We start from the raw sequence: 57,671 nt of genomic DNA, 5'->3' as shown, positions 1-57,671 counted from the left end.
CACTTCTTAATGAATTCCTTATCGGCGATTCGTTATTGGGTCTCCGAAAGTCCCGAAAAATCAGCAGCGATATTAGATTCGCTGGTGGGAGAACTTCGTATCATACTCAAAGTTGCCTCTAAACAATTAGTTCCCATTGGCGATGAAATTGATTTATGTAAATACCATATTGGTGTGATGAAGATGCGGATGGAAAAAGATTATAAATTCAAAACTTTTGGCATTGATCCTAAAGAGTCGATTCCTCCATTGATCTTTCATACACTCATTGAGAATGCCTTCACTCACGAAGATTCGCAGGATGCGAAACTAAGTTTTGGAATCTTTAAAAAAAACACTACAAAGGATGAAAAATTTTTTTCCGTCTATTGTTTTATTGTATATCACCACGAAAAAATAAAGGAAAGAAATCCACAAAAGAATGGTTCGGGGACAGGCCTTGAATATGTAAGACTTCGCCTAGAGGAGTCGTATCCAGGCAATTGGTCACTCACTCACGGAAAATCTAAAAATGGATACAGAGTTTTGATCCAAATTCCAAAAATATAAAATGAAAATACTGATTTTAGAAGATGAACCGGTTCACGCCAAATACTTAACCAAACTATTGAATACAATACCAGGTTTACTGATTGATGAAATTCATCATGTTACCTCTATCGATGAGGCGGATGTACATTTAAAACAAACCTCCATCGATTTATTTTTCCTAGATCTGAATATTTTTGGGTCCGATGGTTTTGAAGTTTTGGATCGAATTCCAACAACAACTATGAGCACAATTATTGTTTCCGCCAATACCGACAATGCAATCCGGGCTTTTGAATACGGAGTTATTGACTTTATCGCAAAACCTGTCTCCGAAGATCGGTTACGATTGGCTCTGGAAAGATATACCCTTTTTACAAACACCTATCAGAGAGTAGGTGAAAACCAAAACAATACAAAATCACGTTTACTTCAAGTAGATCTAGATCGACTTCAAAATCGATTGTCCCATCTGATGGAAATTGAAAAAATCTATCTCAATGAAGATCTTTCCCTAGAAGTTTTAGCAGAAGAACTAGAATTACACCCGAGGCAACTTTCTGAATTTTTAAATGGAAAAAAACAAACTACTTTCCATTCCTTTTTGCACAGTTACCGAATCAAAGAAGCAAAAGACCTTCTCATCAAATATCCAGATAAAAATGTAAGTGATATTGGTTTCGAAGTTGGTTATAAATCACTTTCTAGTTTTTACGATGCCTTTAAAAAAGAACTCAAAATCACAGCTTCCGAATTTAGACAAAGACCTTCCGAATCCTAAATGGAAAGAGGAAATTCTCCGGCTTACATTTTGTAGCAAATTTCCTGAAATAATTTTCCTAACGAAGTAATTTCCATTCTGTTCAGACAAAAAAGATTTCGATTCCCTCCTGATTCCCGTCCCCGGACGACAACAAAATCAAAATGAATTAGAATATTAAGGATTAAAAATATAATTCATTTATTTGGTTTAGGAGATTCTCGGATGTTTAAGGAAAAGTTTTCACGGAACGTTTGGTTCCAGTTTCAAAAAAATAAATCGATGGAGCGGATGTTTTATTTATCACTTTTGTATCTTTTTCTATTTTTCTCCCTACTATTTATCAATTGTTCGGAAAATAAAAATGATTCAGACCAAACAAATACCATTGGGCTTTTGGGACTTGCTTCTGGATCCCAAGTGGAATCCGTATCTGATGATGACCAGACAGGAGGATTGTTACCACCAATTCCACCAGTAGTGGGGCCACCCGCTGCACCAGGGCAACCTTTAAATGCTCCAATATTGAATGACCCGCAGACTCAAGTGAACAATGCACCCGGGGCAGACGATCCTTATGGACTCTATGGTCGAATTTTAATCGACAACATTAGTTTTCAACTGCCTATCCATAACCATACGACGATTACTGCATATATCGGAAAACGGAATTTGAGATTGGAGCAAGATGGAACGGTTGTTAATGCGATAACTTATCATACTTTAACTCCTTCCACACCGAATCCAGGTGGTACCATTTGGTTTATTTTTACGCATCGTTCCAATCAAAAACACAAACTAATACTCGTTGCAAGAAACGAATTTGGATCTTCATCAAAGGAAATTAATTTTTTTCATAATCGGGATTGTGTGAATGCTCCTCTTGTTCCAGCAACAGTTGGTAATTGTGACGATCATTGTATAGAAACTATTAACGTCGCGGGAGCGTTAGAATTTAAAGCAAAATACAAACATCACGAATTAACCTATCTTGCAATTGATATCAATGGAACTTCCCCAAGGACAGGATTAAATCTTTTAGAATTTAATGAATTCTCCTATATTTGGGATCCTCTAATTCCCCCATTACTTCCAGGAGTCAGTTCCGTTTCCACAATTCTACTTCCCGTTGGTTCCGATTATATGTGTGTTGATTTACAAAGTTTCGTAACAAAAGAAGATAATGACGGAAACTTTGATTCTCGGTATTTAACTGGCCGAATTAGGTTAGAATAAAAATACGAATGATTGGTATAATACCAAATCACTGAACTTCCAAACCATGACCCTCTTGTTTTTAGAAATAGAAGGGTCTAAAGAACAAAAACCAAACCCGTTTTACTTCGATTCGGGTTACCTAGTACATCTACAAAATTATGGGTAAAGTGTCTTAAAGAAATACTGCCGTAGCTAGATAAATCACTTGTCAATAAATTCCGCCTTTCGTTTTATCTAAAAATCACTCACATGATTCTAGGCAATTTCTGAAGCGACAAGATATGAAACAATACCTTAGGCGCAAGTCCTGGATCCAAACCTTCTTTTGCTTACTTTCTATACTCTTTTTTATCAACTGCAAACAACTAGAATTGGATAACCAATGCGACCCGCATTTCAGCGGATATTACGAAACCCTTCTGATTAAAATTCTTTCCGGAAATGCAACGAATCATTGCGGGATGGGTCTTATGCTCGCTCCCGTTTTTTCCCCAGCGCCTGGCCATTACACAGAACCCCATTTTATTTCCATTTCCGCTTTTACCCCAGGGGCAACGATTTATTTCACTACGGACGGATCTGTCCCTACTCCAACTTCCACTCCTTATTCTTCTCCTGTTTCCATTTGGCGACTGGCTGGACAAAAGATTCGGGCCATCGCCATCAAACCAGGAATGGATGACAGTCCGATTAGTGAAGGAACCTATTCCCTTCTACCTTTAAAAACCGGACAAACTACGTCTTATGCTAGCGGTGATGATTTTTTCATAGGCTCTGGAATTTCTACCAATTACACTGGCCCGACTGCGAGCACAACCTATCCCAATGATTACACAACTTTCGATCAATCCACAGGCATCCTTTGGAAATCTTGTTCCCAAGGTTTAGAGGGACCTACTTGCGCGATTAATAGTCCGGGGCTTACTGGAGGCACCTTTTCCATTTTAGATGCTTCTTGCACGGCTCTCAATTCCTTAAATTCAGGAAGTGGATATGCTGGCCATAAAACTTGGCGCCTTCCTACAGTGAAAGAAATCATAACGACTGCCGATACCAGTAAAATCAATATAACCATTATCAATCCGACGGCTCTTCCTGGAACTGTCGACTTTGCCTATTGGGCATCCACTCCTTTCCTGATTCCCCCTAGTAGAAATTGGTATATGAATTATTATCGTAGTGATATTTATCTTCAAAATACAACAGGATACCGTGGTCGCTGCGTTGCCTCACCACCACCTATCGAAACATTATCCTTTACTGATCATGGTGATGGAACCTTAAAAGACAATGGCACGGGCCTCACTTGGCAAAAATGTTCTTATGGGCAAAGCAACGATTCCACTTGTTCTGGAGGAGGCAATGTTTTAGATTGGAACACTGCACTCACATATTGCAGTAGTTTAAATTTAGGATCAAGATCCTGGAGATTGCCAAATCGAAATGAACTGGTAAGTTTGTATGATTTTACGAAATCCGCTCCTCCGATGATTGACCAGTCCGCGTTTCCCAACACGCTAAGTAACCATTATTGGACATCCACAACTTATGCAGAAACAACAGCGAATGCTTGGTACACCAATTTTGGTACAACCACAACCAATCTCTATGAAGGAATTGCGAAAGTCACGAATCTTTATGTTCGCTGTGTTTCTAATTAACCGCATCCTTCCTTAACAAAAACCACCACAATACAATGGAATCATCACTGCACAATTTAAGTATATTCATCTATACATATATTCCTTTGATTACGATTTCCCTTCCCAACAACCCTCGCGAAACCCAGGATACAGCACCCAAATTGCAAAAATTCATTGGATGTATCAGAAACCAAAACCTTGCGACTCCTTTCTAAAACGACATAATTCGGAAAAGCAAAACAAAGAAAGAAGGAAACACACTCCGAAACTTTTTAGAATTTCCGAATCATCTAACGATCGAAAACGAGCGAACCCCTTGCCTTAAAAAGGAACCTTTTCTTTTCCTCGGATTTCTCCCGATTAAGACTCATTTCAGAAGCGGAAGTCTTCTCAACCTTTCCCTGGGATTTATGAACATTTTTTCACATACTCTCTTGTATTAATGAATTAATGTGTTATAACTAGAGTCCGTTCAGATCGTATTCGAATTCTGAAACAGCAGGTGAAATGGCCGGAATGTCTACGGAAAGTACAATCAAATCTTTTGCGGGTGCTGTATTCCCCTCTTTACCATCAGGAACGTACATCCTTCTTTCCGAAAGTGGCCAAATTGTAGAGGCCTATGCTTCCGAAACAAATCCCTGGCAAGTGGGAACCAATACAGTAGGAAAATCCATTGAGGAATTCCTACCGGTAGCCTATGTAAACTTGAGAGAAACCATCTCCAAAGTGGGAGAGACTGGTGTGCCCTTCTCCTCTCGTTACACCTTTCCTGAGTTCCAACTAGTCATCAAAGTGGCTCCCTTTCTTTTTGGTTCCCAACCTCAAAAGTATCTACTCATCTCTGTCTTGGAGATTGCAGAAGAAACAGAAACGTTGGTAGACCTTACCCAAGTGGAGAAAGCGGTAGTCCAGTACGAAGAAAATCTACATAAAGAAATCATCAAAATTTTCAATTGGCGCCATGAGATTGAAGGCAAGGGAAGCCATAAGGATTGGATGGAAAAAGCTCTACCCAATCTGAATACCTCACTCATGCAAGGTTCCGGTTTGGGAGCTCTTGTCACAACGGTGGGATCCTTACTCAGAAAAGCAAAAAAGGAAGGAGATCGCTACGTTGTTCCTTCCACTATTTTTGAACTGATAGAGGATAATTTTCGTAGTACAAAAAAATTAGTCCAAACTTTAGCAGAGGCACAGGTTGTTTTCGAAGGCAGTGCTGTCATCACAGAAAGTACTATGCTAAAAGACTTACACAATATGGTGCAAGAAGAAGTGAACTATCTAGCCGATATGAGCACGATCAAAAACCAAAGATTTCATATTTCAAATTTACAAAACGGGCAAGAAAATAAATTCAATTGTAACTTCAAACTGCTTAGGACTGCGATCAGAGAACTTCTGATTAACGCAATGAAGTATGCACCGGATAGTTCCAGCATCTACATTCTCTTTATGAGAGCTGGAGACAAATTTTCTCTGAAAATTTTGAATGCGCCGATGGATCCTTCCATCCACCAATTCGATTTTAAAATGTCGGAAGAGATTATCCTATTCCAACCATTCTACCGAGTCAACAAATACGTAGATGAACGTTACTCCAAGGAAGAATTCGGATTAGGACTCGGATTGCCAATCGTTAAAAAAATATTAGAAGATATGAATGCAAAAATATACTTCAATGTATTGGATTCCAACATTTATAACAATAAATCTTCCGAAGTATCCGTGACTTTGGAATTTGATATCATTCCTTAAGAGATAACTAAGATTCTTTTGTTTTATATTTTTTATTGCGCGTTTATTTCAATATAATATTTTTCGCTCACAAGAAGGTGACAGAATGAACAGCTTGGATATGGAACCTCTATCTGATGAAAACGATGATTATGATGACGAAGACACCCTGGACGGTCGTTATCTAATATTCTCACTCGCAGACCGAAGTTACGGAATCGAAATCAAATTCATCACCGAAATTGTAGGGATGCAGACCATTACAGAAATTCCCGATATGCCAACGTTTATCAAAGGTGTCATCAACCTTCGTGGAAAAGTCATTGCACTTGTTGACGTCCGAGATCGATTCCGAATGCAATCTATCGGTTACAATGACAAAACCTGTGTGATTATCTTAAGCGTAAACCAACAACTCATTGGACTGATCGTAGATACAGTAAAAGAGGTAATCAAAATTGCTCCCAATAGCATGGAAGAGGCCCCCAAGTTTGGGGAACACCAAGGGAATCAGTTTATCAAATCCATAGCAAAAGTCAGCGACGATGTAAAAGTTTTACTCAATATAGAAAAACTTCTCAAAGACGAAGACAAACTAGCATTAGATGTAGCCATCAGTAATCAAGCTTAGAAGAGGAAAAAATATGTTTAATTTAAAATCCATGACAGTAAAAGGAAAATTGATCCTCGGGTTCAGTTTGTTGATATTATTTATCGGAATTGGAACAGGTTCAGGAATTTACAGCGTTAAAATTTTCAATAAAAAGGTAACAGACCTAGTTTTGATTTACTCTCCTAAAGTTCAGTTTTCAGAAAAAATTAGAACAAAATTCATGTGGCTGATCCGAAATGAAAAGGATCTCATCCTCGAACAAACAATTGAGGCCATGAATATAAGATTAACCAATCGGGTAAAATATACCAAAGAATTGTTTGAACAGATTGATGCGTTACAAAAATTAGGAAACGAAAAAGACCAAGAAAAGATAAAAGAACTGAGAGCCGCATTCGATGATTATGCCGCTGCTTATGAAGAAGTGAAAGTGGTCGCACTGAAAAATCACACAGACGAAGCGCAGGCTATATCCACTAAAAAGGGACGCCCAGCTGCGAATCGGTTTGATGCCGTCACTAACGAAATTGCAAAAATGGCTTCCGATGATATGAACGAAGCAAACAAACTCACAGATGAACTGTATGCTGGGATTTTTGTATTTATGGTTGTGCTTTTTGTTGTTTCCGCTTTTGTTTCCATTCTCATTGCCGCATGGATTATAGTAAGTATTACAAAAGCACTCAACTCAGCTGTAGAAATTGCAGCCACTGTTTCCACGGCAGCAGAACAAGTTTCTTCCACCGCATATTCTCTCAGCCAAGGTGCTAGTGAACAAGCAGCTTCTATCGAAGAGTCCACAGCCTCCATTGAAGAAATGTCTTCTTCGGTAACTCAAAACTCACAAGCTGCTAGCGAAACCAACCAAATCGCTTCTACTTCAGCAAAAGAAACAACAAAAGGTAGAGAGGCAGTTTTTAAAACTTTGGATGCAATGAAAAACATTTCCTCCAAAATCAAAATCATCGAAGAAATTGCTTATCAAACCAACTTACTCGCCTTAAATGCTGCGATTGAAGCGGCTCGTGCGGGTAAACATGGGAAGGGTTTTGCCGTGGTAGCTGATGAAGTTAGAAAATTAGCAGAAAGAAGCCAAGTTGCCGCTCAAGAAATCAACCAACTATCTTTCAACAGTGTGTCCTTAGCCGAAGAAGCAGGAAAAGTAATCGAAGAAATTGTTCCGAGTATTAAAAAAACGGCAGAATTAGTTTCCTCCATTGCAGATGCATCGAGTGAACAATCCTCAGGAATCAATCAAATTTCTTTGGCGATGACTCAAATGGATCAAACCACACAAATCGCGGCATCTTCTTCCGAAGAACTAGCAGCAACATCAAACGAACTCAAAGAACAATCAGGCCACCTACTCGAAATTATGGGTACACTTGTTAAAATAGATAAAGCAAAGTTGGCTTTGTCGAAACAAAACAAAAATTTAACAAACAAACCAGGTGATCTTAAAAATATAGCGGCTGAATTTGGAAAAAATAATAAGTCGTCCAATTCTTTTGGTTCGACACATGAACATAACGCTCTGACTGAAAAATTCTGAGTTTAGATATGGGAAGAGAACAGCTCTTACTCGATTTTATCCCTGAAGGATTTGAATTGATAGAGGTTTGCGAATCGGCAATTCTCTCTATTGAAGAAATCAATGACCACGCAGGCGAATATGATGAGGAGTTAATCAATAACCTATTCCGTGCTGTACATACGTTTAAAGGTTCTTCTGGTTTATTAAAACTCGAAAGTTTGGTAAAAATTTCTCACGAAGCAGAAACCTTAATGGATATTCTCCGTAAGGAAAAAATGCTTCCTAACGAAGACATATGCCAAGTATTAATCAACACCTGTGACCAATTAAGGAGACTATTGGAAAAGGTAGATGAAACCAAAGCAAATCCAGAGTTAGATGAAGAATCAGAAGCAATTATCGAAGTTTTAAAAAGAGAAATCAAACGTTTGAATCTGGAAACAATAATTCCAGAAGCAAAAGAAGAACCCGCACCGAAAAAGAAAAAAAGTTTTGAAATCTTTGGAGAAGAACCGAGCGACACGGTAACCACTGCAACGACGGTAACAAAAAAACCTGCCTTTGAAATCTTTGGTGAGTCGGTATCCTCCTCCACTACAGTAGAGATTCAAACTGTTGAAATCTCCAAACCACAGTTGAATTCGGAAAAAACGATTCAAGAGCCACTTTTACAAACAAAATCCCAAATTGATAAAGAAGTCACAGGTCCTTCCACTGCAGTCCATAAAAAAGAAATCAAAGTCGCCAATGAAAAGTTAGATGCACTTATGGATTTAGTAGGTGAGCTAGTCATTGCCGAATCGAATGTAACCCAGCACCCTCTTCTCAAATCACTTAGAAACGAAGATTTCAATTCTTCACTCAATAGACTCCGTAAAATTGTATTAGATTTACAGGAAGTGGCTTTGTCGACCCGGATGATACCAATCAGTGGCGTTTTCCAAAAAATGTCTCGTTTGGTACGAGATCTACAAAAGAAGGCAAACAAAAAAGTAGCACTCTACATTAGCGGTGAAGAAACGGAAATTGATAAATCCATAGTTGATCTCATTGCAGATCCAATCATTCACATCTTAAGGAACTCCATAGATCATGGAATTGAAAACGCAGGTGAACGCACGCTTGTTGGAAAACCGGAAGTGGGAACCATTCAGTTAAGTGCCAGACAATCAGTAAACGAGGTCTGGGTAATGATTCGGGATGATGGCCGTGGACTTAACAAAGAAAAAATCATACAAAAATCTCTAGAACGAGGGATTCTCAGTGGTGATACAGAAAACTTATCTGACCAAGAAGTTTACAATTTAATTTTTGTACCTGGATTATCGACTGCCGATGCGGTGACAGATATTTCTGGACGAGGTGTCGGAATGGATATCGTCCGACAAAACGTCGAAAGGATGGGTGGGAAAATTGAAATTCATAGCCGTGTTGGGAAAGGCACAAGTTTCATTTTAAGAATTCCACTTTCGTTAGGTATCATGGAAGGAACTGTTGTTCGTATTGGTGAAAAGTTTTTCACTATCCAGACGATTGAACTTAGGGAGTTTGTTAGCCTTAATAACAGAGAAGAAATTCCATTAGAAGACAATCAGAAAGTAATTGATGTTCGCGGCACCTTCATTCCTATCTTTGAAATCAATCAGATTTTGAATCATAGAGAAACGATCCTTTACGATAATTTAGATCCGCTCATGATTGTACTCGAGTATGAAAAAAAACTAATTGGAATCCGGGTGGATGAAATTATTGGCAATCAAAATGTCGTCATCAAACCCTTACAAGGAATTTTAGAAGAAGCCAATGGAGTGAATGGTTTTACAATCCTTGGAAGTGGAAATGTAAGTTTAATTTTAGATGTTAAATCCATTTTTCAAAAAATGCAAAGAAACGACTAATGATAAAGTTACTCATTGTAGATGATCAAACTGTAGTGCGTAATGTCCTGTCGGAAATGTTTGCGAGTGACAAAACGATTCAAGTTGTTGGAACTGCATCAAATGCAATGGAAGCAAAACGTTTGATTCCACAACTTCACCCAGATGTGATCAGTTTAGATGTTGATATGCCAGGTATGACGGGGATCGAATTTTTAGACTGGCTTATGCCCAACTTTCCAACCCCAGTGATTATGCTTAGCACCTACACGGTATCAGGTGCTAATGCAACCATCCAAGCTCTCCAAAAAGGAGCTATGGATTTTGTAAAAAAACCTGACGGAAGCGAGGCTGATTTTTTACGGATGTTGGAAGAACTGAAAATCAAAATTAGAAAATTAGGGCTTACTTCAAAACCCAAACAATCACTAACGACTCTTAAAACAAAATTAACCGGATTAAAAGGTAAACAAACTAACATTAAATTAATTGCTATTGGAGCATCCACTGGCGGAACCCAAGCCCTTGATTTTATTTTACACCAACTCCCTAGTGACCTACCGCCCATAGTCATTGTCCAACATATGCCTGAACATTTTACAACTTTGTTTGCGCAAAGACTCAACCAAACCACGGGCCTTCCGGTAAAGGAAGCAGGACATGGAGACATTTTAGAACAAGGTCATGTTTATTTAGCACCAGGGGACCAACATTTACTCGTTCGTCGTTTAGCGGGACGTTTTTATCTTGAGTTAGAAGTTTTTGAGAAAGTCAGCGGCCATCGTCCCTCTGTCGATGTTTTATTTGATTCTATTTCCAAAGGCAAAATGGGGAATTATTGTTTAGCAATATTACTCACCGGAATGGGAAGGGATGGAGCCGTCGGTTTAAAAGGAATTAAAGATAAGGGCGGACGAACCATTGGCCAAGATGAAGAATCATGTGTAGTTTACGGAATGCCCAAAGAAGCATTCCAACTCGGTGCTGTTGAAAAGCAAGTCAGCCTTTCTTCGATACCAAATGTTATTTTACAATTTTTAGAACAATAGAGGAGATTCAATATGTCAAAAAAAATATTACTTTGTGACGATGCACCAACGGCTCTTAAACTTATGGAGATGGTACTTGGAGATGAGGGTTATGAAATCTTCAAAGCTGAGAATGCCGACCAAGCAATGAAAAGCCTAGAACTCAATGGCCCCTTTGATGGATGTGTATTTGATGTGAATATGCCTGGTAAAAACGGAATCGAATTATCTCGAGATTTTTTGGCTCATCCTAAAGGAGCTGGGGCAAACATTGTCATCGTATCAACAGAATCCAGTGATCACTTACGCCAAGCCGGCAAAGATGCAGGAGTCAAAGCATGGATTGTAAAACCATTTGATGATGAGGATTTGATTGAAGTCCTCAAACGAATCACGAGTTAAAATGTAAAAACAGAAGTTTTTTTAACCATTCTCTCGCGAACTTTAGTTTCAAAATGTTTTTCTTGTGTAAGAATTTCAGTAGAAAGGTTCGCAGGAATTCGTGTTATAAAAACATCATAAGTATCTGTATGAAAAGCTAATTTTCTATACAATTCCCCGCCTGTGTCTTCACTAATGATTGGGATTTTTTCCGTTTGCAAAAACTCTTTTACAAATTTAACATTATTTGGGCCGGCGTGACTCGTTGTGAGTTTCAAAGTTTGCGATCCACCAAATATTTTTGCTTTTAGTTCGGTTCGAGGAATATTCAGTTTCACAAATTCATTGATAATGAGTTCCATAGAAGTAATCCCATAACGAGAACTTTTTTTATCTTCTATTTTATCTAAACTTCCAGGTAGTAGGATATGATTGATAGCACTGTGTTTTGTTTTTTCGTGATACAAACAAACGGAAACACAAGACCCTAAGATGGTTCTAATTTCGTAGACACCTGAAGTAAAATAGGCTTCCCCAATGTTTAAATAAACTTGTTCTTTCATAAAAAAATAAGAATCCAGTAGAAAGATGACGATTGATCTTCCACGAGACAGACTAATCGTTCTATATTTTTTATCAAGTGAAAAGAATGGGAAGAAGTAACAAAGAAAAATCACTTTGTTCTGCCTTGCAAAAAACCAAAGCACCCAAGTAGGATAACCCTAAAAAAACTTGGGTGCTGTACGAATTGTTACAAAAATTTACCTTACGGCTCGGTATCTTGCGTATACACCGTCAATATCTGGTCCATTGGAGATGGCCTCTTTTAAAAAAGCCAAATTTGTATCTGGATTTTTCCAACGAACAGAGGAGGCAGAAGAGAGCCTGATGTAAGTAAATCCATTTTTTAATTCATCCCTTAGACTGGAATTACAACCAAGCCCCCCTGCCGAATTTGATACTTCGCTCAGTTCCTCTAAATCAAACCCATCTCCACCGGAGTTCGCCGTGTCAAAAACCAAACTAGGATCGTATCCAAAATTTTTTGTTGTTTCATGAAACAACACGGAATTCCTACCAGCAAACCTTGGCCAATCAGCAGGATTTTTAGAATATGTTGTTTTAGGTGTAAAACGATAGTTCGGATTAAAACCACACCAATTGATCGTATCGTTACTTACCTCGACAATGACGATATCCATGAAATATGTACTTGGATTTGAAACTTTGAAAGCATTTTCAAAAACTATAAAATCAATCCCAGGGCCATTGGTAATTTTGTGACCAGACCATTCTAAAATAATATGATCATTTGCTAATGTATAAGCTAATGAAAATACATCGGTTCCCCCGCCGCCGAGGCCAGCACCTCGAACTCCATTCACTGCATTATTACTGTTCCCGATCCCTGAACCTGTATGTCCCGGTGCAGACTTCACAGTATCGGCCAACCAAACACCAGGGTTTAAGATCGGTGCACCAGGAGGTGTTTCTGTTGGGGTTTCAGATCCAGTGTTTGGAGTTGAATGATCCATTTGTAAAAGTGGCAATAACAACGTAGAATCTACGTTAGACGGTTTTGTTTCGCAATTCCAGACCAAAAGCAGGGAAATGCCGACGAAAAATAGGTTTGTTTGAATTTTCAATTTTGTCTCCTGTTTTGTCATTAGGAGCGCAGAATTTGTTCAGTTGTGATTTGTGCATTTTCAACGACCCAATGACATATTTGTCCGGGGCCCTGAAAAAAATTTTCGGTGCAAATGATCGTTTACGGGCGATTCATTTACGGGAAGATCCGACTTATTCCATAGTTGTATGGAAATCACGGTTGCGCCGTCAGCTGAGGATTTACACCCCATTCCTCCCGGAATTAAGGCCAGTTTTTAAAAGCCGTCAATTAACACAAGAAATAAAGAATATACTTTTAAATGTAAGAATCATCACCAAACAAAGATTAATTAGTATTAATCTTTAAGGCATAAATCACAATTCTCGCAACCATGAAACGGAGAATCAAAGTATTCATGGATAAATTTCCTACGACAGTTTTCAGTTTTAGTATATAAAACTGTTTGGTAGAGTCGTTTTTGGTTTTCCTTTTTTTTCTCCAATAGTTCTGCTTCTGAAAACATAGAATCGGACCAAGAGGATTCTATTTGTAATGTGCCTCGTTCCAAATCTCCAGAGATCAGGCCCTGGCTCGCGAGTAAATTGAGGGCTGTTTGGATTCGATGATCTCCTTTATTTTTATAAGTCATGTAGGATTGCAAAGTTTCATAATCCAATCCAGATAATTCATTTTGTTTTTGTAAAAGTAAAGTGAATAGTTTTTTCAAATAATTTAGATCTGGATTTTGCCATTCAATGAATTCCATCTGAACTGTCAGATCGTCTTGGCAATAATAGAGTTTACAAAAAGAAGGATACCCATCCCTTCCTGCCCGACCAATTTCCTGGTAATAAGACTCTATACTTCCGGGGATTTGTGCATGATAGATATTACGAATGTTAGGTTTATCAATTCCCATCCCAAACGCATTTGTAGCAAGTAAAACTGCGTCTTCCGATTTGAGAAACGAAGATTGGACTTTATTTCTTTGGTCGGGTGATAGTTTACCATGGTATACAAAATGTTTTTTTCGTTTGGTGTCCATCCAGTGACTGAACTTTTCCAGCTCCTGAATCAAACTAAAATAAATAATGGTTGCACCTTTTGATTTTTCTAAATCCTCTAAGATCGCATTGTATTTTGCTTCTGTATCAAAACAATCCACTACAGATAGCTTTAAATTCGGACGAAACAAACCATCATCAAAAATTCGAATTTTATCTTTATCAATTCCCAATTGAGAGATTATATCTTCTTGTACTCGTTTGGAGGCAGTGGCAGTGAGGGCCATAGTTGTTGGGAAACCCAACACTTCACGAAACAGAGTGATCTTTGTGTAGTCAGGTCTGAAGTCATGACCCCATTGGCTGATACAATGAGCTTCATCAATCGCGAGAAGGGAAATCGTTTGTTTGCCAACTGCATCCAAAAATTCTTTTTTTTGAAATCGTTCGGGCGAAACATATACAATTTTATAACCACCAGATGCTAGTTTGGTGTAACGATCCATTCGTTCCGCTTTTCCCAAACTGGAATTGATAAATTCGGCAGCAAGACCTTTTCTTTGTAAGGCGGCAACTTGATCTTTCATAAGAGCAATTAGCGGAGATATAACAATACATACACCAGGCATACTCATTGCCGGCAGCTGGTAACATAAGGATTTTCCCATACCAGTGGGCATAAGAACGAGTGCGTTTCCAAAATCTAAAATATGTTGAATGATTGTTTCTTGTTGTCCACGAAACTGGGAGATCCCAAAAATTTCGCACAACTCTTTCCAATTTTCCGAAGATGGAAGTGAATGATTACTTTTATGATTCAGGAATGATACCTGTAATCACTCTCTCTCAGAGATTCCATTCAGGTCATTTACTTTTTTTTATTAGTTCTTTGAATCATGCGTAAGAAGGAATACTTCTATTGGTTTTATCTTTCCTTTCACTGTTTCTTCGGCGATAAATTTCGTATGGAAAATTTCTGGATGTTCCAAGTTATCGATAGTGGCACCAGAAACGAGTATATCTACAGAATACTTTTTAGTTAAACCTTCTAATCGACTCGCGGCATTGACTGTATCGCTAATGACAGTGGAATCCATCCTTCGGTTTTCGCCGATGGTTCCAAGCATTAAGGGTCCGGTGTGAATTCCAATTCCAAACTCTACTGCCTGGTAACCTCCCCTAACCCTACCATCGTTGTATTCTCTAAGTGCATGCCTCATCGCAATTGCAGCCGCCAACGACTCGTCAGGTGGTCCCGGAAAGAGAGCCATGATTCCATCTCCCAAATATTTATCCACAAATCCGTTATGATCTCTAATGATTGGACCAAACAATTTTAAGAACGAATTGATAAATTTAAAATTCTCTTTAGGACTCATTGATTCCGAAAGACCAGTAAAATTACGAATATCCAAAAAAAATACGGTCATCTTTAATTCAGAAAAATCACCCAATACAATTTCGGTAATACTTTTTTTGTTTAACAAACCTAATACTTCCTTAGGGATGAATCTTTCTAGGGAAGAATTTATTTTTTCGAGAGTCGCAGAATGCATTTCACTAGTGGCGAAGGCATTGGCAAAAAGACGAGCCACCACCAAGGACTGGGCTAATAAAAAAATAAATGTTCCCACATTTACCAAAGAAAGTAGGTTCCAGAAAAAATGACTTTTAATAATATCAAGAAGGACAGTTAAAAGAAAGACAAGTGTTCCTCCAACAAACAAACCAGCACCTGGTTCTTTATGAATCAGGGCCCGACCAACAGTGATTAAACTATAAATTCCAAATGATACTAGTAACAATTGAAATGGAACAAGGAGTGTTGTTGTCCAAACAATCGGAGCAAATAGATTGATCGCAGCATAGGTTATCCCACCAAAAACAGTAAGATACGTTGCTGGTCGAAAGGAAAGCTCTGGATACAGTCGGTCAACAAAAGCGGCAAAACTAACAAGAGCCAAAGCCATCGTTGCATAAACCCCACGAATGACAAAATACCAACTTACATCAGGGAAGATCTCCAAAAACAAGGTTTCGCTATAAAGTGTGGATCGAAAGGAAATCATCAAACAAAACACACCGAACCAAAGTGGTGCCCGGTTCTGACTTCGGAAAAAGAAGGAACCACAATGATAAAGCCCCATAAGAAAGATGGCACCGAAAAGAAAAGCCTCCCAAATAATCGCTTGCGTTCTTATTGTTTGTATTTGTTCTAATGTACCAAGCGTTAGGTTATAATAAATCCCTCCAAATTGGTCATCCCAATTGGATACTTCAATTGTTAAATCAATTTCACTTTTTCCTGCTGTAGGAAGCAAAACGACTCTTGGCCGGTAAGAAGGAGAACTACCTTCTTTCACGTGGGAAACGACTCCCTCCCTGGCAATCGGATTTCCATCAACTGACAAACTAAAGGCGGTCCCTATCAAAGGAGACAACAAAGCCAAGTCAGCAGAATTTTCCGGTAATTTTATTTTTAACTGATAGATTCCGTAACCCATTGGTTCGCCGTTGAACCCTTTTGTGGAAGGTACCTCCCAAGGAGTTCCATCAAGGGTCCATTCCCCAGTCAGCGAGACAGTTCCCTGATTCCAAGACCAAACACTCAAATCCAATATTCCCGCAGAAGCAATGGGATTTTGCGACTTTCCCAAATCTGTCGAACACATGGAAAAGAAACACAAAACAATCAATATGGCCGACTTACGAATCGATAGGAACATTTCCAGGAATGCTAACGGATGGTAGGAGGTTGTCAATCGAATTAGAATCTTTGAGTGAGTCCCTTAGGAAGAAACATTGACCGGTTATTGAGGAAGGTTTCCGTTACTTGCAAGGAATCAGTAAATATAAGTTTATTTGAATTGAATCCAGAGATTGATTACAATCAAAAATACGGTGAAATACTAATGATCATTCATGATGTATGATTCCAACACAAGAGATGATTGCGAATGAATGACTCAACCTGCGGTAAGAAAGAAGTTCAAAGAACTTGACATTTGATTTTTAGAACTTTAGAGTTTTGTAATCTAAAGGAGGCCGAATGAAATTCAAATTTTTTACAACCACAGTGGTTTGTATTTTTTTTACGCTGATTGCATCCATTTCAGCACAAAAAGGACAACAACAAGAAGCAAGACCAGAAGGTGGATTTACAAAGAAGGTATCCGGTGTTTGGAATTGTGGTGATTTTGGAAAACTGACACTCAAACAAAATGGAATTTCTGTCACTGGTGTTTACGATTCGAATGGCGGTAGTATGCGAGGAACCATTAGTGGAAATACTTTTAGTGGTGTTTGGTCTGAATCAACAACCGGCGACTCAGGAGCTTTTGAATTCGAACTGGCGATTCTACGTATGTCTCCAGATCCTACGCATTTAAATGGAAAGTGGAATCATACAAACGATCGCACTTGGCAATCGGGTTGGAACTGCGTTAAGTAGAGGTATGATGGGAACTTTAATAAAATCTATATTCATTATTGCCGGCTGTGTATTGTTTGGTGGCCTTCTTGGGTTTTTCGGCCCATTTATCATAGCACAATTCGACCAAAATGGGACTGCATGGTCCATGCTTACAATGATTACCGTACCAATTGGTTTGGTTCTTGGACTTGTGATCGGACTCTTCTTCGTATTTGGTTTTTCTTTTCCAGGAGTCATCGTTCCGATCCTTGCGGTCTTGCTTCTGGTTGTAATGGTTTACTTCCTTATTTTTAATCAGTAGGTTCTATGAGATTCATTTTTACATTTCTAGTATTCGCAGTACCCATATTGGCACAGTCAAACCTTCCCATTTCCTTTGAAGAAAATGGACTTTATGGTTTTAAAAATAAGTCTGGGAAAGTAATCATCAAACCCCAATACCAACAAACAATGGACTTCACCAAAGAATTGGTGAGTTTTGTAGTTGCTGATAACAAATGGGTCTGTATCGATTCCAAAAATAAAATTCTTTTGCAAGTTTTTATTTATGACAACGGTCCAGACTATTATTCGGAAAAACTCGCTCGTTTTATAGAGAACAAAAAGTTTGGCTTTTTTGATTCCCATTGTAAAAAACAAATCGCAGCTAGTTATGATTTTGTTTATCCCTTTGAAGGGGGCCTCTCTATTGTATGTAATGGATGCGAATCCAAATCAGATGGAGAACATAGCAAGATCGTAGGCGGAAAGTATGGGATCATCAATCGAAAGGGAAAAGTAATTCTTCCAACGGAGTATGATTCTATCGATTCGATTGATTTTAAAAAGAAAACAGCAATCGTTACGAACAACAAAATAAAAAACACAATCAACTTTAAATAGGTTAGTAGAAATGCCAATTCGAATGACAGACGATGATAAAGAACCAGAAGAAGAATCTAAATCTGGCGGAAGTTCTTTTTTTCTTATAGCAATTTTTGTTTTTTTGGGTGGTTTACTTTTTAAATACCCCAAAGTAATGATTCCGATTCTTGCTATCGGGCTTTTAGGACTCATTTGTATTGGTAGTCTATCAGACGATTCTGATACAGAGGATGAAAATTCCACCGAATCTGTGTCAGATGGTCCACACAAGTTAGGGGCCAAGTTTGATACGGAACGTTATGACCGTGCCCCCGTCTACGAACCTCTTTCCAATGAATATGGGAATGAAATGCCAACCGAGGTTTCCCTACTCAAATATGCACCAAAAAGACAAAGCCAAGGAGAACAAGGCTCCTGTACGGGTTGGGCAGTATCGTATGCGGCTCGGACCATCTTACACGCAAAAGCCACAGGAGAAGATCCCAATAAAGTTAGTTTTAGTCCTGCCTATTTGTTCAACCAAAACACAGATAAAAATTGTGATGGTGCCTACCCGGTGGACTTACTGGATGATTTAAAAAAACAAGGAACCTTACAGTTCTCAGAATTTCCTTATAATGAAAATTCTTGCCGCAACAAACCAACTTCTGAACAAAAAGAAAAAGCAAAAGAATTTCGAATCGAAGGATACCAACGCCTAACAGAAGACGGTGAAAAATACGAAACTGACATTGATTCTGTAAAACAATATTTATCACAAGGATCCCCTGTAATCATTTCGATGGAAGTTGGTGGAACCTTTTTAGATCTAAACAAATCTGTTTGGTTGCCAACAGATGCCGATTACAAAGCAGTCAAACGATATAAAAAAGGTAAGGATGACTCTGGTGATTGGGGTGGTCATGCAATGACTGCTATCGGATACGATGACAATAAAAATGGCGGGGCCATCCAAATTATGAATTCCTGGGGAGAACACTTTGGCAACAAAGGAATTTTTTGGCTTCGGTATGAAGATTTCAATCAATTTGTTCGAGAAGCTTATGCATTCTACCCTCCGAAAACATTCGAACCCAATGAAACTTTCTCATACAAGCTAGGTCTTATCGACAATGCCACAAAAGAGTTCATCCAACTGAAACAAGTTACATCCAATTTATACCAAACAAAAAAACCAATAAAGATTGGATCACGTTTTAAAGTTAGCGTAAAAAACCAAAAACCAATCTATCTCTATATCTTTGGGCAAGAAACCGATGGTAGTTCCTATGTACTCTTTCCGTATACAGACAAACACAGTCCCTATTGCGGAACCAGTGGTGTGAGAGTCTTTCCTAAAAAACAAAGTCTAGAGGTCGATAGTGTTGGGAAAAAGGATCGTATCGTCATTGTCTTTAGCAAAAAACAATTAGATTACAAATCTCTCAATGCACAAGCGAATCGCTCTAAATCCAATTCTTATCTGGAAAAGTTCCAATCCGCTTTCCAATCAAAGGTTTCTAAGTCTTCCCAATTCAGCGAAGGTGGGGAAACGATAGAATTAGTTTCCACCGACCATGATCCAGAAACCGTAGACTTCATTGTGATTGAGTTTGATAAGGAGTAATCAGAACCGATCCAAAGATCGATAGCGTAAAACTTTCCATTCTTTTTCGTTTGTAACGGTAACCGCGACAAAAACTAAACAAAGGCTGAATGACCTGATTCAGCCCGCACCTTTCTAAACAATAATCACCGAATATATTAGTTATGCGGTAAAAGATATTGACTCATATAACACGAATCATTCGAATAAAAAACTACTATGCCAAATACGAAATACAAAAAACCAATTTTGATAATTTTATTACTGTCTATTATTATCTTTTTCCGATGTGATCTTCTAAATACAAAAGAAAACGAATCAAACCAAAACATCCTTTCCGCCTTGGTTGCATTAGCCTCTCAATCAAACGCGACCCAGATTCCCGATACTGATCACACCGTCGGAGGTACGTTATCCGGACAATTAAATGGTGGAACTATAGTCTTACTACTCAACGGTGCGAACAATCTTTCTAAAAATGCCATTGGAAATTTCGTTTTTGGAACCACTCTAAAATCAAAGACTGCCTATACAGTTTCGATCTTTTCTAAGCCCAATGGAGTTACTTGCGGAATCACAAGTGGCGGAACAGGAACAATCGCGTCTTCCGATGTAACCAATGTGGTTGCTGATTGCAATATTTGCGCTAATGGCACCAAGGCTTCTTATGAAGCCTGTGATGATGGGAATTTAGTCAACGGCGATGGCTGCAGCAACACTTGCACCGTTGAACCATCTTTTATTTGCTCAAATACATCGCCAAGCAGTTGCAATGTGTGTGGGAACGGAACCAAAGTTTCTTATGAAGGCTGTGACGATGGAAACATTTCTAACGGGGACGGTTGTAGTAGCACTTGCGTTGTTGAACCTGGATATACATGTATCAATTCACCATCTGTTTGCACAAATTGAGTTTCATTGAGTGATGTAAATAGGACTTCTACTAAAAGTATCCTGAAACCGCTCAAAGAAAACACCATAGATAAATCCAAAATAAATTTGTGACAGCATCTTCTATGATTCGAAGATGGCAATGACGAATGGAATTCGAACTTTGGTTTTCATTAAAATGAATTGGAAACTAACTATATGGTTAGCCTGCCTTTGCAGCTGCGCACCGCTTACTTCTTTTTCCGAACCACCCGTCGCCATCCAAGGAAATTTGGATGTGCGATTATGGGATTTTCAAAAGAATCTCCCTCTTTCTGGTGAATGGATTTTTCATTGGAAAGAATGGATCTCACCCAAAACACAAGTTCCAAATAATTTTCCAAACAACAAAACTTTATCAACGGCGCCTCCATCCTCTCATACTTTTCAATCCATTGGAGAGAGATGGAAAAATAAATTAGAAGGAACCGGTTACGCAACTTACCAGCTAAAAATTCTATTTTCCGAAAATGCAAAAGAAAACATATATGCTCTCCGTTTTTTCCAAACGGGAGGTGCCGCCATGTCTATCTATGTGGATGGTGTTCTTCAATTAGAATTGGGAAAAGTTGGTAAACTTAAGGAAACCATGATTCCTACTCGGAGTTCTGGAATGATTGTACTTCCATATCCTAATAAAGAAACAAACATCATGGTTCATATTTCCAATTTTCACCATGATGATGGTGCGTTTTGGTATCCGCCAACATTGGGACTCTTTCATAACATAGAAAAACAAATACTACATGAAATCATCAAAGATTCCTTACTCACTGGCGCTCTTTTATTTATGGCCTTCTACCACTTTGTGGTTTTTTTATTTAGAAGGAATCGTTCGATCATTCTTTATTTTGGATTGTATTGTTTAGTGATTGGACTCCATTCTATTTCTTTAAATGGAAATTCCCTTTACAATTTATTTCCTGAAGTTCCTTATCATTTTGCATTTGTCCTTTCTTTAATTTTTTACTTAGCAATACCTTTTTATCTATCATTTCTATATGAACGGTTCCCCGATATTTTTTCCAAAAAAATTAAAAACTTTTTTATACTTACTTGCTGTGGATTATTTCTTTTCGTTTTGTTCGCACCTTCGGAATTAGGATCCCAAACCACTTTTTATGGGCTTTTCTTTACGATTCTTGGTTTATTTTATTCAATCATTTATCTTTCTTATGCAGTTTACAAAAAAAGAGAAATTGCCTTACCACTCCTCCTGATTCAATTTTTTTTATTCCTCAGCGCCATTAACGATACTCTATATTTATACGGTATCCTGAACTACTTTTTAATGCTCGAATATTCTTATTTAGCCACTGTTTTATTTCAGTCTCTAGTTTTAGCTTCTTACTTTACAAAGTCCGTGATCAAAACAGAAGTATTAGGAAAAGAACTTGCAAAACTAAATGAATCCCTAGAAAGAACTGTGATCCTTCGAACACGAGAATATAAAGAAGCAAAACAAACCGCAGAAGAAGCCAACGAATGGAAGGATAAATTTATATCCTTAGTGGCGCACGACCTAAGATCACCTTTAAGCACTGTATATTCTGCGTTAACTATAGTTACGGATAAAGATTCTACAGAAGAAGAAAAAACTCATATTTTCAAACAATTGTTTGTGATCTTAGAAAATGCCATGTCTACGGTAGAACATTTACTCAACCTAAACAGATTTAATAAAGGAAAAATACATTTAAATTTATCTCAGAACCAATTTTTAGATATATTGCGACCGTTAGTTGGCTCCTTCGCATTGGAACTACAAAAAAAATCATTAAGATTGGACTTCTCTATTTCCGAAGCAGCAACTATTTATGCAGATAAATCCATACTCATAGAAATCCTTCGGAATATAATTGCTAATGCAATCAAATTCAGTAACACAAGCGGTTGGATCCGGGTAGGATTTTTTGATAAGGAAACGTCCACAGAAATTACAATCGAAGACAATGGGCAAGGAATTCCTTCGGAACGCCAAAAAGATTTGTTTTACAAACAAATGACTTCACCTGGTAGTTTAGGGGAAAAAGGGTTTGGAATTGGATTGAAACTATGTTTCGAACTGATCCGCCTCCACCAAGGGAACATCCGAGTGCATTCCGAAGAGGGAAAGGGCAGTTTATTTACTTTGGAGTTTCCAAAAGAAAAACTTAGTTAGTAAATCTCATAATCTTCTACCCAATCATAGTTTAATTCCAATTTTTCATTTTTTCATTTCTATAATTGACAAAGCTAAATTCTTGAAATAAATTTACAAAATAAACAATGGGCAGCCAAATCTTAAAGATTTCGATTTTACTTTTTATCCTGGGACAAGACTGCAAACAAACAGATCTTTGCAACACGAGTGATACAGATTCTAAATGTGGCTTAACTAATGTGATCACACAATCAGATTGTAGCTTCACAACTCTTCCTCCAATAAAACCGCAAAATCTTTCTGGATCTCCTAGTAATGGACAAATTGTTCTGAATTGGAATCCCAGCCATTGCGCGACTAAGTATACCGTATATTGGTCCAACACACCCAACATCAATCCACTCACTGCGAACAAAATAGTAGTGCAGGAAACAAAGCTAACACACTCCGGGATCACTAACGGCGTAATCTATTATTACCGGATTTCTGCCGAAAATTCAATAAACCATAAGGAGAGCTTGTTTTCAGATGAAGTGTTTTTTACTCCATCTCTGGCAACTTTGAAGACCTATATCACAGCAACGACTTACGCAATACCAACCATTGGGAGTATTGCGGGGGCTGATACGATTTGCAATAACGATACCGGTAAACCTATTGGGGGTTCAACTTACAAAGCCCTTCTTGTGGATGAAACAGGTTGCGCTGGAATTCCTTGCAGACGTGCCTCCATTACTGCAAATATTGGAGACGGACAAATTGATTGGGTATTAAAACCAAACACAAATTATGTGAGATCTGACGGAGTGACACCGATTATGACAACTAATGTAAATGGTCTTTTTATCTTTGGGACTTTAACCAATGGTTGGTCAGGTTCGGCAGTAACCGGAATTAGCGGTATGTCAGGCTCCTGGATCGTTTTCGGAGGACTCACTTGTACCAATTATAGTTTGAATTCTGGCTCCGTGACGACAACCCAATACAACCAAACAGGGAGCGGTTCCCTCTCTGGTGCTGGTTTATCATGTGGAGGTTCTTACTCTTTACTTTGTATTGAACAGTGAGTCCGTTCCTTCGATCGATATATAGATTTTATAGATTTTAATCAAAAAGACTTGTCAGACTCTAGAATCTGATACGAACATTGTGTTCGATGAAAAAAATTTCTTGGATGCTGGTTTTGTTCCTTTTATTTACAGGAACTTCCTGTGCATCCAATGAATCTGGAAACCAAAACGTAACCAATCAATTCGAATTTTTCCAAGACCCGTCCACAGTAATTCCCTTTGATCAAATTCAAAAATTAAAAACTTGGACCTCTATTTCGAAAGGCCAACTTTCCTTTAATTTTACCAATGATGTCATTTGGCTCCGAGCCAAAACCACTGAAGTTGGATTCTCACAAGGACGAATCCTTTCTTTAGAATGGAAAGCCCTCGACTTTGCTGAATTGTATTATCCGATAAAACCCAAAGAATTTCAAACTTTGGGAACAGGAGACACCATCCCTAAATCAAAGTGGACATTCCCGGAAGCTCTCTACCCAAGCTTTCAAATTCCAAAAGAAAATTCGGGCGAATATTTTTATATACGAATTCAATCCAAGTCCTTGATCTCTTTTCCCATTCGTTCCTTGGATGAAAGATCACTGAACAAACATATGATTCTTGAAACAGCTGTTACTTGGCTTATTTTAGGAGTCTGCGCAGTGATGTTTGTATTTGCCCTATTTTATTTTTTTGCTTTTGGACTGAGTGAATTTTTCTTTTATGCAGGGTATGTTGTGTGCACTGTGCTTTGGTACAATGGCCAATATGGAAATGCGTATGATGTATTGTGGCCCGAATCCCCTTGGTGGCAGAACAAAGCCATATTAGTATTTTCCACTCTAGGGATTCCCTTCTCCTTTCAGTTTGTACGAATGTTTTTAAATACAAAAGTAAACAACCCACGTATCGATAAAATTTTACTGATCATGGGTATTGTGGCACTGGTTTGTGTTCCGGCAATTCTTACTGCCTACACAACCAAAATTTTTTCTAGGATCGCTACTTATATTTACCTGATCTCCATTCCTCTCATTCTTGGGACTGCCTTACAAAACTATTTCAAAGGGGAAAAACGAATCTTATTTTTTCTGATCAGTTGGGGATCCTACTTTATCGTTAGTTACAACACAATGTTTTATTTTTTAGGAATCTTACCCTATTCCACTCCCCTTCTCTATTCAGCTGTGTTTATTTTTCCCATCGATTTATTTTTCCTATTGTTTAATCTATTACAAAAATATGAAACACTAGAAGGCGAACGAAACGAAATCCTCCATCGGATCCTTACCTTAAATTCTGACTCTGACAAAAGCACACGTTATGCGAAATCAAAACTAAACTCAGTCAATACAGAAGAATCACTTGCAAAATTAGAATCATGGATGCGAACAACAAAACCTTATCTGGATGAAAAATTAGATTTAGAAATCGCATCCAATGCAGTAGGTCTAACTGTCCAACAAACATCAGAACTACTCAATTCCAAATTGGGGGTTAGTTTTCGCAGTTATCTCAATTCATTTAGAATCACAGAAGCCAAAAAAGTTTTAAAAGAAAATCCAGATGCGTCGATTCTTTCTATTGCATATGCAACAGGTTTTGGTTCCAAAACTGCTTTCAATGTAGAATTTAAAAAAGCTACGGGTGTGAGTCCGTTGCAATATAGACAATCGGAAGATGTAGAAAATCGATAACAACCATTAGGGTCCGTAGATTGGGGATCCCTGATACACTTGATTCACTGCCGTAGCACTGAGGGCTGATCCAAAAACACGAAATCCATCAATGCCACCGTGGTACCAATACCCACCACCCCAACTTCCAAAAGTAATTCTTTGTAAAATTGTATCTACGGTACCAGAACCAGTTGTGGCTGGTGTCCCTAAAAAAGTTCCATTGGTATAAAAGGAAGAATTCGTTCCGTCAAAAACGATACAAATATGTGTCCAGATACCCGCAGGCGGAGCATAGGTTTGTTTCGCACTAAAATTGGCTCGAGTAAAATATAACCCTGTTACGCCAGCTGTATTTTGCAGCCCAAACCCGCAGGCATTATTAAAAAGTGTACCATAAGAAAAAATCAATTCCTGCACCCCAGATCCGAGGAGGGCGTCTGGCTTTAGCCAAATACAAATGGTTCTTGGCAATGTCCCGCTTGGCAACATACTATCTCCGCCAATTTGAGAACTAATATCTGTTGTATTGAGATGTACTGCCCCATTCGTATCTCCTTCATATCCAGTTGTGAAGGAAAGAGAAGGACTCGCCGTTAGAATTAATGGTTGGATACCAGAATTCTCAAAAGATCCATTCGTAAATTTCAAATGGACTAAAGATCCTATTTCCACACCAATTCGCAAAGTTGTACTGGTATCCCCTGCACTGGTTGTGGCAGTGACCTTATAATCCGCATAACTGGTGATTGCTGTTGGAGTGCCAGAAATTTCACAAGTTTCCTTGTTTATGGTAAGTCCTGTTGGGAGAGCGGGTGATACGTTACAGGTGCTAATCGTCGAACATAAATTCGATTTGATAGAAACTGGAAAATTTTGCCCCAAAAGGTAAGTGGATTGCGGATAGGATAAGGAGGTACTCCCTGTACAAGGAATACAATCTTTACCTTTAATGAGACAAGCTAGTATTTGTGTTTCATTAAACTCGCGACTATAAACATCCCCTGCATTATTCAAATCAGAAGGATTACAATCCAAAACAAAAAAAAATAGGAATAGGATTGTGTATGATAATTGACCATACTGTATCAAAAAATGAATCAAGTCGCATATTTGTTTTTTCATCGTAGCACAAGAGTATAAAGGATTTGTGCCTAGCAGTCGTTCCGATATATAATTCTGAACGAAAGAATTGAAAAAAATTGATTAGATAAGAATCAACAAAATTTAACGCAATCAAAAATCATTTCCAACGACTCACTTGTCATAAGAAAGTTACTCTACGTAGGCCACTCCCAACTGATACATCTGACCAATTTGTTTGGCACTTAAGGCGATGGCATAAATTCTTACATCATCCAGAGCACCCACCCAGTAGTATGCAGGCCCCCCACCGCCGGTCCAAGTTCCTAGCGCAAATGATGCGCTAATCGTATTGAGAGGCCCTGTTCCCACAAACGGTGTAGTGGCGATAAAAACTCCATTCACATAAAAATCTGTCGCATTGCTTCCGCTATACGATGAACATAAATGAGACCAGGTGTTTATCGGCATCGTGTAATCGGCTAGGGCATCATAACCAGATCCTAAAAACGAAACTTTATTTCCTGATGCATTAGAGATTGCAAACACGGCCCCGGAAGCATTGGGATCGCCATAACGAAAAATCACGCGATGAGTGCCATTCGAAGGAAGCGACGTTGGCTTGATCCAAGCGCAAAAGGTTCTTGGATTTGCTCCCAATGGCAAACCTGTATCACTACCTGCATAGTATTGGTTATTAGCGGTGTAATTGATTGCACCATTCGAGTCGCCGTCCTTGCCAAAAGTTGCACCTGGGGGCGCCTCTGGACTACCTAAAGTAAGGACTACTGATCCTGAGTTTACTAAGGAACCATTGGTAAAATTATATTGGACCAAAGGTTGGACCGGCACACCGTTTGCATCGCTACCGCGAGAACAAAAAGGGCCTTTTAGCAAACAGTTTAAAATTTGTGTTTCATTAAACTCACGACTATACACATCGCTCGCATTCTCCAAATCGGAATGCCTACAAAAACTAAGAGAAAAAATAATAAAGAGAAACACCCCAAGAAAATGACTGGTTTGGAACGGGAACCAAGAAAGGTTATTTATTAATTTTTTCATCTTGGCTAAGGAGTATATGGGATAGATCGCGACTAGTCGTTCCGATATATATACTGGAACCTTTTTATTCTAAGGTTTTTTAGTACAACCATTGAGAATGCAGCGCAGGACGATTTTGAGGAGAATATTTATCAATCTTACCTCCGAGAAGGATGAAATATCTTGATTAAATTACCTGATCTTTCATTTTTCCATTAGGCAGAGAGAAATTCCCATGAAGAGATTCGTACTACCCCTGGCATTCCTATTCCTCTCTTCCTGTGGGCTTCCCTCCCTCAAAAGAAGTCCTCTGGATTTTTTGACTTTCCTTCGGTTCTTCTCAGGACCACAGTTTACAGGACATAGTATTGGCGGGGCTGTCTCAGGACTCCTTGCCGGAACATCGGTCACCCTCACTAACAACCAAGAATCGGTAACAGTGAGCGCAGATGGAAATTTCACATTTCCTACGAAACTCAGTTCAGGGCAAAGTTATGATGTCAGTTTCGTTGCCAATGGTGCTGGATTGTCCTGCTCGATCGCCAATGCCCAAGGTGTGGTCCAAAGTAGCAATATAACAAACGTAAGCATCACATGTGGGTTAGGTGCCAACTTTTATGAAGTTGGTGTAAACGTTTCCGGACTGAGCGGAACCATTAGCGTACAATACAATGGAACAGAAACCCTAAACATAGCCACTACTGGCCTTACCAAATTTACAACTTTAACATCGACAGGTTCCAACTATACTGTAACGATCACATCACAGCCTGCCGGTACCATCTGTTCGTTTGATAACCCAACACTCACCGTAGGAACTATGGCAGCGGCCAATGTAACTCTATTCATAACCTGTGTTACAGGATATATTGTCGGTGGGAACATTCACCCAACTCCAGGTTCTGATCTCGGAACCAATTTAATCGGAAGAAAAACCTTTCTCAAAACAAGAGTGGGTTCTTATCCCATCAATGCTGGTGGTGGCGGCGCCAGTACAGGGGGAGCCGTTGCAACTGCATCCCCTACGGCTGCTCGTTTCAATGGCCCGGGTATGATCGCTACTGATGGTAATTTCATATATGTAGCTGATTCACTGAATGCAGTGATTCGAAAGATCGATAAATCCAACGGAACCACCACCATCCTCGCCGGTGGAAATTCGGGTGGAGGAACTGTTTGTCCCGGCACAGTCACTACCAATTGCCAAGATGGCGCAGGAACCGCTGCACAGTTTAATGGGATTGTGGGACTTACGACTAACGGAAACAATTTATTTGTTCTAGAGTCAGCTGGCAGAAGGATTAGAAATGTAAATCTGACAACCTCCGTAGTATCGACGTTTGCTGGAAGTGGAAATGCCGCTTCCGCTGATAATACTTCAGGGATCCTTGCTTCTTTTAATAATCCTTCCGGTATCACTCTATTCAATGGAAATCTTTATGTTGTAGATCGTGGGAATTGTACGATCCGAGTCGTGAATCCAATCTCGACTGCCGTCACTACTCTTGCTGGTGGTCCCACTCTATGTAGTTTTGCCGATAACACAACAGGAACTAACGCTCGCTTTGTGTCTCCATTGAATATCGTTGGTCTCGGTGGTTTTCTTTATGTTTCCGACATTGGGGCTGGTGGTGGTCATAAAATTCGCAGGATATCACTCACAGGAACCAACGCTGTTGATACCATTGCTGGGGACGGTGTACAAGCATCTACCGATGGTATCGGAAACGCAGCCCAGTTCAATGACCCTCATGGCCTTACCACTGACGGAACCAATTTATTTATCTCTGAATGGTCAGGGCATAAAATCCGCCATCTCAATCTATCCACAAATAGAGTCACAACCTTAGTGGGAAGTGTTTCCGGATATGCTGACAATACAGGAGGGAATGGACTTCTCAATTTCCCCGGTTATCTATTATCGGACGGACTGAACATTTACGTAGCAGATACAGGAAATCATTCTCTTCGTTATCTGGAACATTCAGAATTACTCAGGTATACCTTTGACGGAAATACAAATGATTCAATCGGAACCAATCATGGTTTGGTGACGGGTGCCCCCACTCCCACTATGGATGAAAATGGGTTTGCCAGCGGTGCTTACGAATTTCAAGGCAGTGGAGAACTGATCCAATCGACTTCTAATATTACACCAGTAATCACAGACAACTTAACCATATCGGCTTGGATTTATCCTGGAGAAACCATCGGCGACCAAGTTATATTTCACAATGGCCAAGGTGGCACCAATGGTTATGGATTGGTTTTTAATGGAACGGGAAACCCTAGAAGTTTGTATATATCTCTAGATCCTGCTGGACTCAGCGGAAATACAACAATGAAGTTACCATTAAACCAATGGTCTCATGTTGTACTCAGGCGGTCCTATCCCAACTGGCATGTTTTTATTAATGGCAAACAGGATGCCTTAACATTTTCCTCAAATCCGAATCCCCCAGTTAACACATTCAAGGTGGGAGATGGAGGGAATGCCCTTCCTTTTAAAGGAAAAATATCTGATGTTCGTTTTTTTAATGGAGCCCTCGACAGTGATGACATCCAAAGATTAGCTGTGCAAATTCCAGCGGGACTTATCTCGTATTTTCCTTTGAATGGAAATGCCAAAGACTACGGAAGCGCTGGAAACCATCTAAACATCACTGGTGCCATCACCACAATCGATCGCAGTGGTCACCCAAGTGGAGCTTATTATTTTAATGGTGCCTCCTTTATGCAAAGATTAAGTCCGAATGGCTTACCTGCAGGAAATAGCCCGAGAACCATTTGCGCCTGGTTTAATAAATCAAGTTCCATTGGTGAATACATTGTGGGATTCGGAACCTTCGTTAACTTTCAAGGGAATGGGCTCGTAGTTTCCGATACCGTCACAGGTATGTTTGGTATTGCGGATGATGTCACAACCTTTCACGAAGGGTTTCGGAACCAATGGATGCATCTCTGCGGAACTTATGATTCTTCAAACGTAAGAGTCTTTGAGAATGGAGTTGTACGTGCTTCCGGACCTAAAGCCTGGTCCACTGTCCCCGGTCCCAGTCTGGAAGTAGGAAGGCGGCTCGATGGTGTTGCAAACTTTACTGGCGATCTTGATGAGATCAGAATCTACAACCGAGTCCTTTCTGATGCAGAGATTCGAGTTTTATCAGGCCATTATCCAACACAAGTCACTAGCTGGAACCAAACGCCTGCTAGTAGCAGTTTAAAATTATTTTTAATGCCCGAAGCTGCTTCCTTTGGCCCAGGACTTTGCCTAGGAGGATCCAACTGTGTTGGGATTGTGGATGACCGGAGTGGAAACGGATTTCATGTCAGCCAAGGTCTCGGAATCCAACAGCCAAGTTTTGATGCCACAGGCATCAACGGATCAAAAAGTTTACGTTTTACGGATACAACAGGAGCATTTCTATCTAGAGCTTGCACTCCCGAATTGAATACTGCTACCAATACTATATTTGCAGTTTTTATCGAATTGAACACATTCGGGAGTGATGGAATTTTTCACAACGGAGATTCAGGTAAATTATTATACTTACCTAACGGAGTCGGAAACCAACTCAGCTTATTTGATCTACAAGGAGGAACAGCGAGACTGATATCTAACGCAGGCTATAATATAGCTAATGAAATCGTCCTCATGTCTCTCGATTATAATGGGACTTCTGGAAATATATATAAAGGTGGCTCTGTTGTTAGCTCTACCAGTTTCGGAGTTCCGTCTTACAATTGTTCTAGCGGAAACTTAGATATCGGAAGATACTTTTGGGGTGGTGCTCCGCCATTTGATGCTGACTACCTAGAAGGACATCTAGGAGATTTAATCTATTTTGACCAAGCTCTCTCAACCAGTAACCGGCATATCGTAGAATGTTATCTGTCCAATAAATACAATCTCCCAGTGGGTCACCCCTGTCCCTAATGACAAGGGTTGACTCGAATCAAAGTCGACCCGCCGTTTGGCAATCACATCATAAACCACTCACTCCTTTAAATACAAGAAGAAGTACCTAGCGAAAGTCCGCATTTTCTTCGCTTGGTGGATTCACTAACAGAACCAAAACCATTTGATTCCCGAATTGACAAAGTAATCCAACGCAAACCTTCCTTAACACAAAAAACATTTCAAATTCGAAGAAACAATACATCTAACACCAGCCAGCTTGTTTCCATCGACGAACTCTGTTCGCAAAATCAAAATATCCTATATTATATTTATTGCATGAAATAATTCTATTTTCACCATTTCGTATTTTTTTTATGAATCCCGATCTATAATATTTACTACATAAGATAAAAATAGTAATAAATTTACAAAGCCTTCATTCATATACATTACGTTTTGTGGTTGCATACATTACTATTTTATGTTCATCTAAAGTTTTGGAAAATTTTTGACCTTAACCTAGGAAAGAAACATGAAAAACGAGGAGCTTAGTTCAGACACCTCCATAAAAAATAACGGATCAGTTCCCATCGAGTTTAAAACCATTTTCGAATCTCTTTCCGAACTCTATATGATCCTCGATTTAGAATTTAATATCATTAATGTAAGCGATGCTTATGCACATGCCACGCTCATCAAAAGAGAAAATGTAATCGGACATAATATTTTTGAAGTTTTTCCTGACAATCCGAATGATGAAAATGCCGACGGAGTCAAACAACTCAGAGCCTCCCTACTCCAAGTAGTAAACTACAAAATCACAAGCACAATGACATTACAAAAGTATGATATTCGAAAGGCGGACGGAAGTGGATTCGAAGTCAGATACTGGAGTCCTGTAAACTCACCGGTCTTAGATAATGATGGCAACTTACTTTGTATTGTCCATAGGGCAGAAGATGTAACTGAATTTGTCCACCTAAAGCAACAAAAATTGGAACAGTCCGAAAACACAGAAGAAATGCGTGAACGCATTGCCAAAATGGAATCGGAGGTTTACACTCGCGCCAAAGAAGTCATAGAAAAAAATGATGCCTTATTAAATAGCGAACAAAATTTATCAATCACCTTAAGTTCGATAGGTGATGCAGTGCTCACGACAGATGAACATGGTGTAATTAATCGTTTGAATCCTGTTGCACAGGAATTAACTGGGTGGACCGAAAAGGAAGCTCTGGGTCGTCAAGTAACGGAAATTTTGGAATTAGTTCATGTTAAAACGGGCCAACCGAAAGTAATTCCAATCTTTGAAGTCATTTCATCAGGAAAACCAAAAGGAGACAATCAAGACTCTCTCCTCATCAATCGTGATGGGATCCGAATCAATATTTCAAACAACTGTTCTCCCATTCGGAGTAAATCAGGCAGGATCATTGGGTCCATTTTAGTTTTTCGTGATGTTACAGAAGAATTTGCAGCAAAGGCATTTCTAGAAAAAGCAAAAGAAAATGCAGAATTAGCAAACAAAGCAAAAGATTCCTTTCTTGCTACCATGAGCCATGAGATCCGAACTCCTTTGAGTGGTTTGATTGGAATGTTAGAATTACTTTCTCAGACCATCCTCAGCGTGGATCAAAAAAGTATGGTTCAAAACGCCCTAGAATCAGGAAATAGTTTACTCCGAATTTTAAGCGATATTCTGGATTTGTCTAAAATTGAAGAAGGGAAACTCGAATTATCTCTCCAAGTAACATCCATCAACCGACTGCTTTCGGAAGTGGTATCTACGTACTTTCATGTAGCTCAAACGAAAGGATTATCATTAAATTATAAAATCGACGAGGCAATTCTTCTCTCACATCTTATCGATCCACTCAGATTATCTCAAATATTAAATAACTTTGTCAGCAACGGAATTAAATTTACTACGAAAGGTGGGATTACAGTTTCTGCGGAGTTAATAAAAAATCTTACGTATGCGCAACAAATACGTTTTTCCGTAACAGATACCGGAATTGGTTTAAATAAGGAAGAACAATCTCGATTATTCCAAAGTTATTCCCAAGCCACAGCTGATACGGCTAGATTGTATGGTGGCACTGGACTTGGCCTTGCTATCTGCAGGCGACTTGCCGATCTAATGGATGGAATCATCTCCATTGATAGTACGCCTGGAATTGGTTCTACGTTTAGTATCACGTTATCGCTTCCGACAATCAACATTGATATGAACGATTTAAACTCACTGACGGTAGAAGAAAATCACATTGAACCGATCATCCTAAACAAGTCTTATGTTCCAAGGATTCTTGTAGTAGACGATCATTCGGTCAATCTAGAATTACTCGTTCGTCAGGTTGAAATGTTAGGTCTTCAAGTAGATGGCACTGACGATGGGGAAAAGGCTCTGAAGTTATGGCTTGATAAAAAATACGATCTAATCATTACAGATTGTCATATGCCTGTTAAAGATGGGTATACTCTCTCAAGAGACATTCGAAATATAGAAGAAAAACGTTTCCTTCATAGGATCCCCATCATTGCATATACTGCCAATGTTCTCAGCGAAGAAAACGAACATTGCTCCAATGCAGGAATGGATGAAATTCTAATCAAACCAGCACGAATGGCAATCCTTCGAAAAACTCTTTTAAAGTGGTTACCTAATTTACTCAATCCGATTGCAATAGATTCTTCGGATCATTTCATTAGTAAAAATTCGCCAATTGATATAACAATTCTACAAAACATAGTCCCTGACAAAAAAGACCAAATACAAATCTTAAAGAAGTTTAAAATACATCATCACGAAGATTTAAGCAAACTAATCGAAGAATTATCTAAAAAGAACCTTATGGAAGCAGCTCAACTAGCTCACCGTTTAAAGGGTTCTTGTAAAATTGTTGGAGCAAGATATTTGATCAATGGGTATACAACCGTTGAATCTCTTATCGGTGAAAGTGAAATAAGTAAGTCCTTAGAAGAAATCAAAGGTATGGAAATTGATATTTCAAAAATCGAATCTTTCATTGATGATTTATAAACATCGTTTTTAAATAGGTGAACTTATGAATGCAGATGATTTAACTTTTCTAGTTGTTGAGGACGATGACTTCCAAAGAGATGTCATCGTAGATATCTTATTACGATTGGGAGCTTTGAAGATTACCGAAGCAAGAACGGGAACCGAAGCTCTCAAGGTTTTAAATCAAACAAACTCCAATTTGATTGATATCATTCTCTGTGATTTGAATATGCCGGAAATGGATGGAATGGAGTTCCTACGACATATAGGAAACGCACATTCACCTGTTGCCACAATCATCATGAGTGCTTTGGATGGAGCTTTGATTGAATCCGTTAGAAAAATGGCAGGTGCCTACGGAATCTATTTACTTGGTGCTATAGAAAAACCAATCACACCGGCTCATTTGATTTCACTATTTTCGATTTATAAATCTCGAGATACCAAACAAAAAAATGAATCAAAAGATGGTTCCATTTATACTTTGGGAGAAATTTTAGAAGGATTAATTGAAGGCCAATTTTCTCCTTTTTACCAACCTAAACTGGAACTAGCTACGGGTAAGTTGATTGGAGCCGAGGCCTTAGCAAGATGGCTTCACCCTCAATACGGAGTCGTAACACCAAATGCATTTATTGATTTGTTGGAAAAGTCTGGCAATATCGACATACTAACATTCATTATGTTAGAAAAATCTGCGAAAGCCTGCAAGGAAATGCATGCTCATGGCCATAAGATTTCTGTTTCCGTGAACCTTTCTCTTACTTCATTAGCCGATACAAAACTTGCCGATAAAATCACACAAATTGTATTAAAAACAGAATTAGATCCTAAATACATTATACTAGAAATCACTGAAACCGCTGCGATGACAGAAATGGCACCAGCCCTTGAAAACTTAGCACGTCTACGTATGAAAGGATTTGGTCTATCCATTGACGACTACGGCACCGGATATTCCAGTATGCAACAGATCACACGCATTGCATTTACCGAACTTAAGATAGACCAATCATTTGTTCGCGAGATGACCAGTAGCCATGTATCTCGGGTTCTAATTAATTCCAGTATTGATATGGCCACCAAACTCCAAATCAAATGTACGGCAGAAGGTGTTGAAACTAAAAATGATTGGGAACAATTAAAGAATATGAATTGTGACCTGGGACAAGGTTATTTCATAGCAAAACCAATGAGTTTTACTGATTTTCTACAATACTGCAACGAGAATCTTAAAACTTAAACTAACAAAAACAATACGAATCTTATTTTTCGATGGGGCGATCCCAATCGATTTCTTCATTGAACCCAGGTCGCATAAGGGCCGGGCTCTTACGGGGTGCGCATTCGCTCCCGTCCGCTCATTCAAGCGGACCAAGCCCTCCAGATCCCTATCGCAAACTTTGTATACAGAACTTCCATGATCTTACCATCTTTACTCACTGAACAAGATTCAGAGTAAAATAGAATCAAAACTGCAGTAGCATCTGGAAGATAAATCCGTTTTTTTTCTCTCATAGTAAACTATGATTTACTAAAATACAAACTTCGATACATCTAGCGAACCATCGCTATGAGCTTACATAAAAAATTTTCTTATTTCTTTTTATTCATAATCTTCGTTAGTTTAGCGATCAGCTTTTGTTTATACTCGATACAAATGTTCGCCTATTCTAAAAATCCCGAAGTTAATTTAAAACCATTCACCTTTTCAAAAATCTTATCTCGAACAGCTACTGTTATACTTTTTATCGCTCTCATTTGGTTTCGAAAACAAATTGACAAAAAAAACATTCGTTCCCTCGGTCTTGAAAATTTTTCAGGAAAAAAAGTACAACTTGGGAAAGGATTTTTGGCAGGTATCTTGTCTTTAGGTCTAGTGGTAGCAGTAAAAGTATTTTGGGGAGTCTCTACTTGGTCTCCTAAAACCTTAGGGTTTCCTGAGTTGCTCTTAAGTTTCTATTTTTTAGGAGCCGTATTCTGTATCGGCTTTGTCGAAGAATTATTTTTTCGCGGTTACCTATTACAATCCTGGATCACTGAATTAGGTGAAAAAAAAGCCGCACTCTATACAAGTTTATTCTTCTCTGGAACCCATTTCATTCGACCGATTTCAGATCCTTTGGTTTTGGTTCCAGAATTCATCGGCCTTTTTTTAGTTGGTTATGCATTGTCCTTGGCATGGATCTATACACGTTCTCTCTATCTTTCGATAGGAATCCATGCCGGCTGGGTTTATGTAGTCAAAATGCAGTCCTTCTTTGTGGATCCGATTCCTCATGATATGCATTGGGTTTTCGGAGGAGATCGTCTTGTCACAGGGATCACCTCCTGGTTCTTTATGTTTGCTTTTTTATGGTTTTTGAAGAAATCTTTTGAAAAAACAATACGAACGGAAAATACCAAAGCAATATAGAAAGTGTATACATGAAAATTATTTTTTCCGGATTGCAATCATCGCAATATCGTCAGAGAGAGTCGACATACCCGGTTGTGATAGATTTTGAGAAGTATGTTTTTCTAATTCGAAAACCATATTCTTTATTAGATCACTAGCATGTTCACCGCCATTCACTAACAATTGTTTGGCTACTTTCGCTTTTCCAAAAAAATCTCCATTGAGACTCCTTGCCTCATCCAAACCATCTGTATATTGAAAAAATAAATCACCAGAATCCAATATAATGACTTTTCTTTCAATGGTAGATTCGAAAAAAGAATTTTCATCCATTCCTAATGGCAAACCACCTGCAGGTAATTCATGAATTTTATTTGTAGATGCATCATAAAACATTGGTTTTACGTGACCTGCGGAAATATATTCAACTGATGATTTCTCCGGATCAAAAACACCCAAAAAGAATGTTACAAAAATATGATCTGGTGTATCCTCATACAAACTTCCATTCACTTCTAGAAGAATTTTTTTAAGATTCCTTTCCCCTTTTCGCAAAATGGAACGAATTTGTGCACGGAATAATGCCATAACAATCGCAGGCCCAACACCATGATTGGATACATCACCAATACAAAATGCAAGTTTGCCATCATTCAGTTCAATGAAATCATAATAATCGCCACCAACTCCAGTCATGGCTTTATAAAAAGCAGCGAGCTCTATTTTATCTTCTAAACTAGTTGGTAATTTTCCAGGTAACAGGCGTTTTTGGATCTCTTCTGCAGCAACTAACTCCCCTTTCATTTCCTCGCGTTCTTTTAGACCATGCACCATATCGTTTAAAGATTCACTCAGGATTCCGATTTCATCATAACCAGCCTTAGGAAAAGAAACATCTAAATTCCCTTTTTCAATTTCTTCTGTTTTTTTGCTGATAATTTTAATTTTCCGAACAAAGAACCAAGCAAGTATATATGCAAGTAATATCCCTACGATGGCGATTGTACTTGCATAACGAATTTGTTCCTCTCGATTCTTTTTGATTTGTCTGTAACCTTCTGTTCGATCAATGATGATCACATTAAATCCAAGTAGGTCTTTTTGTAGTAATTCATACACTAACCCGGAAACATTTTCTTTAGAAAGAAGAATGGGGGTTTCGTCTAAATTCCACATCATTTCTTCTGCTTCGGTTCGACTCCGAACAAGAATTCCAGAACCAGAAAACGAAAACTTCCCTTTTAGTTTTGGTAATACAGTTTCAGAATTTCCAGACAAAATCCATTCTCTAAATTGTTTATGTTTCGTGCCTTGAATTTCCCTTTCTTCTTCGTATTTATAATAACGCATCAAACTAGAAGGTCCGGTTTGAAATGGCATAAATGCAAAATCTTCTAGGGCTGCATCGCGTATTCCAAGGATTGCATCATTTAATTTTGCTTCCTTAAAAGAGGACCAATCATCTTTACTCACCACAATTCTTTGGATCTGATCATTCGTTTCTTCGAGTGATGATTCCAAACTTCGGATCTTTTCTTGGATCTCTTCCAGTGTAAAAACGGTTTCCCCTACTTTCGGTGGTGATTTTAACTTTCCTTCCCAATCGACTATCTCTTTTGCGATTTGTTTCTTCTTCTCAATGAGTATCGAATGGTCTTCATTCCAATTTTTTGTTCGCAATTCAAAGGCAGATTTGTTTGGAATTAATTCTTGGAATTTCAAATCACGTTTTTTGATTAGTTCTCGATATGATTCTGCGAGTGTACGATAAGTCGAATCGGCACCTGGTTTCACTTTACCTTCTTTACGAAGTTCGGTGACTCTCGTTTTTAATTTTAAGATGACTTCTCTTAGCTGTTCAGAAATTTTTAAGTCCTCTCCAAAAAATTCTAAATAGGCATTTTCATCATCCGAAAGTAATTCCGTAATTAATTTTGCACGTTCTGCTGTTTTCGGATTTCGAAATACAGGCCGAAATACCACTTCATACTGACGACCGCCGACTTCATAACTAGTGGGTAAATATTTTTCCCTAACCAAACTCATTACATTTTTCTCTGAAAACAAGGCATTCTTACTTTCCAGATAATCAGTTTGTTTTAGAAGTTTTTTGCCTGTTCCCGAAGACTCCGGGAATAACAATCCCGTATCCAAAGTTTCTTTACCCATTCGATCATAGGCAAAGATTCGAATTTTATCAGGCATGAGCCCAATCGAGGTGATATGATCTTTATAGGACCCTCTAAAAAAATTCTGCAAAGCCTTGGTCAATAGGGTTTCGTAATTTAAAGATTTTCTTTCGTTTTCAGGAATGGTTCGTTCGTTGAACTTACGTTCGTTTATAAGACCAGATTTATCAGCGATCAGAGTTTTTTTTCGTTTGGGAACAAGGTCTTCTTCCAATAATTCGGCTTCGATGGATTGCAGCTCTTCTTCAATCTCAATCAGACGTATTTTGGCACGTTCTATATTAATTCGTGCGAGTGCTGTTTTCTCCGCAAAACCTTTGATATATTTATAAGTTGAGGGATCAATCGGTGCCCCATTTTCTTTTCTTAACTCTGCTTTGACCTTATTTTCAAAATCGTTAATTTCTTCCTCGGGAAGGTATCTGGTAAAATAAGTATCTACCGAACGGTAGACATTTTTTCTTTTTAGGTTGAGCCCCAGGGACTTGCCAAAATCTTTCAAGGAACCAAGTAAACCGGTTTCCTTACTCACAATCGTTCTCTTAAAACGGCTTAACTCTTTCTTTTTTCCTTTGACCCTAACCTTAAATTCTTCAATCATCACAAGGCTTCGAGTTAAATTTTCCAAATCCAAAACAACAGAATTGATATACTCTAATGGAGTTTTTAGTTCCGATTCCAGTTTATCTTCCAATGCTTTTTTCTGTTGGTTATAATGTAGTGACGATGTAATTGCTAATATGGAGATAACGAGGATAGCAGTAAAAAAACTTAATTTGGTTCTAATGCCTGGAACAATGGCTCGCAGTATTTTTTTTTGATTCAAGGTTCAATCCTATTATAACTTAATGTTAATTCATTTAACGATTCCGCCACTAATCGCCTGTATTCTATTGTCATAATTTTTTTTACAGAACGAATTCCAAATCCACCATCTAACCCAGATTCGTATAAATGTTTCCAGGTTTCCGATTTTTTTTTGGTCGGGTCAAAGGGAATTCCAGCGTCGGTGATAATAAATTGTAACTGCTTGGGGGTTTTTCTCATTTTCACATAGATCGGAGATTGTATTCCCTCTGGAAATCCATGTTCAATGATGTTCGTGACTACTTCATCGACACAGAACACAAGTTTACCGGTCACATCAGAAGGAAGATCACCGGCTAAAAAAGACCTGACCGCTTGCCGAACTAAAGATAAACTATCTAAATGATTTGGAATTTCAACAATCTGTTCTTTGTTTGGTTCCAAACTGATAGTCCTAAAAACCGGTCAAGGCTCCATCCAAATTGGCAAATACCTTAACTTTTTTAGTAAAATACATCAAATCCATTGTATCCTTCACTTCTTTCGATAAACTCACAAGAGCAATTTCCCCAGATTTATCTTTTAAGTATTTTTGTATGGAATTTAATACACCAATTCCTGCAGAAGAAATATAAGTGAGATCACTAAAATCTAACACGATCTTTGTTGCACCTTTTTCGATCGAAAGTTCTAATTTAACTTTTAATTCTGGAGCCGTTTTGGCATCAATTTCGCCCGATACTTCGATGACAAATTTGTCACCTTGATTTTTCTCTTTAAAGTCTATATTTGCCATTACGTCCCCTTTCTTAAATCTTTCATTAATTCTCGCATCAAACCTTTCGTTTGAATGATTCCATATAACTTTCGTTCAAGTGCATCAATTTCATAACTAAATTTTACATTTGGATCGCCTTCGAAAATATAAGCAAACTTTCGAATTCCTTGGATTGCTTTTTTTGTATTCCCTTCCATAATCCCCCTAGTGACCGAATAGTATATATCGATCGCAAGAGAATCCCAAAGGTTTTGCCTAAATCCGGCTTCTCTTTTATCAAGTGCAGTAAGTAATGTTTCCACTTCTGGTTTATTATAACTTTCGAATTCATTATAAGTTATGATATAACGAGTTAATAATTTTTTACATTTTGCTAAATTATTTGATTTCGTTGCTGTTAAAACTTGTTGGTATAACGTATGTAACTCCGTTTCAACATAGACTTTTTTCCGAGTTTTGTCCAAACGAATGGGATTAAAAGCTGTTTGTAAATCTTCTGCAGTTAGGTTGGCGATTGTCTCTTCAAACTTTTTTTCATTGGATTCATTTGTAATTTTCGCAAACTCTTTTAGAGATCTTTCGATCGCATAAATAAAGTCAGTTGCTTCCACAGAAGCGGCAAGTTCTATATTTTCCTGCATCCGATCCAAGAAAAAAATACACGAATCACCTAAGGCAGACAAACTTTCAGCCAAACTCTGAGAAATCAATCGTTTGCATTGGTGAGCGATCGTATGTTTGTATGCCGGATCTTCGATGTCTTGGTGGATTTTATCCATTAACTTAGCAGTCGAAGACCCCAAGTGGGCTTTGTCTCGTTCAAAGCCAGAAAAAACCAGAGGATCATAAAGATAAGTTGTGAAATTCTTTTTGCCGGAAAGAGCAAGTAATCGGATGTTTTTTACAATTTCTTGTGCTAGGTCGGGAGAAATAAAGGTTCGTTTATTGGTCATTTTTAAAGATACATGAGACAATTTCAATTTGCGGATATCCCGAAAAAAGAGTAAAGCCAAATCTCTAGGTGGAACGAGCCGAAAATATTTAGAAATAGCAAGAATCGGGTTTTCGAATCTCAGCATTCGTTCTAAACTTTTATCAATCGATTGAAGGAGATGAGATGAAAACTTTTATTCTATTACATGGTTCCTACCACGGAGCTTGGAATTGGCACAAGGTGGTTCCATTCCTTCAAAACAAAGGACACCGAGCCATAAGCATTGATATGCCAGCACATGGAATTGACAGAAATAAAATACATTCAGTATCACTTGATGACTATGTAAACAAAACGATACAGGCAATGAAAGAGATAGAAGGCAAAGTGATCTTACTGGCTCACAGTCGTAATGGGATCGTCATTTCACGAGTAGCAGAGAAATGTCCAGAAAAAATAGAAAAACTAATATACTTAGCATCCTATTTAGTTCCAAACGGAAAGTCAATGATAGACTATGCACTTTTGGATCGAAACTCGTTAGTCATTCAAAACACAATTCCCAAAGTTTCGATAAAACTAGCGACGTTACTAATTAAAAACTACACTGGTTATAAAAAATTTTTGATCGATCTATTTTTACCAAAAAAATTTAGAACACATCAATTGAGTCCTCATATCTTTCGTGAAGCTTTGTATCATGACTGTCCTCCTGAAATCACAGAGTTAGCGAATGTGTTACTCACACCAGAACCTAACTTAGGTGGTTTTGAAAAATTGAAGTTAACTAAGGAAAGATACGGCAGCATTCCGAAAATTTACATTGAATGTTTACAAGACAGAGCGGTGACACTTTACATCCAAAGAAAAATGCAAAAAGATTCACCCTGTGATCGGGTTTTTCAAATTGATTCCAGCCACTCTCCTTTCTTTAGTAAACCCGAAGAGTTATCGGGTATTCTCAATGAAATTGCAACAATGTGAGGCTTATCGGTTTTTTAGTAAATCTGCAATCCTTTGATGCCCATTTTCCAAAGCCAAACTTAGCGCGGTTTGTCCTTTTTTATTTGTAAACAAAGGATTTGCTTTTTTTTCTAAAAGGAATTTTACAATTTCCAAACGTCCATCCCTTGCAGCCAAAATGAGAGGGGTTTGTCCTTCTATCGTATCAGGACGGTTGGCATCAGACCCAAGAGAAACTAGTTCTCTCACAATCGATTCATGATTTAGTAAAACGGCTACGATCAAAGGAGTTTGACCAAATTCATTGATGGCTTCTAAATTGGCACCATCCTTAACGATGGATTTTATAAATTCAACCGAGCCACCTTGCACTGCCCAAAAAAGAGGAGTGTATTTATGTTCATCAATTTCATTCACACCGACTCCTGTGAGTTGGATTACATGAAAGAGATGGATATGGTTTTCTCTCGCAGCATAAATCCAAAGTAATTTTTTTCTTCGAGTATAATCCAAAAAGAACAAACCAATCAAAAGAAATAAGACTAAAAACACACCGAAGGCTCTCTTTGCTGCAAATTTTGTATCTGCATGAAAGAACAAACCAGAATTTTCACCTAGAATTTCAGATACAGATTGGTATTTTCGAATCATCAAATATATTAATATAATATTTGTAGGGAACGTGAATGCGATCAGGTAAGGGATATTTACGATTTTACCGTTTCCTGCATATAAAACAAAATAAACAGGAAAAAGAGCGATCAGAAATCCATAGATAGAAATACTTTGAGTAATATAACCTTTTGCTGAACCACCTTTTGTAAGTAGAAGTCCTCTGTGAAAACTCATAAGCTGTAACAGAAGCGAAGAAAGAATGGCCCAAACCACTGAACTTAGAATTTGTAATGAAGGAAGTGGAATGGGCATATCCCAACGATTTTTACTCATACCTACATATAATCCCGCAAGAATGGCGACGCCACCGACAAACCAAAGGGAAAAGAAAACCCGAATCGAATGCCTCGCTCGTCTCATGCGAGAGGTATGATCCTCTACTACATTTTCTTCTCCAAGGACATCTTCCACGGCAGAAGCCACACGTAGCGTCCCCAAAACAGACACTGCGAAGTAATAACAAAGAAACGAAACCGCTAAAATATTTCGTTTCCACGATACATCACTAGAAGTGAAGCGAACAACAACGATCAATAAAATTGTCAATAGAGAAGGAGCAAGTAATCGGATCATAGAAATCAATCCGCCGCGAAATGGATTCATCTGAGGAAGGATTCTTTCTGCATTCATATTATTTTGTCACCCCTTTGGACCCTTCATCTTTCAAATTCAAAATATAGTTTGAAACGGCTGTTAACTTTTCATTACCCAAATATTTTTGTGATGGCATTTCAATAAACCCCTCTCTCACCTTCTTTGGCATAGAGGCGAAGGAAACGACTCCATAAATATCTTTTTTATATTTTTCTTGTATTTCCTTGATGGGTGGGCCAACAGTTCGGATGGTCATCGAGTGGCAACCGGAACATACGGCCCCAAAAACTTGTTTCCCAAGCTCCCTCGCATCTGATTTGGCTTCCCCTTGTTTTGGATCCCCAATCATCGTTTTGATTTTTTCCGTTGTCTCTTTTGGATTACATAACCCGTAACCGCTTGTACCAATTTTTGTGACTGAGTCTGGTGCAATCAAACAATTGTCTTTTCCTTTCCCGGAAGCCACCACATCATATCCATCAGGAAATATACCCACCTTCCCACCATTAGGTGACTCTGGGATAGGATTTCCTGAAAAAATAATTCTGATCACATAAAAAAGCCAAGACATAAGATCATTCCACTTGCGAACTCCGTTATCGATAAAAACATTCTCTAAAATTTTATTGCGATCTGGATTCGGTTCTACGTCTGGATCGGGCGACTTCGAATTGGGAAGTAAATTGTTATCCCCAATACCAATCCCCGCAAAACTATTTCTACGTATGATATTATCTTCAATGGTGACTTCATCTCCAGCCATCACTCCAATTCCAATCCCCGGAGGAACACCGGCAACCAGGGCTCCCGGTTCTGCAAAATTTCTATGGTTGTTATCAAATATGAAATTTTTCCGAATGATTACATTTTCCACTTTTTTCAATGGGAGACCCGGTAAAGCAAAGGCGACAATTCCAGCCGAATTATCATAAACAGTATTCCCTTCGATTAGAACATTCGTGGAATTTTCTATTTCAATGCCAATCACACTCCCATAGACTTCGTTTCGTCTAACATCCACATTGTGACACATCCCTATATAAATTGCAGCATCAGCAATTCCTAAGCTGACAGTATCTTCAATCAATACATTGATACCCATAGTTGGATAAATTCCGTAGATACCTGTGTTTTCTACGATGAGTTTACGCATGATGATGTTACCTGCACCTTGGGTCATCACACCATTTGCTTTATAATTTTTAACATGAAAATTTTCGATAAGGAAATTAGCACCCGACCCAATCACTCCATCGTTTAATCTACCTTCTCCATCCAAAGTAGGCCATTTACCATCCACGATCACACCGGACAAAGTGAAATGAGTTTTATCTACAAATAGGAATTCATGGTAAACGCCGGGAAAAACTTTTACAGTATCTCCCTTTTCTAGGGAATCGATTGCCTTTTGAATGGACTCCCCTTCATGAACCTCAATCGTTCGTGAATCAATTTTTGAAGTAAAAACAAAGACTAAAATGATAACAAACCATAGGTGATTAAAATTCTCTCTGATTCGGCTTAAGGGAATGGATGGAAATAACTTTATAAAACTCATTATTGTTTAGAGCTCCGATGATTGTAGGATTCAAATTCTAGGGCGACAGGTAAACCGGATGGGACTGACTTAGGAAACTTTGGCATGTTTGTTTCATCATTCAATGTTCGTAGAAAGGAAACAAGAGAGCTGATTTCATTTGAACTAAGACCCATTTTTCTTACATGCCAATGGATTCTTAGATCATTCGGAGCTCCATTCCCCCTTCCTCCACCTTCATTATAAAAATTGACTACTTCTTCTAGGGTTTTCAAACTCCCGGAATGCATATAAGGAGAAGTCTTCGCAATATTTCTTAAACTAGGAACGCGGAAAGATCCTCTGAGTAATTCTTGCCCCGTAATGGTTTCTCTTCCATAATCTCTTTCCTTCGGATCAAGAATACCAATAGTAGCAAAAACATTGTTTGTAAACATTGGTGGAGGATGGCATTCAGCACATCGTGCGACAAACGAACGAAACACATTATAACCTAACAATTCTTCGGAACTTAAGGCGTCTTTATCACCCGTTGACCACTTATCGAATCGACTGCTAAAAGAAACAAGGGACCTTTCAAAAGAAGAAATGGCATCAATGACTAAAGGGGCTGATATTTTGTTTCCTTTTTTACCATAAGCCTGACGAAACATTTTTTGGTACAAAGGAATTTGATTTAATCGAGATTCAATGATTTCTTTTGAACTTCCCATTTCCTCAGGAGAATACAGCGGGCCCTCTGCTTGATCTTCTAAATTTGAAGTCCGCCCCTCCCAAAATAAATTTTTCATATAAACAACGTTCCATAAACTTGGGGCCGATCTTTTTAGTATAACACCATTTTTTCGGTTTGGCCCATACCCAATTCCATCCTTTCCCATACTTTGACTTCTTCCATCAGATAAACTATAGCCGGGATGGTGGCAATGTGCACATGACAGTTGTTTATCGGCAGAGAGAATCGGGTCAAAAAACAAATATCTGCCTAAATCAATCACAAGAGGGTCAAGTTGAACTCCGGGGAGAGATTGGCCAAGGCCACCATTTTTTTCTACTGAATTTACATATTTATAATTAATCACACAAAACTGATTTTCTTTTTTCCATCCCGAAGGACAAAAAGAGGAAAGATGGAAGTCGGAAGGTGGTTCAACGACTTCAAACGCAGATGTTTCTGGAATGATCTTAGATTCTACTTTAGAACAATAACAAAATAAAATGATAGAGGCAAAGAATCCCAAGTAAAACCGATACTTCACAAGACAAAGGAAACAAAAGGAATCAAGATAGAAATCATTTTAATCAATGACTAAAAAAAGAAATCATACGAATTCGCCATCAAAATTTTATACCTACTATTGGCTCATTGATATATATCAATGTTTGCTGGTCTTGACTAAGGGGTCGATTGAAACCGCTCTGACTACATAAAGAAGTTATCCTAAGCGACAAAAAAAGATTGTAACAAGAAGACTATTATCATTCTAATTTTATATGCCCCACGAAGTTAATCTGATCTCTACCGTTGCCGTTGGTTTTGGCCTAGCAATGATTTTGGGATTTATCGCCATCCGCCTACGAATGCCACCGCTAGTGGGATATTTAATTTCCGGCATCATCGTTGGACCCCATGTCCCGGGCTTTGTTGCCGATGCGGAACTCACGGCACAACTCGCTGAAATAGGTGTCATGTTACTTATGTTTGGTGTAGGACTTCACTTCTCAATCGAAGACTTACTGTCTGTAAAACGCATCGCTATCCCTGGTGCTATCGTACAAATATTGGTGGCCACCTTACTAGGTGCCGCTGCCATCCTTTTTTGGGGAGGAAGTTGGGGTGAAGCTTGTGTATTTGGCCTGGCCCTATCCGTTGCTAGCACGGTAGTGCTTCTCAAAGCACTGGAAGCACGAGGAGTCATCGACAGCATCAATGGTCGCATCGCTATTGGCTGGTTAGTAGTCGAAGATTTAGTAATGGTACTTGTTCTTGTACTTTTACCACCGTTAGCTGGCATTATGGGAAGTAAGGTGGATGATATCCATACCGCAACCGATCCGAGTATCATGATTACGCTTTTCATCACTCTCGCCAAAGTCATCACATTTGTAATTGTTATGTTAGTTGTAGGGAAACGTTTGTTGCCCAAAGTGCTTTGGTGGGTTACTGGTACTGGTTCGCGGGAACTATTCAGCTTGTGTGTTATTGCCACTGCAGTGGGCGTTGCCTATGGTTCTGCTCTATTATTCGACGTATCTTTTGCTTTAGGTGCTTTTTTTGCAGGTATGATGTTACGGGAATCTGAATTCAGTCATCGCGCCGCAGAGGAATCATTGCCACTCCGGGATGCCTTTGCTGTATTGTTTTTTGTTTCCGTTGGTATGATTTTTGATCCACATATTTTAGTCGAACAACCGTTAAAGGTAATTACCATCATTGCTATCATTATGTTTGGAAAAACACTCGTGGCAATTGCACTAGTCCTTCTCTTTCGTTATCCATTAAACACTGCTTTGACGGTAGGTGCCAGCCTTGCCCAAATTGGTGAATTCTCTTTCATTCTAGCAGGCCTCGGTGTGAGCCTGGGTCTTCTGGATATTGAAGGTAGAAACCTAATCGTAGCAGGAGCTCTTGTTTCCATCGCCTTTAATTCCACTTTGTTTACGGCGCTGGAACCGTTTCAAAAATGGATTCGCAAACATTCATCATTTGCACGTAAGTTGGAAATGCCAGATGATCCGCTATCCATGTTACCAATGTCTACCGACAATGTTTTTTTATCCGGCCAAGTGGTGTTAGTCGGTTATGGTCGCGTAGGAAAACGTATTGCCAATATTTTAGATGAACATAACATCCCTTATGTTGTTGCGGAAGCCAACCGCGAGATTGTGGAAAAATTGCGTGCACGAGAAATACCAGCCGTATGCGGCGATGCCTCCGACCCAAATGTTCTAGTGCAAGCCCATATTGCGCATGCAAGTCTGTTAGTGGCAGCAACCTCCAATACATTCCACGTTCGCCAAATGGTTGAAATTGCACGTAAATTGAATCCAAAAATCGAAACGGTAATTCGCACCCACAATGAAGACGAAGCCAAGTTGTGGACAGAAGAACAGATTGGAAAAATCTTTCTCAGCGAACAACAGCTCGCCGGTGGCATGGCGGATCATGTATTGAAACGCATGGGGAAAATCGCGTAAATAAGAATGAGGCTAAAACTGTCTGGTGGGCGCTCCCGATTATTTGGAGTTGTGGAAATGGAACCTGCACGGGCCAGGCTACTCCGGGGTGCGCTAACGCTCCCGTCCCCGCCATCTAACGATGGCAGGTGACCAAGCCCTCCATATCCTTAGCGCAAGGAAGCGAATCCTTTATATAGATAGCAAAAAAAGTAATTTCAACTTTGGAACATCAATTGGAGGTTGTTAACTTCGGAACCAAAAACTTATCTAAACTGAAACCCATACTGATTTTTATTTTCAAACATACCTAATTTGATATTCACAATTTTTTCTAAAGGACTTGTAATTTGCAGGAGAGAATTTGGACTCACATGTAAATAAACGAGCGTAGTTTTTATATCTGCATGACCTAGTAGTTTTTGAATGTAAACTAATCCGTATCCATCTTCCAAAAGATGAGTTGCAAAGGAATGCCGGAGGGTATGTACCGTCCCATACTTCTGAATTCCCGCTAGTTTTCTAATTTTTTGAAAAGCTGCTTGGATGGAACGCGCACTCGCTGCATAATCTTTCCCTTTACGAGAAAAAAACAAATAGGTCTTTGGATTATAAATTTCCATATATTGTTTGAGTAAAGATGCTGTTTTATCAGCTAAAAGTGCATACCTTGCATGACCTCCCTTCCCTGACTCGATCAATATTGCCTTCCTTTCAAAATCAATATGAGATATTTGAAGGTTTACCACTTCACCAATACGAATCCCAGAAGAATAAAGTAAGGTAAAAACAATTTTCTCCCAAACAGTACGACAATTGGAAAGAAAACCAACGATCTCTGATTGGCTGAATACAGAAACAACGGTTCGTTTTCTTTTCGGGAAGGGAACCAATTGCATCATTTCTTTTCTATCTATTATTGAATAAAAAAACAGAAATGCGCTATAAAAATTAATTAGAGAAGAATCAGAACGATTTCTTAACCTCAAATAGAGGAAAAAGTTATATATATCAATAGGTTCCAAATCCAAAGGAGACTTTTGAAAGTGCCGAGTTAATATAATCATACAATTCGTATAACTTCGAATTGTTTTCTTTGCATATCCGTGTACAATCATATCTGTGATCATTTTATCTTTTAACATACCCATTCGTACATAAGTTTTAAAATACGGAAAAGGAAAACGGTTTTTAATTCATACAAATTTGTTTTTACACTTTTACACCCGGCTCTCAAAAATCATGAATCCCGATTGCTCTGACAATGAATGAAAATAATCCTCAAAGTCCGAATTCTCTAAGCATAAATTCCTATTTCGGGTCCATTCGAAACCGAAAATACCTTCGATTCTCCCTTGCCCAAATTTATATTCTTTTTTAGGATTGATTCCTAAAATAATCCCAGGTTTCCACCGTCTCATCTTATAAGAATCAAAAATGATGAACAAAACAAATTTTAACAATAAGGGAGAGGGTAACGAAGACGGACAACTCGTTCGGCATGAAAGACATCGTTTTGCAGAATTAGTCAGAGCCATGAATGCAGGCACATGGGAAACGGATCTGATCAAGAACACAAGTATCGTCAACGATCGATACGCAGAAATCTTAGGTTATACATTAGAAGAACTTGGACCTGTCGATTATGAATTATGGACGGGTCTTACTCATCCCGATGATATGATTCGAATCAATCTGGAACTGGAAGAACATTTCGCCGGAAAGAAACCTTACTATGAATGTGAAGTTCGAATGAAACACAAAAATGGCCATTGGGTTTGGGTTCTCGATAAAGGACGAGTTTCAGAATGGACAAAGGACGGAAAACCCGCCTTTATGTTTGGATCTCATCAGGACATAACATCAATTAAAGAAATAGAGGAGGAGCTTAGATTAACAAAGGAAGCAGCAGTTCGTGCTACCCAATCGAAATCCGAATTTCTTGCCAACATGAGCCATGAAATTAGAACACCTTTAAATGCAGTAATAGGCTATCTAGATTTAATGCTTCACGGAAAGGAAGATGAAGTTCGAAAAGAATATTTAGAAATCGCACACACATCCGCCTTATCGTTACTCGACCTTATCAATGATATATTAGATTTTTCGAAAATTGAAGCAGGGAAACTAGAACTTCATTACGAATTTTTCCCGATTCGATCCTTAGTTGACCAATTAAAATCTATTCTATTCCTTTCAAAAAAAGAATATCGAGTTTAAAATTCAAATTGATCCAAAGATCCCTAATTTTTTAAAAATGGATCTGATTCGCATTAGGCAAATTTTAATCAACCTTATCGGAAATGCAGTAAAATTCACCGAAACAGGATTTGTCATTTTTGAAATTAAAATTTTAGAAATCATAAATGAGAGTCGGGCAAAAATACTTTTTAATGTTCAAGACACAGGAATTGGAATCGAAAAAAAAAGTTTCGAGAAAATCTTTGAGATGTTTTCTCAGGAAGATTCATCTACCACAAGAAAGTATGGCGGCACAGGCCTTGGCCTTACGATTACCAATCGTTTACTCGGCCAAATGAATTCAATGTTGAAATTGGAGAGTGAATTCGGACTCGGAAGTAGTTTCTCATTTATATTAGAAATGGAATATGCTACGACTCTCCATGAATCAGTCTCAATTCCTAAGACTTCTTTGGAATCAAAACAAGACTCCATTCAAACAAATCGTTCCTTGAGTTCGATTCAATCCAAAATTTTAACCGTAGATGATAACGAAATCAACTTAACTCTACTTAGAACCATGCTCCAAAGAATTGTACCAAAAGCGATCATTGTCGAAGCAAAAGATGGAGAGGAAGCGATTCATGTTTACCAAAGCGAAAACCCCGATTTTATCTTTATGGACATCCAAATGCCAAAAAAAAATGGATTGGATGCCACTTTAAAAATCAGAGAAGTCGAAAAGTCAAAACAAACAAAGGTAATCATTGTGGCATTGACCGCAGATGAAAGTTTAGATGAGAAAGAAAAATGTTTTCATGTTGGGTTCGATGATTTCATTTCAAAACCTGTAGTTTCAAAAACGATTGGCGGTTGCCTCTCCAAATTTCTTTTAAAATAAAGATTCGCTTCCTGATTCATGGATGACTTTAGGGATTTCTTGGGAGGGGTACCAGACTCTCCTAAAGATTGCGTTCGGTCCCATTATGTATCATTCAAAATCTTTCTGTAATCCTCATTGCGGTGTTTGGCTCATGAAAACGCAAAAGACCCTCCCAAAAGATAAAACTGTTGAACTGAATTGATAAAATGAAAGAATTGTGCAAAACTATAACAGAGGTTTAAAGATGAAATTTGTTCATTTATTATTTTTGCTGATTCTAACTTTTTCTTCCTGTATCACACGTTACAGGGATTATCCGATAATCGACCCTCCTGCAAAAACTTCAAATCCTTCAAAAATAAAATTATTCTACCACCTGGAACCATTCCCAATTTTAGAATTTGGTGGTTATGCGGCCTTAAAATCATTTTTTAAAACTGGTTTGAAATCACAGTTTAGTGATACAGAAGAAATCTTTGACCCAAAGAATATTCCCCAAAAAGGCGTTTATTGCAAAGTATCCACCCAGTGGACACCGATTTCTGCTCCGGCCCTTATTTTTGGATATCTTTCCATGGCAACGGCAACCATCTTACCTGCATGGAGTTCGAATGAAGGATTTGATGTTACCTATTCTTTATATAAAGATGGCCAAAAGGTAAAAGATTTTACTTATTCACCAAGAAGATCCATTTTTCTTTGGATCTTCACTTTACCAGTCATTTGGGTTAATTTAATCACATCTTCCGAAGAAGAGGTATTTAAAGCCACATCATATCAATTTATTGAAGATGCTAAACCTTACCTAAATCAACTTTAGGATTTCCATTCGTTAGTATTTTCTGTTAACACGAGGTTTCATTCAGCAATAGAAATCTTTCCTATAAGATTTCTATTGTTCCACACAAATGAGTGAATGAGGATTGTCACAAGTATTGGTACTAGATCCAATAATCGGGTTTGTATTTTGGTTATTTAGTGTTCCAGTAATCGCATTAGTTCCGACCATCCAATCGCTACAATGAAGACCTGGTTCAGTTGGCCAATTCACATTGAACCCAAGCCATGTAGTCACACTAGAAGCTGATACCGGATTGCTCTGCGCAATCAAAAGTCCATTAATGTTAGTAGTTCCAATAACGACTGCACCGATAACACGAATATAACTTTTGTTAGGTTGCATCACCCAATCAAGGTGTTCTGAAGAACCACCAGAATATGGTGTAGCTGTCACAAAAATCCTACACGGACTACATGGCAATGATGCGGTGTTATCAGCATTCCTAGTATTGAAGTCACAATAAGACTTGCTATTGTTCGATGCAATTTTTAGAGCAATGCCTGTTGCATAATCCTTAGAAGAGGGATCGCAAGGGTTGTTCATCGCTAAATCCGCACAACCGCAAAGAAATAAAAACAAAACGAATTGGAATTTCTTTACGGAAACATAATTCTTCACCGAATTTAAAACATTTTTTGACATGTTGGTAAGACCTGCATACTCAATTCAAAACGAGTCAATAAATTTCAGAATTGTGTATTATTTTATGTAACTTTAGGACCAGGAAGCAACTCTATTTTTTAGTTACAAAACAACTACCGACAATGTTCGACTTTTAGATTCGCTGAGTGATGAGAATATCAATCTAAATGGTTCCATCCAATTCCTTTACAAAACAATAAGATGTATGCAAAACCAATAAAGACTTGAGCATCTTCATTCCCTTTGATTCAGTATCATATATTATTTTACATATATGATAACCAATTTCAAAATTCGACTCGTAGACCAGTGGGATTCTAATACCAAACTTTGTGTCGATAACTTATGGGAGGAAATCCAAGACAGATACGGATTTAAAGCTCCCAATCCAATGGATCCAAATGAGTTCCTTCCTCCTAAAGGTAGATTCTGGATTGCAGAAATCCCTGAGACAGGGGAACCGATGGGTTCTGTCGCCTATACAAAATACAGTTCTACCCAATGTGAATTAGATGCTGTCTATGTATTTCCCAAATTTCGAAACCAACAAATCGCCAACTCGTTGTTAATTGAACTAGAAAAACAAACAAAAATAGACGGATATACATCCATGATTCTTCGTGCAGGAGAGCCCCAAACAGAAGCCCTTGCCTTTTATAAAAAATTTGGATTCACTGAAATTCCGAAATTTGGGAAATGGGTTTCGGATCCCACAGCAGTTTGTTTTGAGAAAATACTGTGAACATAGGACTCACAAAAAAGGCTCAAATCTAGAAGTATTCCAAATCGCTAATAAGATAATGTAACCTGCAGCAGCAGAATATACTTCAAATGGATAGGCGGAAGTTACAAAATGTAACCTTATTTTTAGCAAAAATAGTTTTGACTATTTTTGCTGGTTATGCGATGAATACATCCACCGCGTTAGGAGGTTTTTTTGAAAAAAACATACGCTATCATTTTATTGATCCCTTTTTTGCTCGCTATTGGGTGTGCAGAAGAAAAGAAAGAAGGATTGATTCCTGGTGTTGAACTTACGGGGGATGCATTAACCGATGCCCTAGTTCTAGCAGTTGTTGCCAACCCACCGTGTACGATTTTGACATCATCTAATGGGTCAACAGCAGTAGATCTATCAGATGGATTTGATTCCATTTGCAGTAGTACAACATCAGTCGCAACTTTCACTGTTCCGAGTTCCGGTGAATATGAAGTGGTAGGTTCAACCGGTCGCCAAACATTGACATCTCCTAGATGTAATTCATCCAACTTCACGATTCATGTGCAGTTAGACCAAGGAGTTACGGCTTTATACACAACTCGTAATACACCTGGACAGGCGGCTACGCTTAATTTAACAGCTGGTACCAGTTATACTATCTATGGCTCTGGGATCGTTGATCCAGGTGATTATACCTGTTCAGGTGCCCGACCTAGCTCAAGCATCACACCTTACAGAATCAACATTCGAAAAAAATAAAATACTCTTAAACCCATTTACGGTAAACACTCAAAACGAGTTCATCTGAAACCGTAAGTGGGTTTAAAAGCTATGCACGTTTCACGAAGTTGGCAATCATTTAAACTTCAATCATCATATTCATGCGATCGCTACGAAAGGCCTTTTAAATAAAACCTCGGACGTAACCAAACAAATACTTTTTGTGCCTTATAAAACCATGCGCTTCGACTGGCTTACCCCAATGAAGCAGTAACCAGCGTAGAGTTCGTAACTACCAGTATAGAATGTCTCACTACCTAAATCGTGACATTTTTGCTTTCGGCGTTTTTTTCGCACTAGGAGATGATTTTTTAGGCTCAGATCTATTTCCTGAATTACTTGGCTTTCTTTTTTCCGATTGCCCTTGACTTCGATGTGAGTTTTGCTTGGAGTTCTGCTGTGAGTTTCCGTTTCGGCCAGAAGAAATATCTCCCGATTTTGAGGGACGTCTTTGACCTCTATTGCCGCCACCTCCAGATCCATGGATTTTGGGAGCTTTGCCTGTATGCGATTCAACCCGCGCTGCATGGTAAGGATGGTCCCGATCCACTGGGATCGAAATTCCAATTACTTTTTCAATGTCTTTGATCAGTGATCTTTCGTCTGCCTCTGCTATTGCAATGGCAATTCCATTTTTCCCTGCACGTGCCGTACGACCAATTCGATGTACATAGGTTTCAGGAACATAAGGAATTTCATAATTAATTACATGGGTGATGTCATCGATGTCTATTCCTCGGGCAGCCAAATCGGTTGCGACAAGGGCTCTGTTTTTTCCCGAACGAAAATCTTCTAAGGCTCTTTGTCTAGCTGATTGACTTTTATTGCCGTGAATTACATCAGTTTTGATTCCACTTTTGTTCAAGAGTTCTGAAATTTTATTGGCTCCATGTTTTGTTTTGGTAAAGATAATAGTTTTTTTAAAATTTTTATCTTTAAACAAATGAAGGAGAAGATTTTTTTTATCTGCTAGTTCTGTATACATCACAGATTGTGAAATTAGTTCTACTGTCGACGAAACAGGTGTTACATCGATACGAATTGGTTCTACCAAAATTGAGTTTGCCAATTTTTCTATTTCAGATGGCATAGTTGCAGAAAAAAACAAATTCTGTCTGCGCTTCGGAAGAAAGGAAATGATTTTTCGAATATCATGGATAAAACCCATATCCAACATCCTATCTGCTTCATCTAACACGAATATTTCGAGATTTTTCAAAGATACCAAATTTTGGTTCATCAAATCGACCAGGCGACCGGGTGTGGCAATGAGCACATCCAATCCGCTTGCAATGGCCTTGGCTTGGGGATTTTGTCCCACACCACCAAAAATTACTGCCGTTCGAATTTGGGTATATTTTCCATATAAAACAAAACTTTCATGGACCTGAATGGCAAGCTCACGAGTGGGAACTAACACAAGAGATCGTGGTTGTTTTGGATTTGGTTTTGCCCTCGTGGAAATTAAATTTTGGATCATAGGCAAAGCAAAAGCAGCGGTTTTACCGGTGCCAGTTTGCGCACAACCTAACAGATCGTGATTGTCTAGAAGTAAGGGAATGGCTTGGATTTGGATGGGTGTAGGTTTAGTATAACCAGTCTCAACGACTGCTTTTTGGATGGATCGATCTAATTTCAGATCTGAAAACGTTTCAATTTGTTTTTGCAAAATATGCCTTCGTGTCTATCCTCCAAAATTAAGAAAAGCTGTATATTTGGATAGGTCAAAAATTTCTCTTTTGGATGTTCGAAATGAGAATATGGGTTTGGATCATCTCAAGGTAGATGATCAGATTGTGTCGGGAATATGGGAATTGTTTCTGGATTTGGGAACTTGGTTGTAGTAATATTTTTGATAGATTCATATACACTAAGTAGAAGGAATTATTAAGCGATTTGATGGATATTCTGCCTCCCCCAAAATAAAAACTTTCAAAAACTTTAAATAGGAAGTGATCCGTTGAACTTTGTGCTTATATGATCGAAGGCAAGGAATCTCCTTTTGTTATACGGTAACAGTATGAAAAATATTCATTTTAAAGACCACTAATCTAGTTCAAGGCGTTATGTTTTTCGCTACTCTTTGTGAAAAAATTTACATTTACACCAACAAAGGAGATACTACTCTGTTTGATTGGAAAATTAAGTGTCGTTTTTGTCCCATTGTCTTTTTCGATTTTCAGTGATCCTCCGATTTGAGTCATAAGTTCATTATGCAAATATAGACCAAAGCTCGATCCTTGCTCAAATTCTTTTTATTTGAATCCTATGCCATCATTCTGCACGGTAATGTATGTGTGAGATCCTTCTTCTGCTCTCCAAAAGCGCATTTCATAATGGATTCCCATAATGAGCACTGTGTCCCGTATTTAAGGAATCCTTTCTTTTATTTCGGACTAGGTTGCAGTAAAATTCTCACTTAGTTCCTAAGTGGTAAAACTCTTACGAATTTCCTATGTGGCTAAAACATAGGCATAAAAAAAGCCTCACATCTTTCGACATAAGGCTTCTTTTTATCTTACTCTTCTTCAACTATATACGACAGAGGTTCTATCTTTCACTAAGAGGGAAAGCCTGCGGAGACACAGCAGAATGCTTTCCTGACTCCTGCCAGCTGAACATCCTTTTCAGACTGGCGAGCTTCGCAATCCTGCTTCGCCTCCGTCAGAAACGCATTCTGACTTGGATTACTTATTTAATACATGAATTGTTTTCAGGACACAAAAAAAGCCTCTGATCTTGTGACCAAAGGCTTCTCCCAACAAATGTATACGACATGTAAATGAACAAACAGTGCTAATCTATACTTGCATGTTTACGCACATGCAAATTGTAATATGGTCAAGCCGATCGAGCGATTAGTATCACTTGGCTGAATCCATTACTGAACTTACACCTGTGACCTA

Annotated in this window: 45 protein-coding genes and 1 pseudogene (1 of these 46 running past the window's edge); 30 read left to right on the top strand and 16 right to left on the bottom strand. The window is 38.5% G+C overall.

From position 1 onward, the window contains the following. The 10 genes from JWG41_RS11025 to JWG41_RS10980 form a co-directional block, all read left to right on the top strand. On the top strand, positions 1-549 hold the 3' portion of the coding sequence (locus JWG41_RS11025) for a sensor histidine kinase (RefSeq protein WP_232373936.1). 1,347 nt of this gene lie to the left of the window's left edge; 549 of the gene's 1,896 nt are visible here — the last part of the coding sequence; its start codon lies beyond the left edge, outside the window; the stop codon is at positions 547-549. A gap of 1 nt (position 550) precedes the next feature. Continuing rightward, positions 551-1,309, top strand: a complete 759-nt coding sequence (locus JWG41_RS11020) for a response regulator transcription factor (RefSeq protein ID WP_205269983.1) — start codon at positions 551-553, stop codon at positions 1,307-1,309. Positions 1,310-1,513: 204 nt separating this feature from the next. Continuing rightward, positions 1,514-2,524: a hypothetical protein gene (locus JWG41_RS11015; RefSeq protein ID WP_205269982.1), complete on the top strand. Its 1,011-nt coding sequence runs from the start codon at positions 1,514-1,516 to the stop codon at positions 2,522-2,524. A 263-nt stretch (positions 2,525-2,787) separates the two neighbouring features. Then, positions 2,788-4,167: an Lcl domain-containing protein gene (locus JWG41_RS11010; protein WP_205269981.1), complete on the top strand. Its 1,380-nt coding sequence runs from the start codon at positions 2,788-2,790 to the stop codon at positions 4,165-4,167. Positions 4,168-4,665: 498 nt separating this feature from the next. Continuing rightward, complete coding sequence (locus tag JWG41_RS11005; RefSeq protein ID WP_205269980.1) at positions 4,666-5,907, top strand: sensor histidine kinase; 1,242 nt, start codon at positions 4,666-4,668, stop codon at positions 5,905-5,907. Between the two features lie 85 nt (positions 5,908-5,992). After that, entirely contained in the window at positions 5,993-6,517 is a 525-nt protein-coding gene (locus JWG41_RS11000) for a chemotaxis protein CheW (protein WP_205269979.1), read from the top strand. A 13-nt stretch (positions 6,518-6,530) separates the two neighbouring features. Then, entirely contained in the window at positions 6,531-8,051 is a 1,521-nt protein-coding gene (locus JWG41_RS21295; protein WP_205269978.1) for a HAMP domain-containing methyl-accepting chemotaxis protein, read from the top strand. Between the two features lie 8 nt (positions 8,052-8,059). After that, on the top strand, positions 8,060-9,931 hold the full coding sequence (locus JWG41_RS10990) for a chemotaxis protein CheA (protein WP_205269977.1): 1,872 nt from the start codon (positions 8,060-8,062) through the stop codon (positions 9,929-9,931). Beyond that, complete coding sequence (locus tag JWG41_RS10985; RefSeq protein ID WP_205269976.1) at positions 9,931-10,959, top strand: protein-glutamate methylesterase/protein-glutamine glutaminase; 1,029 nt, start codon at positions 9,931-9,933, stop codon at positions 10,957-10,959. The genes JWG41_RS10990 and JWG41_RS10985 overlap by 1 nt, the downstream gene beginning before the upstream one ends. Before the next feature lie 12 nt (positions 10,960-10,971). Continuing rightward, a complete protein-coding gene (locus JWG41_RS10980; protein WP_205269975.1) occupies positions 10,972-11,340 on the top strand; it encodes a response regulator in 369 nt (122 codons plus the stop codon). Here JWG41_RS10980 and JWG41_RS10975 read toward each other — a convergent pair. The 4 genes from JWG41_RS10975 to JWG41_RS10960 form a co-directional block, all read right to left on the bottom strand. Next, positions 11,337-11,882 carry a chemotaxis protein CheD gene (locus tag JWG41_RS10975; protein ID WP_205269974.1) on the bottom strand — a complete coding sequence of 182 codons (546 nt, stop codon included), beginning with the start codon at positions 11,880-11,882 and terminating at the stop codon, positions 11,337-11,339. The two genes, JWG41_RS10980 and JWG41_RS10975, sit on opposite strands and share 4 nt — an antisense overlap. 198 nt (positions 11,883-12,080) lie before the next feature. Then, positions 12,081-12,965, bottom strand: a complete 885-nt coding sequence (locus JWG41_RS10970; protein ID WP_205269973.1) for an LIC_13355 family lipoprotein — start codon at positions 12,963-12,965, stop codon at positions 12,081-12,083. A gap of 318 nt (positions 12,966-13,283) precedes the next feature. Beyond that, positions 13,284-14,702 (bottom strand): RecQ family ATP-dependent DNA helicase, encoded by a 1,419-nt coding sequence (locus JWG41_RS10965; protein WP_232373935.1) that lies wholly within the window; start codon positions 14,700-14,702, stop codon positions 13,284-13,286. Positions 14,703-14,813: 111 nt separating this feature from the next. Continuing rightward, a complete protein-coding gene (locus JWG41_RS10960) occupies positions 14,814-16,694 on the bottom strand; it encodes an adenylate/guanylate cyclase domain-containing protein (protein ID WP_205269972.1) in 1,881 nt (626 codons plus the stop codon). A 287-nt stretch (positions 16,695-16,981) separates the two neighbouring features. Here JWG41_RS10960 and JWG41_RS10955 point away from each other — a divergent pair, with 287 nt between their 5' ends. From JWG41_RS10955 to JWG41_RS10920, 8 genes are all read left to right on the top strand, one after another. After that, entirely contained in the window at positions 16,982-17,383 is a 402-nt protein-coding gene (locus JWG41_RS10955; protein WP_205269971.1) for a hypothetical protein, read from the top strand. A 4-nt stretch (positions 17,384-17,387) separates the two neighbouring features. Beyond that, entirely contained in the window at positions 17,388-17,666 is a 279-nt protein-coding gene (locus JWG41_RS10950; RefSeq protein ID WP_205269970.1) for a hypothetical protein, read from the top strand. 5 nt (positions 17,667-17,671) lie between these two features. Continuing rightward, positions 17,672-18,247 (top strand): WG repeat-containing protein, encoded by a 576-nt coding sequence (locus JWG41_RS10945; protein WP_205269969.1) that lies wholly within the window; start codon positions 17,672-17,674, stop codon positions 18,245-18,247. Positions 18,248-18,269: 22 nt separating this feature from the next. Continuing rightward, on the top strand, positions 18,270-19,835 hold the full coding sequence (locus JWG41_RS10940; protein WP_205269968.1) for a C1 family peptidase: 1,566 nt from the start codon (positions 18,270-18,272) through the stop codon (positions 19,833-19,835). A 198-nt stretch (positions 19,836-20,033) separates the two neighbouring features. Further along, positions 20,034-20,726: a DUF4215 domain-containing protein gene (locus tag JWG41_RS10935; RefSeq protein WP_205269967.1), complete on the top strand. Its 693-nt coding sequence runs from the start codon at positions 20,034-20,036 to the stop codon at positions 20,724-20,726. Between the two features lie 115 nt (positions 20,727-20,841). After that, entirely contained in the window at positions 20,842-22,905 is a 2,064-nt protein-coding gene (locus JWG41_RS10930; RefSeq protein WP_232373934.1) for a sensor histidine kinase, read from the top strand. Positions 22,906-23,012: 107 nt separating this feature from the next. Further along, positions 23,013-23,954: a DUF1554 domain-containing protein gene (locus JWG41_RS10925; RefSeq protein WP_205269966.1), complete on the top strand. Its 942-nt coding sequence runs from the start codon at positions 23,013-23,015 to the stop codon at positions 23,952-23,954. Between the two features lie 107 nt (positions 23,955-24,061). After that, complete coding sequence (locus JWG41_RS10920; RefSeq protein ID WP_205270021.1) at positions 24,062-25,633, top strand: 7TM diverse intracellular signaling domain-containing protein; 1,572 nt, start codon at positions 24,062-24,064, stop codon at positions 25,631-25,633. Between the two features lie 6 nt (positions 25,634-25,639). On the opposite strand, the gene JWG41_RS10915 is transcribed toward JWG41_RS10920, so the two are convergent. Together JWG41_RS10915 and JWG41_RS10910 are read right to left on the bottom strand one after the other, a co-directional pair. Beyond that, complete coding sequence (locus JWG41_RS10915; protein WP_205269965.1) at positions 25,640-26,737, bottom strand: LamG-like jellyroll fold domain-containing protein; 1,098 nt, start codon at positions 26,735-26,737, stop codon at positions 25,640-25,642. Between the two features lie 150 nt (positions 26,738-26,887). Next, on the bottom strand, positions 26,888-27,760 hold the full coding sequence (locus JWG41_RS10910; RefSeq protein ID WP_205269964.1) for a LamG domain-containing protein: 873 nt from the start codon (positions 27,758-27,760) through the stop codon (positions 26,888-26,890). Positions 27,761-27,974: 214 nt separating this feature from the next. Here JWG41_RS10910 and JWG41_RS10905 point away from each other — a divergent pair, with 214 nt between their 5' ends. From JWG41_RS10905 to JWG41_RS10890, 4 genes are all read left to right on the top strand, one after another. Further along, positions 27,975-31,676 (top strand): LamG-like jellyroll fold domain-containing protein, encoded by a 3,702-nt coding sequence (locus JWG41_RS10905; protein WP_205269963.1) that lies wholly within the window; start codon positions 27,975-27,977, stop codon positions 31,674-31,676. Positions 31,677-32,172: 496 nt separating this feature from the next. Then, complete coding sequence (locus JWG41_RS10900; protein ID WP_205269962.1) at positions 32,173-34,683, top strand: ATP-binding protein; 2,511 nt, start codon at positions 32,173-32,175, stop codon at positions 34,681-34,683. A 25-nt stretch (positions 34,684-34,708) separates the two neighbouring features. Then, complete coding sequence (locus JWG41_RS10895; RefSeq protein ID WP_205269961.1) at positions 34,709-35,908, top strand: EAL domain-containing response regulator; 1,200 nt, start codon at positions 34,709-34,711, stop codon at positions 35,906-35,908. A gap of 417 nt (positions 35,909-36,325) precedes the next feature. Further along, positions 36,326-37,081 (top strand): CPBP family intramembrane glutamic endopeptidase, encoded by a 756-nt coding sequence (locus JWG41_RS10890; RefSeq protein ID WP_205269960.1) that lies wholly within the window; start codon positions 36,326-36,328, stop codon positions 37,079-37,081. 18 nt (positions 37,082-37,099) lie between these two features. On the opposite strand, the gene JWG41_RS10885 is transcribed toward JWG41_RS10890, so the two are convergent. Genes JWG41_RS10885 through JWG41_RS10870 form a run of 4 tightly spaced genes read right to left on the bottom strand, consistent with a single transcriptional unit; the run spans position 37,100 to position 41,817 of the window. Beyond that, on the bottom strand, positions 37,100-40,078 hold the full coding sequence (locus JWG41_RS10885; protein WP_205269959.1) for a PP2C family protein-serine/threonine phosphatase: 2,979 nt from the start codon (positions 40,076-40,078) through the stop codon (positions 37,100-37,102). Continuing rightward, positions 40,075-40,503, bottom strand: coding sequence for an ATP-binding protein (locus JWG41_RS10880; protein ID WP_205269958.1), 429 nt, complete (start codon positions 40,501-40,503; stop codon positions 40,075-40,077). Before JWG41_RS10880 ends, JWG41_RS10885 begins: the two co-directional genes overlap by 4 nt. 10 nt (positions 40,504-40,513) lie before the next feature. Beyond that, positions 40,514-40,855 carry an STAS domain-containing protein gene (locus JWG41_RS10875; RefSeq protein ID WP_205269957.1) on the bottom strand — a complete coding sequence of 114 codons (342 nt, stop codon included), beginning with the start codon at positions 40,853-40,855 and terminating at the stop codon, positions 40,514-40,516. Further along, the gene (locus tag JWG41_RS10870) at positions 40,855-41,817 is read right to left on the bottom strand and encodes a hypothetical protein (RefSeq protein WP_232373933.1); all 963 of its coding nucleotides are present in this window, start codon (positions 41,815-41,817) and stop codon (positions 40,855-40,857) included. The genes JWG41_RS10875 and JWG41_RS10870 overlap by 1 nt, the downstream gene beginning before the upstream one ends. Before the next feature lie 137 nt (positions 41,818-41,954). Between JWG41_RS10870 and JWG41_RS10865 the strand changes: the two genes are divergently transcribed. Then, entirely contained in the window at positions 41,955-42,755 is an 801-nt protein-coding gene (locus JWG41_RS10865) for an alpha/beta fold hydrolase (RefSeq protein WP_205269956.1), read from the top strand. Positions 42,756-42,758: 3 nt separating this feature from the next. Here the strand turns inward: JWG41_RS10865 and JWG41_RS10860 are convergent, their stop codons facing one another. Genes JWG41_RS10860 through JWG41_RS10850 form a run of 3 tightly spaced genes read right to left on the bottom strand, consistent with a single transcriptional unit; the run spans position 42,759 to position 46,799 of the window. Then, on the bottom strand, positions 42,759-44,039 hold the full coding sequence (locus JWG41_RS10860; protein WP_205269955.1) for an ankyrin repeat domain-containing protein: 1,281 nt from the start codon (positions 44,037-44,039) through the stop codon (positions 42,759-42,761). Between the two features lies 1 nt (position 44,040). After that, positions 44,041-45,561, bottom strand: a complete 1,521-nt coding sequence (locus JWG41_RS10855) for a parallel beta-helix domain-containing protein (RefSeq protein ID WP_205269954.1) — start codon at positions 45,559-45,561, stop codon at positions 44,041-44,043. Beyond that, positions 45,561-46,799, bottom strand: coding sequence for a cytochrome-c peroxidase (locus JWG41_RS10850; protein ID WP_205269953.1), 1,239 nt, complete (start codon positions 46,797-46,799; stop codon positions 45,561-45,563). Before JWG41_RS10850 ends, JWG41_RS10855 begins: the two co-directional genes overlap by 1 nt. Positions 46,800-47,034: 235 nt before the next feature. Between JWG41_RS10850 and JWG41_RS10845 the strand changes: the two genes are divergently transcribed. Then, entirely contained in the window at positions 47,035-48,738 is a 1,704-nt protein-coding gene (locus tag JWG41_RS10845; protein WP_205269952.1) for a cation:proton antiporter domain-containing protein, read from the top strand. Between the two features lie 245 nt (positions 48,739-48,983). Here the strand turns inward: JWG41_RS10845 and JWG41_RS10840 are convergent, their stop codons facing one another. Further along, positions 48,984-49,862, bottom strand: coding sequence for a tyrosine-type recombinase/integrase (locus JWG41_RS10840; protein ID WP_205269951.1), 879 nt, complete (start codon positions 49,860-49,862; stop codon positions 48,984-48,986). Positions 49,863-50,154: 292 nt separating this feature from the next. Here JWG41_RS10840 and JWG41_RS10835 point away from each other — a divergent pair, with 292 nt between their 5' ends. The 3 genes from JWG41_RS10835 (at position 50,155) to JWG41_RS10825 (ending at position 52,601) form a co-directional block, all read left to right on the top strand. Then, entirely contained in the window at positions 50,155-50,937 is a 783-nt protein-coding gene (locus JWG41_RS10835; protein WP_205269950.1) for a PAS domain-containing protein, read from the top strand. A gap of 37 nt (positions 50,938-50,974) precedes the next feature. Then, complete coding sequence (locus JWG41_RS10830; RefSeq protein ID WP_205269949.1) at positions 50,975-51,799, top strand: response regulator; 825 nt, start codon at positions 50,975-50,977, stop codon at positions 51,797-51,799. Between the two features lie 226 nt (positions 51,800-52,025). Next, positions 52,026-52,601 (top strand): LIC12231 family lipoprotein, encoded by a 576-nt coding sequence (locus tag JWG41_RS10825; RefSeq protein ID WP_205269948.1) that lies wholly within the window; start codon positions 52,026-52,028, stop codon positions 52,599-52,601. Positions 52,602-52,673: 72 nt separating this feature from the next. Here JWG41_RS10825 and JWG41_RS21160 read toward each other — a convergent pair whose 3' ends face one another. After that, entirely contained in the window at positions 52,674-53,015 is a 342-nt protein-coding gene (locus tag JWG41_RS21160) for a DUF1554 domain-containing protein (protein WP_332461292.1), read from the bottom strand. Between the two features lie 523 nt (positions 53,016-53,538). Here JWG41_RS21160 and JWG41_RS10815 point away from each other — a divergent pair. From JWG41_RS10815 to JWG41_RS20940, 3 genes and pseudogenes are all read left to right on the top strand, one after another. Next, a complete protein-coding gene (locus JWG41_RS10815) occupies positions 53,539-54,006 on the top strand; it encodes a GNAT family N-acetyltransferase (RefSeq protein WP_205269946.1) in 468 nt (155 codons plus the stop codon). 234 nt (positions 54,007-54,240) lie between these two features. Further along, positions 54,241-54,744, top strand: coding sequence for a hypothetical protein (locus JWG41_RS10810; protein WP_205269945.1), 504 nt, complete (start codon positions 54,241-54,243; stop codon positions 54,742-54,744). Between the two features lie 82 nt (positions 54,745-54,826). After that, a pseudogene (locus JWG41_RS20940) lies at positions 54,827-54,979 on the top strand (hypothetical protein); the annotation flags it as partial. Positions 54,980-55,018: 39 nt separating this feature from the next. Here JWG41_RS20940 and JWG41_RS10800 read toward each other — a convergent pair. Further along, a complete protein-coding gene (locus JWG41_RS10800; protein WP_205269944.1) occupies positions 55,019-56,434 on the bottom strand; it encodes a DEAD/DEAH box helicase in 1,416 nt (471 codons plus the stop codon). Between the last annotated feature and the right edge of the window lie 1,237 nt (positions 56,435-57,671).

Origin of the sequence: Leptospira chreensis, assembly GCF_016919165.1 — a bacterium.
Classification (GTDB): domain Bacteria; phylum Spirochaetota; class Leptospiria; order Leptospirales; family Leptospiraceae; genus Leptospira_A; species Leptospira_A chreensis.
The sequence above is the reverse complement of the archived record's forward strand: the minus strand, read 5'-3'. Positions and strand labels throughout refer to the sequence as shown.

Coding starts and splice junctions, on each gene's coding strand:
- JWG41_RS11020 (WP_205269983.1), top strand. CDS start 551: ATGAAAATACTGATTTTAGAAGATGAACCGGTTCACGCCAAATACTTA.
- JWG41_RS11015 (WP_205269982.1), top strand. CDS start 1,514: ATGTTTAAGGAAAAGTTTTCACGGAACGTTTGGTTCCAGTTTCAAAAA.
- JWG41_RS11010 (WP_205269981.1), top strand. CDS start 2,788: ATGAAACAATACCTTAGGCGCAAGTCCTGGATCCAAACCTTCTTTTGC.
- JWG41_RS11005 (WP_205269980.1), top strand. CDS start 4,666: ATGTCTACGGAAAGTACAATCAAATCTTTTGCGGGTGCTGTATTCCCC.
- JWG41_RS11000 (WP_205269979.1), top strand. CDS start 5,993: ATGAACAGCTTGGATATGGAACCTCTATCTGATGAAAACGATGATTAT.
- JWG41_RS21295 (WP_205269978.1), top strand. CDS start 6,531: ATGTTTAATTTAAAATCCATGACAGTAAAAGGAAAATTGATCCTCGGG.
- JWG41_RS10990 (WP_205269977.1), top strand. CDS start 8,060: ATGGGAAGAGAACAGCTCTTACTCGATTTTATCCCTGAAGGATTTGAA.
- JWG41_RS10985 (WP_205269976.1), top strand. CDS start 9,931: ATGATAAAGTTACTCATTGTAGATGATCAAACTGTAGTGCGTAATGTC.
- JWG41_RS10980 (WP_205269975.1), top strand. CDS start 10,972: ATGTCAAAAAAAATATTACTTTGTGACGATGCACCAACGGCTCTTAAA.
- JWG41_RS10975 (WP_205269974.1), bottom strand. CDS start 11,882: ATGAAAGAACAAGTTTATTTAAACATTGGGGAAGCCTATTTTACTTCA.
- JWG41_RS10955 (WP_205269971.1), top strand. CDS start 16,982: ATGAAATTCAAATTTTTTACAACCACAGTGGTTTGTATTTTTTTTACG.
- JWG41_RS10950 (WP_205269970.1), top strand. CDS start 17,388: ATGATGGGAACTTTAATAAAATCTATATTCATTATTGCCGGCTGTGTA.
- JWG41_RS10945 (WP_205269969.1), top strand. CDS start 17,672: ATGAGATTCATTTTTACATTTCTAGTATTCGCAGTACCCATATTGGCA.
- JWG41_RS10940 (WP_205269968.1), top strand. CDS start 18,270: ATGACAGACGATGATAAAGAACCAGAAGAAGAATCTAAATCTGGCGGA.
- JWG41_RS10935 (WP_205269967.1), top strand. CDS start 20,034: ATGCCAAATACGAAATACAAAAAACCAATTTTGATAATTTTATTACTG.
- JWG41_RS10930 (WP_232373934.1), top strand. CDS start 20,842: ATGGCAATGACGAATGGAATTCGAACTTTGGTTTTCATTAAAATGAAT.
- JWG41_RS10925 (WP_205269966.1), top strand. CDS start 23,013: ATGGGCAGCCAAATCTTAAAGATTTCGATTTTACTTTTTATCCTGGGA.
- JWG41_RS10920 (WP_205270021.1), top strand. CDS start 24,062: ATGCTGGTTTTGTTCCTTTTATTTACAGGAACTTCCTGTGCATCCAAT.
- JWG41_RS10915 (WP_205269965.1), bottom strand. CDS start 26,737: ATGAAAAAACAAATATGCGACTTGATTCATTTTTTGATACAGTATGGT.
- JWG41_RS10910 (WP_205269964.1), bottom strand. CDS start 27,760: ATGAAAAAATTAATAAATAACCTTTCTTGGTTCCCGTTCCAAACCAGT.
- JWG41_RS10905 (WP_205269963.1), top strand. CDS start 27,975: ATGAAGAGATTCGTACTACCCCTGGCATTCCTATTCCTCTCTTCCTGT.
- JWG41_RS10900 (WP_205269962.1), top strand. CDS start 32,173: ATGAAAAACGAGGAGCTTAGTTCAGACACCTCCATAAAAAATAACGGA.
- JWG41_RS10895 (WP_205269961.1), top strand. CDS start 34,709: ATGAATGCAGATGATTTAACTTTTCTAGTTGTTGAGGACGATGACTTC.
- JWG41_RS10890 (WP_205269960.1), top strand. CDS start 36,326: ATGTTCGCCTATTCTAAAAATCCCGAAGTTAATTTAAAACCATTCACC.
- JWG41_RS10875 (WP_205269957.1), bottom strand. CDS start 40,855: ATGGCAAATATAGACTTTAAAGAGAAAAATCAAGGTGACAAATTTGTC.
- JWG41_RS10865 (WP_205269956.1), top strand. CDS start 41,955: ATGAAAACTTTTATTCTATTACATGGTTCCTACCACGGAGCTTGGAAT.
- JWG41_RS10860 (WP_205269955.1), bottom strand. CDS start 44,039: ATGAATGCAGAAAGAATCCTTCCTCAGATGAATCCATTTCGCGGCGGA.
- JWG41_RS10855 (WP_205269954.1), bottom strand. CDS start 45,561: ATGAGTTTTATAAAGTTATTTCCATCCATTCCCTTAAGCCGAATCAGA.
- JWG41_RS10845 (WP_205269952.1), top strand. CDS start 47,035: ATGCCCCACGAAGTTAATCTGATCTCTACCGTTGCCGTTGGTTTTGGC.
- JWG41_RS10840 (WP_205269951.1), bottom strand. CDS start 49,862: ATGTTAAAAGATAAAATGATCACAGATATGATTGTACACGGATATGCA.
- JWG41_RS10835 (WP_205269950.1), top strand. CDS start 50,155: ATGATGAACAAAACAAATTTTAACAATAAGGGAGAGGGTAACGAAGAC.
- JWG41_RS10830 (WP_205269949.1), top strand. CDS start 50,975: ATGGATCTGATTCGCATTAGGCAAATTTTAATCAACCTTATCGGAAAT.
- JWG41_RS10825 (WP_205269948.1), top strand. CDS start 52,026: ATGAAATTTGTTCATTTATTATTTTTGCTGATTCTAACTTTTTCTTCC.
- JWG41_RS10815 (WP_205269946.1), top strand. CDS start 53,539: ATGATAACCAATTTCAAAATTCGACTCGTAGACCAGTGGGATTCTAAT.